This is a genomic window from Oceanococcus sp. HetDA_MAG_MS8 (assembly GCA_019192445.1).
GTDB lineage: Bacteria > Pseudomonadota > Gammaproteobacteria > Nevskiales > Oceanococcaceae > MS8.
Map to the genome: position 1 here is coordinate 1 of JAHCMK010000009.1, position 57,362 is coordinate 57,362.

At 59.3% G+C, this 57,362-nt stretch carries 56 protein-coding genes and 1 pseudogene (1 of these 57 running past the window's edge); 28 read left to right on the top strand and 29 right to left on the bottom strand.

Translation table 11 applies throughout. The features are described 5' to 3' along the window. Positions 1–171 precede the first annotated feature (171 nt). From KI787_13510 to KI787_13555, 10 genes and pseudogenes are all read left to right on the top strand, one after another. Positions 172–417 (top strand): type II toxin-antitoxin system CcdA family antitoxin, encoded by a 246-nt coding sequence (locus tag KI787_13510; GenBank protein ID MBV6630967.1) that lies wholly within the window; start codon positions 172–174, stop codon positions 415–417. After that, positions 417–716, top strand: coding sequence for a CcdB family protein (locus KI787_13515; protein MBV6630968.1), 300 nt, complete (start codon positions 417–419; stop codon positions 714–716). Before KI787_13510 ends, KI787_13515 begins: the two co-directional genes overlap by 1 nt. Positions 717–858: 142 nt before the next feature. After that, complete coding sequence (locus tag KI787_13520) at positions 859–1,653, top strand: hypothetical protein (GenBank protein ID MBV6630969.1); 795 nt, start codon at positions 859–861, stop codon at positions 1,651–1,653. A 156-nt stretch (positions 1,654–1,809) separates the two neighbouring features. Beyond that, positions 1,810–2,364, top strand: a complete 555-nt coding sequence (locus KI787_13525; GenBank protein ID MBV6630970.1) for a hypothetical protein — start codon at positions 1,810–1,812, stop codon at positions 2,362–2,364. A gap of 135 nt (positions 2,365–2,499) precedes the next feature. Beyond that, positions 2,500–2,775 carry a hypothetical protein gene (locus KI787_13530; protein MBV6630971.1) on the top strand — a complete coding sequence of 92 codons (276 nt, stop codon included), beginning with the start codon at positions 2,500–2,502 and terminating at the stop codon, positions 2,773–2,775. Positions 2,776–2,893: 118 nt separating this feature from the next. Then, a complete protein-coding gene (locus KI787_13535; protein MBV6630972.1) occupies positions 2,894–3,577 on the top strand; it encodes a hypothetical protein in 684 nt (227 codons plus the stop codon). Between the two features lie 102 nt (positions 3,578–3,679). Beyond that, positions 3,680–4,330, top strand: coding sequence for a LysE family translocator (locus tag KI787_13540; protein ID MBV6630973.1), 651 nt, complete (start codon positions 3,680–3,682; stop codon positions 4,328–4,330). 52 nt (positions 4,331–4,382) lie between these two features. Continuing rightward, entirely contained in the window at positions 4,383–4,967 is a 585-nt protein-coding gene (locus KI787_13545; GenBank protein MBV6630974.1) for a hypothetical protein, read from the top strand. A 45-nt stretch (positions 4,968–5,012) separates the two neighbouring features. Continuing rightward, positions 5,013–5,264, top strand: a complete 252-nt coding sequence (locus tag KI787_13550; GenBank protein ID MBV6630975.1) for a type II toxin-antitoxin system RelE/ParE family toxin — start codon at positions 5,013–5,015, stop codon at positions 5,262–5,264. 9 nt (positions 5,265–5,273) lie between these two features. Beyond that, positions 5,274–5,498: pseudogene (locus KI787_13555) on the top strand (HigA family addiction module antidote protein). Positions 5,499–5,626: 128 nt separating this feature from the next. Here KI787_13555 and KI787_13560 read toward each other — a convergent pair. Both KI787_13560 and KI787_13565 read right to left on the bottom strand, forming a co-directional pair. Further along, positions 5,627–6,028: a PIN domain nuclease gene (locus KI787_13560; protein MBV6630976.1), complete on the bottom strand. Its 402-nt coding sequence runs from the start codon at positions 6,026–6,028 to the stop codon at positions 5,627–5,629. After that, positions 6,025–6,219 carry a type II toxin-antitoxin system VapB family antitoxin gene (locus KI787_13565; protein MBV6630977.1) on the bottom strand — a complete coding sequence of 65 codons (195 nt, stop codon included), beginning with the start codon at positions 6,217–6,219 and terminating at the stop codon, positions 6,025–6,027. The genes KI787_13560 and KI787_13565 overlap by 4 nt, the downstream gene beginning before the upstream one ends. Positions 6,220–6,334: 115 nt before the next feature. On the opposite strand from KI787_13565, the gene KI787_13570 reads away from it, so the two are divergent. The 8 genes from KI787_13570 to KI787_13605 all read left to right on the top strand — a co-directional run bounded on the left by KI787_13570 (position 6,335) and on the right by KI787_13605 (position 10,861). Then, entirely contained in the window at positions 6,335–6,826 is a 492-nt protein-coding gene (locus KI787_13570; protein MBV6630978.1) for a hypothetical protein, read from the top strand. A gap of 316 nt (positions 6,827–7,142) precedes the next feature. Further along, positions 7,143–7,331: a hypothetical protein gene (locus KI787_13575; protein MBV6630979.1), complete on the top strand. Its 189-nt coding sequence runs from the start codon at positions 7,143–7,145 to the stop codon at positions 7,329–7,331. Between the two features lie 124 nt (positions 7,332–7,455). Continuing rightward, positions 7,456–7,821, top strand: a complete 366-nt coding sequence (locus KI787_13580; GenBank protein MBV6630980.1) for a hypothetical protein — start codon at positions 7,456–7,458, stop codon at positions 7,819–7,821. Positions 7,822–7,977: 156 nt separating this feature from the next. Then, the gene (locus KI787_13585; GenBank protein ID MBV6630981.1) at positions 7,978–8,439 is read left to right on the top strand and encodes a hypothetical protein; all 462 of its coding nucleotides are present in this window, start codon (positions 7,978–7,980) and stop codon (positions 8,437–8,439) included. A gap of 1 nt (position 8,440) precedes the next feature. Next, positions 8,441–8,827: a hypothetical protein gene (locus tag KI787_13590; GenBank protein MBV6630982.1), complete on the top strand. Its 387-nt coding sequence runs from the start codon at positions 8,441–8,443 to the stop codon at positions 8,825–8,827. Between the two features lie 132 nt (positions 8,828–8,959). After that, positions 8,960–9,619, top strand: coding sequence for an HAD hydrolase-like protein (locus tag KI787_13595; GenBank protein MBV6630983.1), 660 nt, complete (start codon positions 8,960–8,962; stop codon positions 9,617–9,619). A gap of 109 nt (positions 9,620–9,728) precedes the next feature. Next, positions 9,729–10,226, top strand: a complete 498-nt coding sequence (locus KI787_13600) for a hypothetical protein (protein ID MBV6630984.1) — start codon at positions 9,729–9,731, stop codon at positions 10,224–10,226. A 71-nt stretch (positions 10,227–10,297) separates the two neighbouring features. Next, a complete protein-coding gene (locus KI787_13605; protein ID MBV6630985.1) occupies positions 10,298–10,861 on the top strand; it encodes a uracil-DNA glycosylase family protein in 564 nt (187 codons plus the stop codon). Positions 10,862–10,872: 11 nt separating this feature from the next. Here the strand turns inward: KI787_13605 and KI787_13610 are convergent, their stop codons facing one another. From KI787_13610 to KI787_13640, 7 genes are all read right to left on the bottom strand, one after another. Further along, positions 10,873–11,325 (bottom strand): META domain-containing protein, encoded by a 453-nt coding sequence (locus tag KI787_13610; protein MBV6630986.1) that lies wholly within the window; start codon positions 11,323–11,325, stop codon positions 10,873–10,875. An 88-nt stretch (positions 11,326–11,413) separates the two neighbouring features. Continuing rightward, complete coding sequence (locus KI787_13615; GenBank protein ID MBV6630987.1) at positions 11,414–12,655, bottom strand: NADH:flavin oxidoreductase/NADH oxidase family protein; 1,242 nt, start codon at positions 12,653–12,655, stop codon at positions 11,414–11,416. Further along, positions 12,655–13,083, bottom strand: a complete 429-nt coding sequence (locus KI787_13620; protein ID MBV6630988.1) for an SRPBCC family protein — start codon at positions 13,081–13,083, stop codon at positions 12,655–12,657. Before KI787_13620 ends, KI787_13615 begins: the two co-directional genes overlap by 1 nt. Before the next feature lie 6 nt (positions 13,084–13,089). After that, a complete protein-coding gene (locus KI787_13625; GenBank protein MBV6630989.1) occupies positions 13,090–13,827 on the bottom strand; it encodes a dienelactone hydrolase family protein in 738 nt (245 codons plus the stop codon). 118 nt (positions 13,828–13,945) lie between these two features. Further along, complete coding sequence (locus tag KI787_13630; protein MBV6630990.1) at positions 13,946–15,487, bottom strand: NAD(P)/FAD-dependent oxidoreductase; 1,542 nt, start codon at positions 15,485–15,487, stop codon at positions 13,946–13,948. 163 nt (positions 15,488–15,650) lie between these two features. Then, complete coding sequence (locus KI787_13635) at positions 15,651–16,655, bottom strand: alpha/beta fold hydrolase (GenBank protein MBV6630991.1); 1,005 nt, start codon at positions 16,653–16,655, stop codon at positions 15,651–15,653. Between the two features lie 617 nt (positions 16,656–17,272). Further along, on the bottom strand, positions 17,273–19,165 hold the full coding sequence (locus tag KI787_13640; GenBank protein ID MBV6630992.1) for a DUF885 domain-containing protein: 1,893 nt from the start codon (positions 19,163–19,165) through the stop codon (positions 17,273–17,275). 182 nt (positions 19,166–19,347) lie between these two features. Between KI787_13640 and KI787_13645 the strand changes: the two genes are divergently transcribed. The 3 genes from KI787_13645 to KI787_13655 all read left to right on the top strand — a co-directional run bounded on the left by KI787_13645 (position 19,348) and on the right by KI787_13655 (position 24,779). Further along, entirely contained in the window at positions 19,348–20,820 is a 1,473-nt protein-coding gene (locus tag KI787_13645; protein MBV6630993.1) for a DUF839 domain-containing protein, read from the top strand. 705 nt (positions 20,821–21,525) lie between these two features. Next, positions 21,526–23,520, top strand: a complete 1,995-nt coding sequence (locus KI787_13650; protein ID MBV6630994.1) for a TonB-dependent receptor — start codon at positions 21,526–21,528, stop codon at positions 23,518–23,520. Between the two features lie 32 nt (positions 23,521–23,552). After that, on the top strand, positions 23,553–24,779 hold the full coding sequence (locus KI787_13655) for an HmuY family protein (protein ID MBV6630995.1): 1,227 nt from the start codon (positions 23,553–23,555) through the stop codon (positions 24,777–24,779). Between the two features lie 82 nt (positions 24,780–24,861). Here KI787_13655 and KI787_13660 read toward each other — a convergent pair whose 3' ends face one another. Further along, positions 24,862–25,782, bottom strand: coding sequence for a M14 family metallocarboxypeptidase (locus KI787_13660; protein MBV6630996.1), 921 nt, complete (start codon positions 25,780–25,782; stop codon positions 24,862–24,864). A 106-nt stretch (positions 25,783–25,888) separates the two neighbouring features. Then, complete coding sequence (locus tag KI787_13665; GenBank protein ID MBV6630997.1) at positions 25,889–26,806, bottom strand: fatty acid desaturase; 918 nt, start codon at positions 26,804–26,806, stop codon at positions 25,889–25,891. A 190-nt stretch (positions 26,807–26,996) separates the two neighbouring features. Here KI787_13665 and KI787_13670 point away from each other — a divergent pair, with 190 nt between their 5' ends. The 4 genes from KI787_13670 to KI787_13685 all read left to right on the top strand — a co-directional run bounded on the left by KI787_13670 (position 26,997) and on the right by KI787_13685 (position 33,625). After that, positions 26,997–28,010: an AraC family transcriptional regulator gene (locus KI787_13670; protein ID MBV6630998.1), complete on the top strand. Its 1,014-nt coding sequence runs from the start codon at positions 26,997–26,999 to the stop codon at positions 28,008–28,010. A 164-nt stretch (positions 28,011–28,174) separates the two neighbouring features. Beyond that, a complete protein-coding gene (locus KI787_13675) occupies positions 28,175–31,087 on the top strand; it encodes a hypothetical protein (protein MBV6630999.1) in 2,913 nt (970 codons plus the stop codon). Then, a complete protein-coding gene (locus tag KI787_13680) occupies positions 31,084–32,349 on the top strand; it encodes a serine hydrolase (GenBank protein ID MBV6631000.1) in 1,266 nt (421 codons plus the stop codon). The genes KI787_13675 and KI787_13680 overlap by 4 nt, the downstream gene beginning before the upstream one ends. Beyond that, the gene (locus KI787_13685; protein MBV6631001.1) at positions 32,339–33,625 is read left to right on the top strand and encodes an ATP translocase; all 1,287 of its coding nucleotides are present in this window, start codon (positions 32,339–32,341) and stop codon (positions 33,623–33,625) included. Before KI787_13680 ends, KI787_13685 begins: the two co-directional genes overlap by 11 nt. Positions 33,626–33,673: 48 nt before the next feature. Here the strand turns inward: KI787_13685 and KI787_13690 are convergent, their stop codons facing one another. Beyond that, positions 33,674–35,053 carry a serine hydrolase gene (locus tag KI787_13690; protein ID MBV6631002.1) on the bottom strand — a complete coding sequence of 460 codons (1,380 nt, stop codon included), beginning with the start codon at positions 35,051–35,053 and terminating at the stop codon, positions 33,674–33,676. Positions 35,054–35,256: 203 nt separating this feature from the next. On the opposite strand from KI787_13690, the gene KI787_13695 reads away from it, so the two are divergent. Beyond that, the gene (locus tag KI787_13695; GenBank protein MBV6631003.1) at positions 35,257–36,081 is read left to right on the top strand and encodes an SDR family NAD(P)-dependent oxidoreductase; all 825 of its coding nucleotides are present in this window, start codon (positions 35,257–35,259) and stop codon (positions 36,079–36,081) included. A gap of 641 nt (positions 36,082–36,722) precedes the next feature. On the opposite strand, the gene KI787_13700 is transcribed toward KI787_13695, so the two are convergent. The 3 genes from KI787_13700 to KI787_13710 form a co-directional block, all read right to left on the bottom strand. Next, positions 36,723–38,144: a DUF839 domain-containing protein gene (locus KI787_13700; GenBank protein MBV6631004.1), complete on the bottom strand. Its 1,422-nt coding sequence runs from the start codon at positions 38,142–38,144 to the stop codon at positions 36,723–36,725. Positions 38,145–38,337: 193 nt separating this feature from the next. Then, a complete protein-coding gene (locus KI787_13705; protein ID MBV6631005.1) occupies positions 38,338–40,197 on the bottom strand; it encodes a DUF4105 domain-containing protein in 1,860 nt (619 codons plus the stop codon). Positions 40,198–40,298: 101 nt separating this feature from the next. Beyond that, the gene (locus tag KI787_13710; GenBank protein MBV6631006.1) at positions 40,299–40,775 is read right to left on the bottom strand and encodes a DUF3015 domain-containing protein; all 477 of its coding nucleotides are present in this window, start codon (positions 40,773–40,775) and stop codon (positions 40,299–40,301) included. 200 nt (positions 40,776–40,975) lie between these two features. Here KI787_13710 and KI787_13715 point away from each other — a divergent pair, with 200 nt between their 5' ends. After that, the gene (locus tag KI787_13715) at positions 40,976–42,208 is read left to right on the top strand and encodes an MFS transporter (protein MBV6631007.1); all 1,233 of its coding nucleotides are present in this window, start codon (positions 40,976–40,978) and stop codon (positions 42,206–42,208) included. A 27-nt stretch (positions 42,209–42,235) separates the two neighbouring features. Here the strand turns inward: KI787_13715 and KI787_13720 are convergent, their stop codons facing one another. Further along, on the bottom strand, positions 42,236–43,252 hold the full coding sequence (locus KI787_13720) for a hypothetical protein (protein MBV6631008.1): 1,017 nt from the start codon (positions 43,250–43,252) through the stop codon (positions 42,236–42,238). 96 nt (positions 43,253–43,348) lie between these two features. Here KI787_13720 and KI787_13725 point away from each other — a divergent pair, with 96 nt between their 5' ends. After that, the gene (locus KI787_13725; protein MBV6631009.1) at positions 43,349–43,969 is read left to right on the top strand and encodes a 4'-phosphopantetheinyl transferase superfamily protein; all 621 of its coding nucleotides are present in this window, start codon (positions 43,349–43,351) and stop codon (positions 43,967–43,969) included. Between the two features lie 32 nt (positions 43,970–44,001). Here the strand turns inward: KI787_13725 and KI787_13730 are convergent, their stop codons facing one another. The 13 genes from KI787_13730 to KI787_13790 all read right to left on the bottom strand — a co-directional run. Further along, complete coding sequence (locus tag KI787_13730) at positions 44,002–44,607, bottom strand: YitT family protein (GenBank protein ID MBV6631010.1); 606 nt, start codon at positions 44,605–44,607, stop codon at positions 44,002–44,004. A 297-nt stretch (positions 44,608–44,904) separates the two neighbouring features. After that, on the bottom strand, positions 44,905–45,660 hold the full coding sequence (locus tag KI787_13735) for a DUF3623 family protein (GenBank protein MBV6631011.1): 756 nt from the start codon (positions 45,658–45,660) through the stop codon (positions 44,905–44,907). 7 nt (positions 45,661–45,667) lie between these two features. After that, positions 45,668–46,720 (bottom strand): magnesium-protoporphyrin IX monomethyl ester (oxidative) cyclase, encoded by a 1,053-nt coding sequence (acsF, locus tag KI787_13740; GenBank protein ID MBV6631012.1) that lies wholly within the window; start codon positions 46,718–46,720, stop codon positions 45,668–45,670. A gap of 11 nt (positions 46,721–46,731) precedes the next feature. Next, on the bottom strand, positions 46,732–47,034 hold the full coding sequence (locus KI787_13745; GenBank protein ID MBV6631013.1) for a hypothetical protein: 303 nt from the start codon (positions 47,032–47,034) through the stop codon (positions 46,732–46,734). Next, a complete protein-coding gene (locus KI787_13750; protein ID MBV6631014.1) occupies positions 47,031–47,489 on the bottom strand; it encodes a hypothetical protein in 459 nt (152 codons plus the stop codon). The genes KI787_13745 and KI787_13750 overlap by 4 nt, the downstream gene beginning before the upstream one ends. Then, positions 47,486–48,154 (bottom strand): PH domain-containing protein, encoded by a 669-nt coding sequence (locus KI787_13755; protein ID MBV6631015.1) that lies wholly within the window; start codon positions 48,152–48,154, stop codon positions 47,486–47,488. Before KI787_13755 ends, KI787_13750 begins: the two co-directional genes overlap by 4 nt. Further along, entirely contained in the window at positions 48,151–48,924 is a 774-nt protein-coding gene (gene puhA, locus KI787_13760) for a photosynthetic reaction center subunit H (protein ID MBV6631016.1), read from the bottom strand. The genes KI787_13755 and puhA overlap by 4 nt, the downstream gene beginning before the upstream one ends. A 21-nt stretch (positions 48,925–48,945) precedes the next feature. After that, a complete protein-coding gene (locus KI787_13765; protein ID MBV6631017.1) occupies positions 48,946–50,385 on the bottom strand; it encodes an MFS transporter in 1,440 nt (479 codons plus the stop codon). Further along, positions 50,382–51,098, bottom strand: a complete 717-nt coding sequence (gene bchM, locus KI787_13770) for a magnesium protoporphyrin IX methyltransferase (protein ID MBV6631018.1) — start codon at positions 51,096–51,098, stop codon at positions 50,382–50,384. Before bchM ends, KI787_13765 begins: the two co-directional genes overlap by 4 nt. Next, positions 51,098–52,015, bottom strand: coding sequence for a ferredoxin:protochlorophyllide reductase (ATP-dependent) iron-sulfur ATP-binding protein (gene bchL / locus KI787_13775; protein ID MBV6631019.1), 918 nt, complete (start codon positions 52,013–52,015; stop codon positions 51,098–51,100). The genes bchM and bchL overlap by 1 nt, the downstream gene beginning before the upstream one ends. Further along, complete coding sequence (locus tag KI787_13780; GenBank protein ID MBV6631020.1) at positions 52,012–55,674, bottom strand: magnesium chelatase subunit H; 3,663 nt, start codon at positions 55,672–55,674, stop codon at positions 52,012–52,014. The genes bchL and KI787_13780 overlap by 4 nt, the downstream gene beginning before the upstream one ends. After that, complete coding sequence (locus KI787_13785) at positions 55,664–57,223, bottom strand: ferredoxin:protochlorophyllide reductase (ATP-dependent) subunit B (protein MBV6631021.1); 1,560 nt, start codon at positions 57,221–57,223, stop codon at positions 55,664–55,666. Before KI787_13785 ends, KI787_13780 begins: the two co-directional genes overlap by 11 nt. A gap of 2 nt (positions 57,224–57,225) precedes the next feature. Further along, positions 57,226–57,362, bottom strand: the 3' portion of a protein-coding gene (locus tag KI787_13790; GenBank protein MBV6631022.1) for a ferredoxin:protochlorophyllide reductase (ATP-dependent) subunit N. Its footprint extends 1,144 nt past the window's final position; the window shows 137 of its 1,281 coding nt (coding positions 1,145–1,281); its start codon lies off the right edge, out of view — the gene reads right to left on this strand; the stop codon is at positions 57,226–57,228.

Here is a 57,362-nt window from a genome sequence, read left to right on the forward strand (position 1 = left end):
CGTTTGGCTGCGCCAATCCTCGCCCGCTCGCAAGTGCCGCTGAGCTAGGGCGTTAGGCGACTGAGCGAAGGGGGAGGCCAAGCGCGGTTACATACCCAAACATCCTGCAGCATTGATGCGCAGATAATATGCGCATATAGTTAAGTCAGTCTCACCGTGAGAGGTCTTGCCATGCAGGCTGCCGAAGCTACTAAATCTGTTCGTAAGCCTACGAATCTGTCCCTCGATAGCGCCTTGCTGCGAGAAGCAAAATCCCTGGGAATCAACGTGTCTCGATCTGCCGAGGCGGGTATCGCCGAGGCTGTGAGACTACACAAGAGGCAGAAGTGGCTGAAAGAGAATGCTACGGCATTGGCCAGTTCAAACGCTTACGTTGAAGCACACGGCCTGCCGTTGGCTCAGCACCGTCAGTTCTGATGGCGCGTTTCGATATCTTCCAAAATGAAGGTGGTGCGGGCTATCTGCTAGATGTTCAGTCTGAGCTACTCAGCGGCTTAAACACCAGAGTCGTTGTGCCGTTGCTGCCAAAATCTGCCGCTCCTTCTCCAGCCCAGCGGCTGAACCCATTGTTTGAGGTCAAGGGCCAGGTACTAATGATGGCAACACAGTTCTTGGCTGCCGTGCCGGAAAGTGAACTGCGCGTTGGTGTCGGTAATCTTGCCGAACAGCAGCACGAAATATCGGCGGCGTTGGATATGCTGTTTTTGGGCTTTTGACGCGAAACAACCTATTTATCAACGGTATACCGCGGTCGCCTAACGAGGCGCTCCAGCCGGTCACTTGCGAGCAGGCTGCCTTTGACCACGCGAATCATTGCCCGCTCGCAAGTGCCACTGAGCTAGGGGGAAAGCCCTCGGGATGACCAACATTATCTCCATCTCTGATCTTGTCGCTGCAGACATTGAGACCATATGGTCGCTGTCGTCTGCGCCTGACCAGCCACTTGCGGGAACAGTAGGCTGGTCATTCGAGGGAAACGGTATCCGCACACGGACGACCTTTATTCAGGCGTTTCGCGATCTCGGTCTTCAGTTCACAGAGTTGCCGAATTTTCTCAAGACTGAGGAACGCGTTGAGGATCTGGCCGGTTATCTCGACCCCTTCTACTCCCACTATGTTATTCGTGAGTCAGACCACAGTCGGCTCTTAGCCTTTGCTCAGGCGAGTTCACGCCACGTTATTAACGCCATGTCTGGCGTGGGGCACCCATGTGAAGTGCTCACGGATGCCTACTTCATCCACAAATCAGTGAAGCCGATCAGCAGTGCCACTATTTGTTTGTGGGGACCAACCACTAATGTGTTTCGCTCCTGGCACGAGTTGGCAACGGTGATGGGGGCTCAGGTCATTCAGGTGTGTGATGAGCGCTACCACGAGGTGGATTCGGTCATCCGCTTTGACACGCAACCTACAGGTCCTGTGGACGTAGTCATCACTGACTCCTGGCCGAATGATTCCGGAGTGCCGACTTCACTGACGGAGGATCATCTTGCTGCCATGGGTTTTCCCGCACTCCTACCCACTCCGCCATATTCCATTGGTCGAGAGCTCAACTTCGATCCTCTGCGATACCAGCGGTTCTTGGGTTACAGCCAGAAGCAGTGGCTACTTCCAGTACAAAAGGCGATCATCCGCTATGCGAGCCAGGCTTAACAATACGCCGGACAATTTGAAGCAGGCTGCGTTTGGTTAAGCTAATCCGCGCCCCCTCCCAAGTGGCGCGGAGCTAGGGTGTGGGGCGAAAGCCATGTCCGCATCCCCGCTGGGAATGCGTTACATGGTTGAGATGCCTGCTACTGGAGAGTAATCATGTCGCTTGCCCGCTGCGCTGCACTCTGCTTGATTGGAGTTCTTCCTGCCTGCGGTGGTGGAGGAAGCGACACCGCCGGCGCTGGGTACTGCGAATCGGGCTTCGTTGGCGGCCAGTCTTCGTGGGGCTGCACCTCGTGTTCGGGTGTGGACCCTCTAGACGATAATGACGATTTTTCTCCGGCCATTGACGGTAACTCTGCGACCTTCACAGACTTCGGCCTCAACACTGGGGGGCAAATCCGGATCACAGTTGAAGCGCCCTCGGGGTCCTTCGAGACCGGAAGTAGCGCTGGGGTACTGATGCGTTTTCCCGAAGGCAGCTACAACACCATTGGAGTCCAGTTATCCGCGACTCGCGATGGAGCCGTCGTCGCCAGCTCTGGTGGATTGGACAATGTTGCAGTTGCTGGGAACGTCGAAGGCGCAGGAGCAGATCGTTTCTACAGCTTCACCCCACAAGCACCATTTGACTCCATCGAGGCAGTCGTCTCGGTGACCGGAAACACGCAGAGAGTTAACTTTCGGGTGTACGAGTTCTGTGGCAACCGCTAGTGATACTCGCCAGCTCTGCGGTCGCCCAACAATGCACTGTAGTCAGCCACTTGCCAGCAGGCTGCGTTTGGCTGTGCCTCCTCGGCGGTTCGCAAGCGCGCGTGAAGTCTAGCCTTAGGCTAGAGGAGATGGATTATGAGTAAGTTCCAGTTGGCCTCTTTGGTTTTAATCCTGGTAGGGCTCGTCGTTCTTGCGGTCGGTCTATACGCACTATTCGCGACTGGTGACTGGAAGTCAGGGCTTCATCAACTAGGAATGGCGTTTATCGTTTTTTCATTTGCCTGTGCGCCCCAACTCTTGTTTTGGCCGATCAGCAAGTTCTTTATCGACGAGTCTTCGATGTCAACCGCATGTACCGCGTTCACCTGGGCAGGGCTTGCTTGCTTTGGTCTTGGTTATCTCGGTGCCTGAGCGCCAAGCAACCGAGGCATAAGCCCTAGGCGGAGGTTGAAATGAATCAACCTCACTTCGATTGTATGCACTGGGCCGATTTTTATTATAGTCATGCGAACCCTGGAGGAATCCTCTTGTGCCAGTCGTCCTAGTTGTATTGCTTGTTCTAACGGGTTGCGCTGCGAATTACAAAGAGATCCCCGACTCTGTCGATGTTCGGGAGCTTGCGCCAGGTAATGGGGCAATTTACGGAAGCATGGTCTCAATCAGAGGGGGTAGAAGCTATTCTGCAAACGCGATTCGTCTAAGGAAAAAGGATGAAAAAGACGAAGTTCGGATAGTTTCTGTAAAGCCTTCGGACTTTGACGGCGCTTGGCCTAACGTATATTCCGACCCAGTCGTCGACGGCGTTCCATTCTACTTTGAGCTCGAAGCAGGAGAGTGGGAGTTTTTCACCTACGGTTTTGGGACTCTTGTAGGAGGCGGTTATAAGTCGTGGAGTCCTAGGAGGGAGTTTTCTGTTCCTTTTTCGGTGACGCCAGGGCAGTTAACCTATGTCGGCGAGATTAGTGTTTGCGGAATGACTGGGAAAAACATATTTGGGCTGCCGATTCCTATTGGGGCTTTTGTGTCGTTCAATGATCAATACGAACGTGATTCGGATTATGCTGTCAGTACATTCGCAGGGCTCGAAAAAAACGGGATGCTTAGAGGCGTGCCACAGGCAGGCAGTCGAACGGAAGGTGTTGTGGGCTTTGAGGCTCGGTCGTGCCCTCCAAGGTTTGACGGCGAAGCCCAACGAGATCTGGCGCCCAACTAGGCGCTACAGCTATGGTTTGATTCGCCCCCATTTTTGCTGCCGCAACAACCTTCGTCACCTCAAAACTAGCGGAGCTTAGGTATTGGGCGCAGAGGAGCGCAGATGGTTTCAATATTTTCTTCCCAAGAATCAGCCATTGTTTTTGTAGTTTCAGCCTTGGTGCTGGCGGTCACTCCTGGCCCCGGTGTTGTTTATATCGTCACGCGAACTCTTGCTCAGGGTCGTGTCGCGGGCTTCGCTTCAGTACTTGGAGTGGCTGCAGGCAACTTTGCCAACACTGTTGCTGCGGCGGCTGGGTTAGCTGCTGTACTACTCGTGTCCTCTACGGCTTTCTTGGCATTAAAGTACGCTGGGGCTGGCTATTTGATCTATCTGGGCGCAAAGGCGCTTCTTGCAGATCGACGCGTAGACAGCGGCCCAAGCGCGCCCAAAGTTAAGGCACAAAGAGTGTTCCTGGACGGTTTTTGCGTCGCGTTGCTCAATCCTAAAACCGCGCTTTTTTTCGCCGCTTTTCTTCCTCAGTTCGCAGTGCCAAACCCACCATTTGGCGCACTCGTCGCGCTCGGGGCGCTATTTGTGGGTATCGCATTGCTGACGGATGGGGTCTACGTTCTTTTTGCGTCGCGAGTATTTTCGTGGCTTAGCAGGCGCAGGAATAGTGGCAAGCTAGTATCGCGTGCGGCTGGTATTTCGCTAATAGGGCTAGGCGTGTTCGCTGCGTTTTTCGGAACTCGCACAGCTCAACAACCATGAGTCTGTCGCTCACTAGTTGTTGTGATGGCTCATTCAATTAAGGAGACAAGTCATGCGTAGATTTCTTGGAGTATGTGCGTTTGGTATCGCTTTGGGGCTTGGAAATGCACATGCGGAAACGCCTCTGCCAAAGGGCTGGTCGTTGGCCGGCAGTAACCCAGCAAGCTATACCGTCCAATTAGACGGCGAGCTCAAAAAAGCGGGCATGCAGAGTGCCAGACTTGAGGCACCCAATAAAACAGAAGGCTTTGGGACTCTGATGCAGTCCATATTGGCCGACCCTTACCGGGGAAAGCGGCTGCAGCTTTCGGCATTCATAAAAACCAGTGAGGTCCTAGAGCATGCTGGGCTATGGATGCGGGTAGATGGGCCCAGCCATATAGTCGTTCTAGACAACATGAACGATCGACCGATCACCGGGACAATAGGATGGAACAAGTTCAAGGTTGTTCTTGATGTTCCGGCAAATGCCTCAGCGATAGCCTTTGGCGTGTTGCTGGACGGTGCTGGCAAGGTCTGGATAGACGATGTGAACCTCAGTGTGGTGGGAGACGATGTTCCTGTCACGGCAAGCCCAAGGCTAAGAGGAGCTCAAGAGCTTGTAGCTTCCCCAACAAACTTGGACTTCGAGATCTAAGCTGTGACCCGGTCGCCTCGCATTTGACTCCTTGTACACAGAGGCTTGGAGAAGTTTTTCCACAAAGGAAGTAAGTCTGGTATCCAAGCCACGCATGCTCCGAGGCTTCGTCTCATCTTAGGTCGGCTTAATGCTTCCACGAGCCCCGAAGACATGAACCTCCCAGGTTTGCCTCTTCACCCGCTCGTCGGTAACCGTGAAGGCATTTGGTCGGTAAAGGTCAGCGGTAACTGGCGGGTCACTTTTCGATTCGTAGGCGAGCATGCTGAGGTCGTGAACTACGAGGACCATCACTGAGGTTGAATCATGTTGATGCACAATCCTCCCCATCCCGGCGAAGTGCTTAAAGAACTGTGCCTCGAGCCTCTAGGGGTCACGGTTACCGATGCTGCCAAGGCTTTAGGGGTCAGTCGCAAGACACATTCCACACTCATCAATAGCCGTGCTGGCATTAGCCCGGAAATGGCCATCCGGCTTTCTATTGCCTTCGACACATCGGCATAAAGCTGGCTCAATCAGCAGACGCAATAGGACCTTTGGCAGGCGGAGCAACATCGCTCCGAGCTGCGTGTTGAAAAGTTGTCGGCCGCTTAGGTATGCAGCCGTTTAGAAAAAGGAGGACGTACCCTATTTGCTACAAGTGCCGCAGAGTTCGGCTGTTAGGTGCTTTGGAATGCCCGTTGCAGCCCCAGGTGCTCGTGGAAGGGTTCAAAGTCCCGGTCGGCCTGCAGTAGTGGCAATTGGTGCTCAATGCAGTACGTGGCAATGACGCAGTCGATCGTTTTACGCACCGTGAATCCCTTGGCGCGTAGCTTGCGAAAATTCTTCGCGCTTTGTATCGCCACGGCTCTGCCAGCCAGGTCAAGGGTGGTCACCGTCTCGAAGAGTTCCAGGGCTGTGCTGAAGTCCTTGTCTTTACGAAAGCCTTGGAGCACTTCTGCCAGCATCAGATCACCCATGGCAACGGGCCTTAAGCCCAGGCTTTCGGAGAGAAACTGCGTTTCAGCGGTATCTGCGCCGTTGAAGAAATCGATCCAAACGCTGGAATCGACCAAGATCACGAATCAGATCTCATCTCTTCAAGGTCGCCTTCCCAACGGAGTTTGCCTTTGAACTGCTTGATGCGCTCTTGTTTCTTCAGTCTGATCAGTGTTTTGAGCCCAAGTTCGACGGCCTCTTTCTTGGTGCGAACGCCAGTCATGGCCAGGGCGTCCGACATTAAGTTATCGTCAATTTCAATGTTCGTCCGCATGGCGTGGAAAATGTGTATGAAGGAATCAAAGTATACACACTGCCTGCTTCTTTGGAAGAACATGGGGACGTACCCTATTTGCTCGCTGAGATCAGGTCTGAGCTAGGCTAAAGCGATGAACAAAGTGATCTGCAGTATGTGCGTTCTGGTGCTGGTTGCCTGTGCGGCTCCACCGCCTGGCGCTTTCGTCCAAAAGGCGGATGCTCCGCAGACGGGTAGTCACATCCGTCGAGCCAGGTTCTTGTCGGATATCCCCATGGACAAGTCCTATGCCCAGCTTTCGGCCGAGCAACAGGCCTTGGTTCGGGCGTTGTACTCCGACCTGCCGGCTGATGCAGAGCCGCCCTTTCCCAAAGAGGGCATGGGGGCGATCACCACAGAACTCGAGAAGGCTATGCGGGTGATTCCTGTCGCTGGGGAGCTGGTGGCTGTGGCAAATGTCGACGCCGCAGGGGTAGTGCAGTCGGTGTCCTTCTACAAAACACCCAGCCAGGATATGGCTCAGGCCGTCTCCCGCATCCTTGTATCGACTCCCTTCAAGCCTGGTCTTTGCGCGGGCCAGCCTTGTGCGATGACCTATCCGCTGCGGCTTGTATTTGAGCGATAGGTGGAATGTTTAGAGGTAGTCAGGCGATGCAAGCCGAAGGGATTAAAGAGAAACTGGGGACGTACCCCATTTGCTCACGCATTGAGGGTATGAGCGACTTTCTGCTCTTACCGGTCAGCCACCCCTTGATGACGAAAAGTGCCGCCGTGTTGCGATCGGCGCATCAATTTTTGAACACGGGCCAGTTTCTTCGCTAAGTTACACAAGGCCGCTGGGTGGGTGCTTGGTCGGCAGCAGATCTTTGCTTATTGACTGGGCCGGCGTATGGTAAAGGTTGATTCAAGCCGTCTGGAGGTGCGCCATCACTACCCAAATCATGATCGTTGTTCTGGGGAGCTTTTTGATGGTGGTGGGCCTGGTAGAGCGGCACTGGTTGAATGTGGTTGTTGGGTGCTTTGTGGCCTACAACGCCTTGAGCTTGATCATTGCCTTCAAGACCGGGCGGCGCTGGTCCGCATGGGCATGGCTGAAACGCAGATTGGCTGGGCAAGCTGGCTTAGTTTGAGGCTTTTTAAAGAAAGCGCTGAGACTATGACTGTGGAAGAAGTAGGGACGTACCCCATTTGCTCCCAAATGGTCCCTTCGGCGGATACTTGCAAGAAGTCTCCGCATAGGCCGCAGGACGTAGAATGGAAGCCACGCGATATTTGGTCTTAAAAGATCACGCTAGTGAGTATCCTGACCCCATCACCTTCGCTAAAGGTGCTGCACTTGCTGTAGGCAAGAAATACGAAGGTCCGGAGGATTGGGACAACTGGTGGCTTTGTGAAACGCCAGGACAAAAAGCTGGTTGGGTGCCGGCGCAGATTATCGAGATCAGCAGTAACAATCGTGCTCGTGCGCGTGAAGCCTATACGGCGAAAGAGCTCAATGTGAAGGAAGGTGATTTCGTTCACGGTACAAGAGCTCTCAACGGCTGGGTCTGGTGTACGCGTATCGATGGCTTGGAGTCAGGGTGGGTTCCTCTCGCAAATCTGCAAGTGGCACACGAGTGAAGCCCAAGGCAGAGCGGCGGTCTCATCATTCATTCAAACCGTCGCCGCTTCGCTGCGCGGCTTTCGCAGTCCTTCGCGCCCCGTACCATCACATCAAAGGTCATGGCTTGAAGTTAATGTGACGGTTCTGCGCAAAAACGCATGGAGATGGGTTGAGTGAGGAAAATTCTTTGTACCGTGCAGGCTGAGCAGGTTGGCGATAATCACAAGAGAGCCTTGGAGTCCGCCCTACGGCTGCACTACTCCAGTTACCTCTCGGCAGCGGACAAGCTCGCCATCATTTGGTGTGAGCTACCTTCGGATCAGGGGTTTACAAATTTCGAACAGCCCTGCGTATCGCTCGTCGTTATCGAGGCCCAAGATGGGTTGGATCAAGTGGCACGCGAGAAAATGTTGTCGGCTTGTGCTTCAGATTGGTCGAAGATTACGGGTATCGCTATGGAACGGTTGATGATCTCCGTTTTCGATGAAGCGCAGTTCGCCGTATACATGGCAGCCAATCAGCGCCGAATGTCGCCACTGGGTCGCATACGTTTCGCCTTGCACATGGTGGCTAGTCTTATGCGTTCCAAAACCACGCGTGGCTTGCTTGTTTTCAAGCCCAACCTGAGTCGTTGATATGCCTCTTTACACACTCGCGTGCCGCGATTCGCTGCCACAACAAGTCCGGGAGACAGTAGCGGACGCAATCACCCGTACGCACTGCCAAATTACAGATGCCCCGCCAGAGTTTGTAAACGTCATTTTTATGGATGGCTATGGGCTCAAAAACCGGTGGAGCATGGCTGTGGTTGGTGGTGTACGTTCCGGAGGCAATCGAAACGCGGAACTCATTGAGAAGCTTCGCCAAGCATTGCACCAAAACATCGCCTCCGCGGCGAACTTGCACGAGGATAAAGTGGGCATCGAATTGGTAGGGGTCAAAGCGAGCTGGGTCATGGAAGGTGGGAAAATTCTGCCCGAGCCGGGCGCAGAGGACGATTGGCTGAACAATGCCAACAGCTAGCAGTGCTATGTGCATGCCGTGCACAGGCATTTTGAGGCTCAACAGCTGGCGGACGTTGAAGCTGGCGGGACTGCCGCTTATGTTTGTGCACAAACAGATGCCGCTGGGAAGGTTGGTGAATGCAGGCCTGAGATGGGCATAGTTCCAGCTGCTTACGTTCTGCTCGACTTGGATGGCACGCTGACTGATCCAGCTCCCGGCTTTGTTGGCTGTATCCGCTATGCGCTGAATACTCTGGGCATTGCGGCACCATCGGACGAGCACATCACCAGCCACATTGGTCCGCCCTTGGAAGAAACGCTCACGCAGTTGCTAGGCCCAAAAGCTGCAGATGCTCTACCTGAGGCTATACGGTTGTATCGGGAGCGATATTCCAGTGTTGGTTTATACGAAAATTCCGTGTACGCGGGTGTGGTCCCCGCGCTGGAGTCAATGGTGGCCAGTGGGCAGCGGCTGTATCTGGCGACCTCCAAGCCGCAGGTGTTTGCAGCTCAGATTCTCGACCACTTCGACCTGACTCGACTTTTTTCAGGTGTTTATGGCTGCCAACTCGATGGTACTTACGCGGACAAGCGTGATTTACTTGCGTTTCTGTTCCAACAAGAAGAGGTGGCGCCGCAAAATGCGGTGATGGTGGGTGATCGTCTGCACGACATTCGCGCCGCTCAATCGAATAACACCCAGTCACTCGGTGTGCTCTGGGGCTACGGTAGTGAGGCAGAGCTGAGGGCTGCCAAAGCGGACGCCATTATTTCCAGTCCTGCGCACCTAGCGCAGGCCGTTGTCATCTAAAAAATGGACATCAGGCGGATACTATTAAGCCGGCATCCCTTTCGGTGCGCTCATGCTGGCCCGCTCATCAACTCTGCGAACCTTTAGCAGCTTAGGCAAAGGAGAAGCCGTGAAAAAGTTGTTCTGTCTCGTTTTTCTGGCGGTCATCGGAGGCTGCTCCCATACACCCGCGGTGGACGGCTACAAACCTGTCGACAAGCAAGCCACTTATGAGCAAAGGTTGCTCATGGTGGGCACTTGGTTTGGAGACGCTCCGACCAAGGACGGGGGGAGGAAAATGCACATCGTGGATCGCTTTCTCGACGGGACCATGAAGATTCGGTTCCGCCTTGTCGATGCACAAGGGAACTCCGACGAACAAACGGAGCTGGCCCAGTGGGGGCTCTCCGGAGATATCTACTTCACGATATCGCGCGGAATACTGGATGGAGAAGAGTTCCACGAATTTGACCTCAGGCAGCCGTACTTTAACGACGCCTACGAAGTGTTGGAGCTCACGGAGGCCACCTTCCACTATCGTCATTTGGTGACTGGCAGTGAGTACACCATCCACCGCGTCGAGAAGGGTTTCGACTTTCCATCTAGCCCAAACCAGCGCGCCCTGTAGCCCATAGAACAACAGACCACGACTGACAGTCACAACCGATGCGGGCAGCCACAGCGCCAGCCTTGAACGAGATGCTCTCCCAGGTGCGGGCCTGCCGCCTCTGTGAAGACGAGTTGCCTCTCGGGCCGCGTCCGGTGCTACAGGTGTCCTCTACCGCCAAACTGCTGATTGCAGGACAGGCGCCGGGCTCCAAGGTGCATGCCAGTGGGGTTCCCTTTGCCGATGCCAGCGGCCGGCGTTTGCGGGAGTGGTTAGGGCTGTCGGAGGCGCAGTTTTACGATGCGGCGCAGGTGGCCATTTTGCCGATGGCCTTTTGCTTTCCCGGAACAGGGAAGGGCGGTGACAAGCCCCCACCGCCACGCTGCGCCCATACCTGGCGGCAGCCCTTGTTGGAACTCATGCCAAAGCGGGAACTCACCATCATGCTGGGGCGTTATGCCTTGGATTGGCATTGGCCGGAAACCAGCGGCCGCCAGCTGGCCGAGATCATCGCCGAGCAAAACCCAGCCCGTGACGTACAGCTTGTACTGCCCCACCCCAGCCCGCGTAATAACCGGTGGTTAAAGCAGCATCCGTGGTTTGTGCAGGAGCAGCTGCCCATGTTGCAGCAGCGGGTGGCCCAGGTTCTTAGCTAGGCCAGAGCGTATTAGTCGGCGGATGGCTCGGCATCAAAAGTTGCCAAGCTGTTGCCCTGCGCATCCAGCAATTGCAGCATCTGATCTTGGATGCGCCAGCCTTTGGATTGGCTCAGAACTTCGCCCAGGCGGTTATCCCAGTCCATGCCCTGAATGCAGGCGCGTTTGGTCATGGCCAGGTCGCCCACCTGCAGCCCGGCTTCGTCGATGGTGTAGCGTCCCATCAAGCGGTTACAGCCGCCTTGGCCACCTAGCGCACCCTGGGCCCCAAACTCCACTTGTACCGGCTGCGCCGGAGCATCGCTGGGGGTGTCGCCCTGATCCAGGCTACGAAGGTTCCAACGGGTATCAGTCAAACTGGCCATGCCTTGCACCGGTTCTGAAAGTACACAACCACTGAGGCTAGCAGCCGCCAGGCCGACGAGCAGCAAACCGCGTTTGGCATTGTTCCAAGTCATTGTCATGGGGCCTTTGGCACTCGTTTGGTTTCTTGTCCACCATCCTAGCTCGAAACCATGTTGTGGATGTGTTGGAGGAGCGGCGTGGGGCTACTTAGCTGCGGGCCACCATGAAAGCACCCAAGCCCAAGGAGCGGGTGGTTTCCAGCAGGCTGCGCCAGGGCGATAGTTGGGGGTGGGGTTGGCGATCTCGGCCCAGCCTTTGCAGCTGCAGCTGATACCAGGTCACATTCAGCAGTCCGGCTTTATCTAGTGCAGGAATGCCGGTTGTGAGCTTGGGCAGTTCGCAGGCCGGGGCATTGTCTTGGCTGAGCAGGGCATGCGGCCAGTTAGGGTAAAGGCATAAGGGTCTACCCAAGCCAATGACATCCGCACTTCCATCGGTCAACGCGGCTTGCATGCCGGCTTGGGTGCGAAAGCCGCCGGTGAGCATGATGGGGGCCGGGCAGTCCTTGCGTAGCGCCTGGGCGTAATCTGCGAAGTAGGCTTCGCGCTCACGGGTGGAGGCCTTCTGCATGGCACCCACCATGGCCGCGGCTTCGTAGGTGCCGCCCGAGACCTCAATCAGGTCCATGCCATCGGCAGCCAGTTGCTTGGAGACCTGCAGAGAGTCTTCCTGGCTAAATCCGCCGCGTTGGAAATCGGCCGAGTTGAGCTTGATTCCAATGGCGAAGTCATCGCCCACCGCACGGCGGATGGCGGCATAAATGCGCCGGGCAAAGCGCGCTCGGTTTTCCACCGAACCGCCCCATTGGTCGCGCCGTTGATTATGCAGGGGCGAAAAGAACTGGCTGACTAAATATCCGTGAGCGGCATGAATTTGCACGCCGTCAAAACCGGCTTCGCGAGCACGCTCGGCGCTGCGGGCAAATTGGTCCACAATGCGCAAAATGCCACTTTGGCTTAAGGCTTCGGGCTGAGCAAAGGCCGAGCCCATGGCCGACTTCATACCCACGGCTGAAGGAGCCACGGGTTTGCGGTTCACCAAAATGGGGGACTGTTTGCCGGGGTGGTTGAGCTGCGCCCAAAAGCGGGTGCCATTCTCACGGCCGGCCTGGGTCCAGCGGCGAAAGGCAGCGAGTTCACTTACGGTATCTAAGACCACATTTCCGGGCTCACCCAGGTGCTCGCGGTCCACCATGATGTTGCCGCTGACCAGCAGGCCGCAGCCGCCCCGCGCCCAGCTGCGGTAGAGCTGCTGCAGGCGTAGATCGGGCTGGTGGTCAGCGTTGCCCAGCTGTTCGCTTAAGGCAGATTTGGCCAGGCGGTTGGGCAGCACCTGCCCACAGGGCAGGCGCAGCTGCGTGGCTAGCGGGTTCGTGGTGGAGCTAGTCATTAGGCGGTTTGGCGCGCCAACTTGCTCAAGCCCCGACCAATGGCGGCTTCCAAGGCCTTGGCGATCAGTGGGCCCGCCACGCTAGGACGTCCTTCAAAGCCAATGGTCCATTGCACTTCACAGCCGTTGTCTTTGGGCGTGAACAGCACTTCGCCAGCGTGGTTCTTCACTGGCCCACCAAAGCGGCTGATGCGATAGCCAATTTTTTGATTGGGCTCAAAGGTGGTGACGGTTTCCTGCACCCCAACCGGAGCCGGGCCAATGCGGCGCACCGAGCCCAGGCCGTTGGGGTCGCCCTGGCCATCACGAATACGTTTGACGGGGGCGCCGAGTACGGTGCCCAGCTTGTTGTGGTCGGCCAGGGCCGCGAAGACGGTATCGACCGGGGCGGAAAAGCTTTGCGAAATACGAACGGTTTGGCGACTCATAAGGCGTTATCCAGTGTTTGAAGTGGCCGCGTCGCCCAGTTGGCGCGCGAAGAAATCCAGAGTGCGTTGCCACACCACGGCGGCATCGGGACGGCCCCGGCTCAAGCTGCGAAAGCCGTGAGGCATGTCATATTCATAGGCTTCCAAGCGTTCACCTAGCTGCTCACGCAGCAAACGGCGGCGGCGAGAGGGGCAGAATGGGTCGGTTTTGGCCCAGTGGCCTTGGATGAGCCGCACTTCGTGCAGATCATCCTTGCGCGGTACGCCCGAGCCTTCCAGGCCAAGCGAGTGGTGGTAAATCACGGGGGCCTGCATATCGGGGCGTTTGGCCATATGCAACACAAAGCCGCCGGTGAGGCAGGCGCCGATAATGCCCAGCTTGCCATTGCATTGATTATCTACCTTCAAGGCATCCAGCAAGGCATGTACTTCCTGCGCCAAGGGATTGTCGGCGGTGTTTTTGCGGCCGGCCGAGTGCACCATGGCGCGAATGCAGTAACGGGTGGCGCCCACGCCCGCGTAGAGGTCGGGCAGGTAGACCACGTAGCCGTGCCGGGCGAGGTCTTCGGCGTCTTCGCGATAGGCGTCCAGCACGCCAAAGATCTCGTGTAAATACAGGATTCCCGGCGCGCTGGCGCTGGAGTCGGGCGCCACCACTTCGACCGGAACTTGCCGATCTCCGACATTCACTTGTATACGCCGATGATGCGGCATGGTGGTGTTGTCCCCTGTGGTTGGCTGCACGCAGTGTGCATCGGCTGTGTTGCTGGGTCTAGCCCCTAAGGCATTGCTGCTTAAGCCTGAACGAAAAGCGCAGACCCTGAGGCCTGCGCTTTGGCTACGATCATGGAGATGGCCCGTTTCAGGACGGTGCCAGTCCGGCGCGCGTGGTCAGGGCCCGGATGGCGGCCATGCCGCGTGTGGGGGCATCTTGACCGCTGGGGCGGCTCAGAATGCCATCGAAGGCAATCACGCCATCTTCGATGGGTGCGTGCCGAGCGGTCTCCACATCTTTGGGGTAGTCCTGCGCAACCAGCCAGGGACCACTGGCGCCTTGCCTTGGCAGATGTTTGTCGGCGCGTTGAATGTAGCCCGATTGCAAAGAGCCCATCACGCTCTCATCGCGGCGCACGCCTTCACGGTCACGCGCCACCGCCTCTACATGGCCATACATGTCCATGTGGTTGAGCAGTCGGCAGATGTACTCGGCGGCAATATCGGCTTTGAGGGTCCAGGGTAGGTTGGTGTAGCCGAATATCATCCCGGCATTGGGCACGCCCTCAACCAGCACGTTTTTGTACACCATGGTGTCGCGCACCGAAACGGCTTTGTTGTCCACATGCAGTTGGGCGCCGCCCAGCATTTGCACGTCCAGGCCGGTGGCGGAAATGATGATGTCGGCCTCCAGGGTTTGTCCGGACTCCAGCTCAATACCCGTTTTGGTGAAGCGTTTGATGCGGTCGGTCACCATGGAGGCTGTACCGGCCTTCAGCGCTTTGAACAGATCACCATCCGAGACCGCGCAAAGGCGCTCGTCCCAGGGGTTATAGCGGGGGCTGAAGTGACGCATGCTGATATTGGGGCCGACCTGGGCGCGCACCAGTCCACGCAAAAAGCGCTTCACCACAGCGGGTCGCCGTTTGGAGGCCTGATACATGAAGCGTTGGGCGGCCAGGTTACGACTGCGGGTGATGCGATAGGCCAGCATCTTGGGGAGCCAGCGTTGGGTTTTGCCGGCCAGCGGGTCGAACTTGGGTACCGGCATCATGTAGGTCGGCGAGCGCTGCAACATGGTCACATGCTCGGCTTTGTCGGCCATGGCGGGCACCAAGGTCACGGCGGTGGCGCCGCTACCAATCACCACCACTTTCTTGCCGCTGTAGTCCAGGTTTTCTGGCCAGTGCTGGGGATGAATAAGCTGGCCAGCAAAGTCTTTTTCGCCGGGGAAGTCGGGCTTAAAACCGGTGTCGTAGTTGTAGTAGCCGGTTGCGCCCACCACAAATCGCGCTGTGAGCTGGCTGGTTTTGCCGCTGGCTTCGTCCAGCATGTGCACGGTCCAGCATTTGTTCTTGCTGGACCAATTGGCGCCAGTCACCTTGCAGCCATAGCGAATGTTCTTGTCCACCCCGTATTCGCGGGCGGTGTCGCGCACGTAGTTCTTGATTTCGCTGCCATCGGCCAGCACCTGCCCGCCGGTCCAGGGGCGGAAGTTGTAGCCGAAGGTGTACATGTCGGAGTCGGAGCGAATGCCGGGGTAGCGGAATAGGTCCCAGGTGCCGCCCAGGTCCTGACGTCGCTCGAGGATGGTGTAGGTCTTCTGCGGGCAGTTGCGGCGCAGATGGCAGGCCATGCCGATGCCGGAGACACCGGCACCAATAATTAGTACATCGAAATCAGTCTTCATTGCGATTCATCGTCCTCAATTAGTCTTCGACGGCCGGGACGGCATGTCGCGCCGTGAGTAGCAGCGTTCATCGAGCCACTCCTAACCGGGTCAGTCCATTTCCGTACGCACTAGAAAAACACAAAATGCGTTCATCTGCTAGCGCGTGTAGTCAGATTCTGTTTTAGGCGGCGCGCTGCCATCGGCGGGGCAAAGCATGCGCTTGCTCCTGCCAAAACCGGTGCAGCATGCGTGCGCTCAGACGCGGCGCTTCTACCATGGGTAGGTGGCCAATGCCGCGCAGGATGCGGCTTTGCGCCGTGGGCAGTAGCGCCCGCGCCGTATGAATGCCGCTGACATGAACCAAGCGGTCATGGTCGCCCCAGAGCACCAATGTGGGGGCTCGGCAAGCCGATAAGCCAGGGGCGTCCACATCGGGCATGTGGCGCATGAGTTCGGCAAAGAGATGCGCGTTGAGATCGCGTCTGGCAATGATGTCGCCGGCCATCACAGGGGCCAGACTCAGGGCCAAGCCCCGGTGATGCATGGCCAGTTTCAGTAGCCGATGCACGCCGGCCAAGTTGGCCGGTAGCATGGGGTTGACCCCCTGCGCCAGCTCCCGCTGAAAGCGGGTTTGGGTGGGGCTATGCAGGCCAGCAGGGTTCAGCAAGGCCAGAGTTTGCGTTAATTCGGGGTGGCGGCCGGCAAGCAAGCCGGCAGCAGCGCCGCCCGCGGAGTTGCCTACCAAATGCACCGGGCGACCAATTTCTCGGCGAATCCATTCGGCGACGCGGCCAACTTGATCTTCTAGCCCATAGCGAGCGCTGGCATTGAAGCTGCTTTCACCCCAGGCCGGTAAGTCAAGCATAAAGAGTCGGTAGCGGCTGCTGAGGAGCGGTGCCAGTGGCAGCCAATTTTCTTTGGCGGAGCCAAATCCATGCAACAACACCACAGGCTCCGCCGACTCACGACCGGTTTCTAGCCAGGCCATATCGTGATCTTGAATGCGTCGGCTGCGCCGTTGTACTCCAGACAGGCTGCTGTGCCAGCGGTGCATCCGCGCTAAGCGCGAGCGAGGCGCTTGGATGGAATAAGGGTGCGGGGCCGTGGTTGCGGCTAAATAACCGTCGCGAACGGCATGCAGAAAACCATGCTCGGCGGGTACTGGGCCCGGAAGTAGTAAAGACATCCGCAGCCTCCTGCTTTGTGACATCGATTGATGTAACGGTATGGAGGGGCTTTATTACTTGTCAAGCAGTTTTAGTTGTTTCGCCCTAATAAATGATGCTGCGGCGCAATAAGGGAGCCGCTTTGCGCGCCACGGGACTAGCCGGCTCTCGTATAGCCTTTCTTCCTTGCTCGTGGGCTTTTTGCGCGAAATACAGGGAACTCGAATGTGGCTGTGCCACAAGTCGGTGGGGGGGCAGGTGGGGTGTTGGTCCGTTGGGGTCGCTGGCCCTCGCGCCGCTGCGCGGTGCCCTCCGGGGTCTTGCACTTAGTGTGGTCGGCTTGACGCGACGTCGTGTCGCGGCAAGCCTCAATCGGCCGTCCATGGCCGATTGACCACAGTCGCTGCAAGCCGCCTACGGCGCTCCGGAATGCGGCCCCAACCCACCACCTCAGGATCTGTTGCGGAGTCCTACCCCGCAATTGCCGGCTGCTGTGGGTCGCGCTGGATTGAGCCGAGTCAGACCTGGACGAGCCCTAACAAACCGCTCACCCGTTCAGCCCACACACTGGCGTGAAGTCCAAAAAAAAAGGCGGTGATATTTGGCATCACCGCCTTGATATGCCGGGCCTGCTGCCTCAGGCCTTGGTGGCCTGCTCCTTGGCAATCCACTGCTCAACGCGGCGCTCCAGAATGGCCAGCGGCATGGCGCCGCCACCCAGCACGGTGTCGTGGAAGGCGCGGATATCGAAGTTCTCACCGAGTGCTTCTTCAGCACGGCGGCGCAGTTCCTGAATCTTCAACATGCCGATTTTGTAGCTGGTGGCCTGGCCTGGCAGCACCAAATAGCGGCGGACCTCAGAGCGGGCCTGCGCTTCGGTGATTGCGGAGTTGGCCAGGAAATACTGCACGGCTTTTTCTTCGCTCCAGCCCTTGGCATGCAAGCCGGTATCGAGCACCAAACGGATGGCGCGCCACATCTCGGAGCCGACGCGGCCGAAGTTGGAGATAGGGGTTTCATAGGTTCCGGGAATCTCGGTGGCCAGCCACTCTGAGTACAAGGCCCAACCTTCGGCGTAGGCCGTAAATCCGGCCTGGGTGCGGAAGGTGGGCAGGTTCTCGAGCTCCTGGGCAATGGAAATTTGCATGTGATGGCCGGGGTTGCCCTCGTGATACGCAATCACCTCCAGTTCGGACTTGGGCATGGCCGTCATATCCGAAAGGTGGGCGTAGTAGGTGCCAGGGCGTGAGCCATCGGGCGTGCCGGGGTAGTAATGCTGAGCCGCGCCGGGTTGTTCGCGGAAGGGTTCTACCCGCTTCACCACCAGCTCGGCCTTGGGCATGATGCCGAAGTACTGCGGCAGCTTTTCGGTCACCAGATCAATGGCGGCGGTAGCGTCATCAATGTAGGCCTGGCGCCCGGCATCGGTATCCGGGTAGTACAGGCGGCGGTCATCCTTGGTCTCGCGCAGGTAGCTGAAGAACTCTTGCAGGCTGCCTTCAAAACCGAAGTCTTGTTGGATCTCCTCCATCTCCGCCCGCAGCCGCGCGACTTCGGCCAGACCGATCTCATGAATCTCGTCTGCCGTCAGGTCGGTGGTGGTCTGGTTAGCCAGACGTTCGTTGTAATAAGCCTCGCCATTGGGCAGAGCAGTCACACCCTGGGCGCTGTCGCCAGCTTTGGCTTGGTCTTCAATCTGCCAAGCAATCAGGCTGGCATAGGCGGGCTGCAGATCTTCGACGAGGGCCTTGCGGGCGGCGGTTTTGAGCGCCTCGGCTTGCTTCTCGTCGATGGCCTCCTGCTCCAGCAACGTGGCAACTTTGCTTTGCACGTCGGCCCAGAGGGCGCTGTCTTCGTCGCTGTCATCAAAGGGTTGGCCCGAGATGATTTTGCGGCTTTCGTCAATCACGCTTTCGTAGGCGAAATAGGGTGGGCGCACGCCCCCTTCAGCCACCAGTTTCGACAGTCCCACCAACTGCTTGATGGCCCGAGCGCTTTCGCTGATGCGCTGGATGTAGTTGCGCATGTCTTCATGGTCTTCCACTTTATGGAAGGCGATGAGCAGCTGCGGGAAGAAGCCATGAATGGCGCGCATCTGCTCGAAAACGTAGCGGTTCGTGCGGAAGGCATTGGCGGCCAGGGCTTGCTCGGCCTGATACACCCAGATGTCGTAAGAGGTTTGGCCTTCTGGCGTCAGCTTGTCGTAATCGAAGCTCTGGCGCAGCTCTTTCAGGTGCGCCCGCGTGCGCGCCATTTCCGCATCCATGGACTCGATGGAAAAGTCATCAATTTGGTTTTGGAGCTCGTCGCGGCCCAAAAAAGTGAGCTCAATGGGGCTGTAGAGCAGCTCCTCTTCGTAGGTTTTTTCAAACCACTGATTCAGTCTCTGAGTTTCGCTTTGAACGCCCTTGTCGGCCTGGGCGTGAGTGTCGGCGGGGGCTGCAGCGCCGGAGGGCTGAGCGGACTGATCCGGCGTTCCACAGGCCAGGAGTGCCAGGGTGCTGAGTAGCAAGAAAAGTGAGTTGCGCATGGGGGTCCTCAAGGCGTTGCAATGGTCAAATGGTGCCATGCCCGGCGGTGCTGTGTTTCACACTGGGTGCACGGCTCCTCCGGAGGCGCACGGGTAAGGCCGTTCATGGGACCTTGGTCATGACCCTGTAACAGCGCGGCCTCATCCTAAGGAAGAACCTTAGGTACAAGAGAAATCCCCCCATGTCCGCATCCCATGATGTGTCGCTCAAGCGGCGCGAGTTTCTACAGTCCATTTTTTTGACCGCGGGTGCCATGTCATCGCCCGCCCTGCTCACCGCCTGTGGTGGTGATGGTGACACGCCTACCCTGGCGGGCTCCCTGCAAGGCGATAAGGCCATGCTGCCGATCGAGCCCGGCCCGCTTTACAACATTGGTCCGCTGGTGGATGCCGGCGTCGATCAGGCCATGGTCCCGGAAGGCTTCAGTCTGCGCCGCGTGGCTGCGCATTTGACCAATCCTGTCTCTGGTCTATTTGATCCCTTGGGTGCGAGTGGCTACGTGTGGCACCAGGCCCCGGATGGCGGCGCGGTCTTCGCTGCCGGCGACGGTGGCTGGGTTTACGCCTGTAATAGTGAAATTAATCCCGGTAGTGGCGCCTTCGGCTCTTCCCGTGACGGTGGTGTGGGTGCATTGCGCTTTGATGCCGACGGCAATGTGGTGGATAGCTACCGCATTCTGGACGGTACTCGTCGCAACTGCGCAGGCGGTGCCACGCCCTGGGGTACCTGGATTAGCTGTGAAGAAGTAGGCGATGGTTATGCCTGGGAATGCGATCCCTTTGGCAGCCCGGCCGATGCCCGCCGCCTTGATGGCCTTGGCCGTTACAACATGGAAGCGGCCGCAGTCGATCTACCCACGCGCACGGCCTATGTGACCGAAGACAGCGGCAGTGGCCGTTTCTACCGTTTCAGCTCAGCGCCTAATGATGTGATTGTGGGTTCGGATGGCCAATTGCGCCTGAACATGATCGAAGGCCAACTCGAAGTGTTGGAAATCGAAGGCTTCGAGAATGGTGGCTATATCGAAACCGACGAGGCGGCCCGTGAGCTGCGTCGCGTCCGTTGGGTGCCCGTGGTGCAGCCCGAGCGGCCACAAGGCCAGGTGCGTGGCGAACTCGCCGATGCCGGTTTGCCGGTGCCGGGCACCGTGTTCCGGGGCGGGGAAGGGCTGTGGATTTACGATGTGCCTGCGCAGGCTCAGCGCGTGGCGCCGGGCAGCGAGGCGCCCACGCGCGCCGTGGCCTTTTTTGCCTGCAAGGGCGACAACCGGGTTTTCGCTCTGGATCTGGACAACGACCTGATTCAGTCGGTTTTCGACAACGAGTTCATTGACCCGGCCTTTGATGACGTGGATAACGTGGTGGTCAGCCCCTCCGGCGATGTGCTGGTAGCCGAAGACGGCGATGGCATGCGCCTGATCGTGGTGGCGCCGGGTAAGCCGGCCAAAGTGCTGGTCAAGATCAATACGCCGGGTTCCGAAATTACCGGGCCGGCCTTCACTCCGGATGGCTCGCGGCTGTACTTCAACTCCCAGCGTGGGCCCAACATCCCGCTTCAGAACTTGGATCTGATCGCCCAGTTCCCCGGCCTGCGCAATGGCACCGGCGTGACCTACGAGCTGACCATTCCCGAAGAGTTTCGTCGGCGTAGCTGAGTCATGGCTCAGCATGACGGCTGAGCCTTGCATCCAGCACAAGGAAAAGAGGGCTTCGGCCCTCTTTTTTTGTGGTTCCTCAGGTCTTGGTGTGGATTGACGCGATACGCATTCCATCGCGGTGAGGTCAGAACTACCTGGGCGAATACCGTGTCTGGTCTCGAAAACCACCCACTTTCAAGCAGGTACTTCGATGCGCCTGTTGCGTTGGTAGCGGCATGTTGGGCCATTGGAGCCGCTGTCCTTCGCGCCGCTGCGCGGTACCCTCCGGCGTCTTGTGCTTGATGTGGCCGGCTTGACGCGACGTCGTGTCGCGGCAAGCCTCAATCGGCCGTCCGTGGCCAATTGACCACAGTCGCTGCAAGCCGCCTGCGGCGCTCCGGAACGCGACCCCAACGGCCCAACATGCCGCCGGCCTACGAGCCGAGCACCGATATCCCGTCCGTCATTGCCGGATGTGGCGCGAGCGCGATTCCCGGCCTAGGGCGAGCAGGGCACCCACAGCCAGGTGCGGCAAACCCACCCAAGGGCCCGCTAAACCGCTAAGAACCATTCTTCGCATGCGCTGTTAAAGGTCTCGCCCAGGCACAGTAGGCTTGGCTCATTGACATGCGAATGAGAACGGTTACTATTGGCAACACCATTTGCTGATAGGTGCGGTAGGTCGCAGGACGCGACTCGTTGCGAATGTTTGTGCTGAAGAGAATGTCTCGGGGCTGGAATGCCCACTCTCTGCTGATTGCCTTAAGCAGCCTGGCTGGTGCTGCCTACTCCGGGCTGGCCATGGCGGCTACCGAACTCGATCCTGTGGTGGTCACCGCCACCCGTACCGAGCGTACGGCCGCCGATGCGCCGGTTCGCATCGAGGTGGTGAGCAGTGCGGAGCTGGAGCGCACCCATGCACGCACGCTCAAGGAGGCGCTGGAAGATGTGCCGGGACTGCAACTGCGGCCGATTCACGGCAAGGCCGGTTTCGAGGCTTCCCTGCAGGGCTTGAGCGGTGAGCAGGTGCTGGTGCTCATCGATGGTTTGCCGCTGACCGCCACCACAGGGTCGACCGTGGATCTGAGCCAGATTGCCCTGGCTGACGTGGAGCGGGTGGAAGTCGTCAAAGGGGCTATGTCGGCTCAATACGGCAGTGCGGCCATGGGCGGGGTCATCAACGTGATTACCCGCGACATCGATACTGCGTTGATGGCCGAAACCCGTTTCGACGGTGGCAGTTATGGCAACCAAAACCCGTCTGGCGAACAGGCCGAGCCGGCCAACCGGCATGGCCGCTTTAGGGTGCAGGGCGGTATGGGCGATTGGCGGCTGCGTTTGGCCGCCGATAGCCGCAATTCGGCGGGCATCGATCCGGAGCCTGAAACATGGGCCCGTCCCGGCGATGCCATTCGCCGACGTCAGCTCAATCTGCGTAGCCAATGGTTGCCCGATGCTCAACGCTCCGCTTATGTGGATTTGAGTCAGTTTCGTGAGTCGGTCTCCAGCCGCTATGTCTTCAGCCTACCGGGCCGCGAAGTGCCCCAGGAACGCACGGAAGAGGTGGAGCGGTTACGCATCAGCGGTGGCGGGCGGTGGCAATTGCCCCGCGGTTATCGCTTGCGCCTGGATGCGCTCACTGAAGAGCTGCGCATCGATACCCTTAAAAATGCCCAGAACCAGAGCTTTGATGACCGCGATGCCGATCTGGGGCTCACTCAGGCCACCTTGCTGTTGGACATGCCCGAGTTTGGCAACCATCTGGTGCAGTGGGGACTGACCTATCACGCCGAAGATCTGGCTCAGGCGCTGGACGGGGTAAGCGAGCTGCGAAGCGCCGAGGGCGTCAGCCGGGTGAGCCAAGAGATCTTCGTGCAGGACGACTGGCAGCTCGGCGGCGGCTGGGAATTGCTACTCGGCGCGCGCCACCAACAAGACTCCGATTTTGGCGGCTTCACCGCGCCCAAGCTCAACCTGCGCGGCCATTTGCTGGAGCGCCCCGGTCTGCGCGGCACGCTACGTATGGGCTGGGCCCAGGGTTATCGCGTGCCCAACCTCAAGGAGCGCAACTTCCGCTTCGACCACAGCGCGCTGGGCTATGTGGTGGTGGGCAATGCCAATCTGCAGCCCGAAACATCCAATAGCTGGCAGTTGGGTTGGCGCATGGACTGGCATGGCGGCCACTGGCTGGACCTGAATTTGTTCCAGAACCAACTTCAAGACCTCATCCAGGTGGATAGCACCAATGCGCCGGTGGTGAACGGCATCCAGCAATTCACTTACGAAAACATCAGCCGCGCCAGCACCGAGGGTGTAGAAGTCGCAGCCTACTGGCAGGCCGGCTACTGGCTGGGCATCAGTGCGGCCTGGACGGCCATGCAGACCCGCGATGAGGACAGCGGCCAAGCACTGACCCGACGGCCCGATCACCAGGCCCGACTCGGTGCGGACTGGCAGCCCACACCCAAGCTGCAGGTGGTCACCCGGCTGCGCTACCAAAGCGATGAATTAATTGCGGCCCAAAGCGGCGAACGCTCCCCGGCCTGGACCGTGCTGGATGCCAGCCTGAACTACGACTGGTCCGATTCTTTGCGCCTGTTGGCTGGGGTGAACAACCTGTTGGACGCCCAGCGCGACTTCAATGATCCCTTCGATTTCGGCCCCATTGCCGGTCGTTTTGCCTATGTGGGCCTGCGTTACCTCTGGCAGGCCCCGTGATCTTCCTTGCTTTCCCGATCAGGAGTAATTGCATGAATTTCTCTTCCCTTCATCTCGCTGCGGCGACGCTGGCCCTGCTTCTCGCCGCGTGTGGTGGTGGCTCCGGCTCTGAGGGTTCCAGTAGCGCGGATACCGACTCCTCTACACCGGATAGCAGTGCGCCAGACACCACCAAGGCCTGCGCAGCCGCCGATAGCAATGGGGTGATTGCCTGCACCATTGACGCCACCTCTTTCACGGATTTTGCCTATCTGGACCTCGATGCCGCAGAGCTGGTCAGCACCGATGACCTGGACGCTGCGGAGGCGCCGCGCTGGGACTTGGGCCTGCGCCGCTTCGGCGTGATTCTCAACGGTGGGGCCTCCGGCGCTGGCGCGGTGGGTGGGGCCGTGCTGGATAGCCAGGACAGCTTCTACGATGCCGAAGGGGCGCCCAATGTGAGCGTGTTTACCAACAGCACCGCCGCCAGCGAATACGAGCATCTGTTGGCAGACTTCACCCTGCCCGATCGTTTGACCCTGGATAGCGTGGTTACGGCTTTTGACGTAGCCGTAGATGACAGCGGCCCCATTTGGGACTACGGCTGGTATCGCTTCGACCCGGCCAGCGGCACCATTACCCAGAACGATGCCAATGGCTGGCTGCTGCGCTCCAATACCGGGAATAGCTACGCCCGCATGCGGGTCACGGCTCTGGATTTCCCTACCCGCCAGGGGCAGGGCGTGCGCGACTTCAGTATTGCCCTGGATGTGCAGCCCGCAGGGACGGAGCAATTCAGCAATAGCACCGCCTTTAGCGGCAGCATTCCGCCCGAGGGTGGCGCGCGCTGCTTCGATTTCGATGCCGGGGTGGATGTGGATTGCACCAATCCCGAGTGGGATCTGCGCTTGGCCTTCGAGGGCCGCAGTTTCTCCCTGCGCACCAATAGCGGACCCAGTGGCGAGGGGCAGGCAGCCGCCTTTGGGCCCTTCACCTGGCAGGAACTCTCCAGCTACACCAGCGCCACCATCGATGCCAACGGCGGCAGCTTGGCCAACTTGTACCGGGCCGATAGCACCGGCGGCGTCTTCGATGACCAGCCCTGGTATGAGTACAACCTGCAAAACCGTCGCCAGCTCTGGCCCAACTATCGGGTGTACCTGATTCGCGGCGGGGAGGAGGCGACGCCTTATGCGCTGCAGATCATCGACTACTACAACGCAGCAGGCGACACCAGCGGCTTTGTCACCCTGCGTTATCGCCCGCTACCCAGCTCCTAAGTTGCGCTCAGCGCCGGATCGTTTCGCTGGCCCGGTCGGATCGCCGCAAGGCCCCGGCCGGGTTGGCACCAATGCGAAGGGATCAATCCGGATGCGCCAAGGCGTAATCGATGGCCGCACAAACGGCGGCCGCTTGGGCTTTGTTGCACTCGGCTGGCGTCGTTCGCGGGCTGTCCGGATACACCTCGGTGGTGCTGCGATAGGGCGCTGGGGTCACGCCTGCACAGAGCCCGGCGCGCTCCACGGGATACTCGATCAAGCCCTCGCTGACGATGGGATCACCAATCAGGCGGCCTTGCTCGTCGGCTGGGGCGATATGCGTCACCTGGGATACGGCGTCGATGATGGCGGCATTGAAGGCGCGTTGTGGCTGCTCGCTATCCCCCACCAGATAAAAGCCGTCCGGAATAGTGCCGGGTTCGAAGGTGCTGCCATCGCGTGCGGCTAGCGCCGGCCGGAATTCTTCTTCATCGGAGTTGGTGGTTTCGTGCAGATCCAAGTGCACCAGGACTTGTTCCCGGTGCGGCATCACCAAGTCCACCAAAGCCGCAGACTCCTGCGCGGCGCGATTTCCAAAGCTGCGGTTCGGGTCCACCGCATAGGGGTTCCAGCGCTGAATGCGTTCATAGCCCCAAGGGCTCACGCAGGGCGCAATGAGCAGGTTGATTTGTCCGGCATAGTTCGCGGCGTACTGCGCCGCAAACAACAGGGCCCCTTGTACTCCGCTGGTTTCATAGCCATGAACGCCGCCGGTAACCAGAACCACAGGTCGATCCTCTGCCCAGTCCAGGCTGCGCAGGGCATAGAGTGGATACCGCTCGGGGTCGATGTCCAGCTGTCCATATTGATGCACGGCGTAGTCTTGGCGCAGGTCTTCGATGCGTCTGAGGACCTCATCGGCATAACTGCGTTGAACTTTCTGAGCCTTCGCCCAGGCTGCTTTGTCGGCCGGGCCCCAGGGGGTTCCCGGGGTGCCAATGGAGTAAGGGTGGTGTCTGTTCATGCGCCCATTGTCGCAAACCTTGGGCGCTACCAAGGCCATCTTCGCCGAGGGGGCTGGTGGTTATGCAGCGCTCAAGCTGCGGGTCTGGCCACCAAAGGCGGCGTGCTCAGGGCTGCGTGGCGGGGGTGTCTGTGGCTGCGGGAATGGGTTGCCGGCTGAAGATGCCGATCATGGGAGTGCCATGGGCGCGCATCGTCGGCTCAATGTCCCGGTGCAGGGCGTGATACCGATAAAAGGGCACACGCGGAAACAGGTGATGAATGGAGTGCAGATTTTGCCCCAGCCACAGCCATTCCAGCGGCTTCAGCCATGTGGGCACCAACATGCTGTTGGTGTTTTGATAGCGCGCGGCCGTTTTGTAGGGCAGGTGGGGTCTGTAGGCAAACCAATAGGCGGTGAAGGTGGCGCCGATGAGGTAGCCAATGACGATCAGGGCCACAGAGCCCGGCTGGCTAACTCCGGCGACAAAGGCCACACGCCAGCCCAGGGAAATCGTGAGTTCCAGCGCATAGATTGTGCGGTCCAGAGTGCTGGCAGATCCCCAGTGATGGCGTGGGAAAAAGCTGTTCTGTACCCACAAGAACTGCAGGATGGTTTTCAGAAAACTCCACGGTCCTCCGCCCATACCTTGGACGATGAAATCTGGGTCTTTCCCGGGTTGGTTGGTATGCCGGTGGTGGGTGAAATGCTCCAGCTTGTGTGAGGCATAAGGCACCATAATCCAGGGCGCCATGGCCATACCGCAAGCCGCATTCAGCCAGCGCAGACCGTCGCGGTCACCATGGATATTTCCATGCGCGGCCTCATGCAATGGCGTGTAAGACATGTAGGTGAGCAAGGCATAGACCGGCAGCGCCAGCCATACATTGATCCAACCCATGGCAAAGCTTCCCAGCGTTCCGAGAATGGCGGCAAGAATGAGCAGGGTGAAGGCGACCGTGCCCCAGGCAGGCTCGCCCATGTAAGCTTTAGCCGCTTGGATGGCTTCGCGGTGTAAACGGTGTAAGTCGGCGTCGTGATCCATGGGCGAGGCTCAATTGATGTCTTCCTGAGGGTTAATCTAGCGCTTTGGCGACTCCCTGGGCAGGGCATTTGGGGCCGTTGATGCCGCATTTTCGGCCAGTGCCTGGCGCCGCAGTGGGGCCGGTGTTTGCAGGCCGATGCCATTCATCCCAGCGGGCGATGCTGCCCGCAGCGCCAACACAGGAGACGTGATGACCCCATCCGCGCCGGTTCTTCACCCTTGGGCCATTGCTCAAGTGATGGTGAACTTTGCCGCCAAACACGGTGTTGGCATGCAGCGCTGTTTGGAGCAGACCGGCATCGACCCCGCGCAGATTGGCAGTGAATACCTCATTCAAAGAGCCCAAGAGCTGCGCCTTATTCGGAATATCATCGCCGCCTTGCCCGACCACCCTGCCTTGGGCTTTGAGCTGGGATTGCAATACAGCATGTCGACCTTTGGCCTGTGGGGTTTCGCCTTGCGGACCAGCCAAACCTTGCGTCAAGCCGTAGAGACGGCACTGCGCTACCTGCCATTGAGCACGGCGTATTGCGATTTCAGCATTGCATACAAGCCCCAAGAGGTCTGCTTGCTAGTCGATGCTGGGAAGGTGCCTGAGGATGTGCGTCCGTTTTTGCTCGAACGCGATATGGCCACCGCCTCCTGCCTGTTGCAGGAGCTCAGCCTGAGCGGCATCCACCTCAAAGCTTTGCGCTTCGCAGGACCAGCGCCGACCTATGCCGCCCGTTTGGCCGAGTTAAGTGAGGTGCAGCCAGAGTTTGGTAGCGATGCCAACGCGCTGGTCTTGCACCCACAAGATTTGGAGCTACCGCTGCCCATGTACGATGCGGCTTTGGTGCGAATGTTTGAGGACCAATGTCGGGCCCAACTGCAGCGCCGCCAGCCCGCCGGCCTGGAGGGCAAGGTGCGCCATTTGCTGCTGGGGCCCTTGGGGCTGGTGTCTACCCTGGAAGATGTGGCGCAGGCGCTGGCCATGTCGCCGCGTAATCTGCGCCGCAAATTGGATGAGGCCGGTACCAGTTTCCGGGCCATTGCTGATCAAGAGCGCCGGCTCCTGGCCCAGAGTTTGCTCCGCACGACCGATATGACCCTGGACGAAATCGCCCTGCAGTTGGGGTATACCGATACCGCGAGTTTCAGCCGTGCCTGTCGGCGCTGGTTTTCCCAGTCGGCCGGAGAGTATCGCCAGCAACACAGCCTTTGACCTGCAACAAATTTCAGGCAATCTGGTCGGCGAACCTTCGCCAAGCGTCGCCTGGGCGCTTGCGCATCAATTACCCTGGCTTAGGATGCAGGATGGAGAATCGAGTGGTCGCACAGCGACCTGAGCAGACGCAGTGCCGTCCAGCTGGCAGCGCGAGCCTAGCGTTGCGGCTCCTTGTCTCGCTGGGTGTGGCCTTGGCGCTGCTTCCCGGAACGACGTGGGCTGCAGAGCCAGCAGATCAGCAAACACAAACCCTTCTCACCAGCTGGAAGCAGGCCGAGCGCGGTCCCTTTGTGGGGGTGCGCTGGTACTGCGCCGATGGGTCCGTGCGTATGCCACGACCCTACGCCTGCGAAGAAGTGGGAGGAGGTCGCCAACACGGGCTCTGGTTGCAGTCAGCGCAGAATTTGCGTGAGAACGGATACTGGATCGCCAACATCCTGGCGGCGATTCCACCGCAGCAGTTAGCGGCACAGACGGATGCCGGGCTGGATGTGCTGACCTCGGTTTTGATCGAACGCTATCTCATGGCGCGCGATGACGGCTGGATTTGGCGCCAAGCCCGCTATTTCCGCGGCGTGCTGCAAGATGACGATGAGCGCCAAGCTGCGCGGACAGCCTTGCTGCGCATGCTGGCCGATGATCAGCCGCGTAAAGCCCGGTTGGCGCTGATTCGTGAGGCCGCGCGGCAGCTTCCCATAGAGGGCGCGAGCGCGCCCCTGCAACGGATTAGAACGCTATCCAACCAGCTGGCCGAGCAAGTGCCGGCTTTGGCGCCGCTGCGCAATAAAATCCACACGCGTTTGCAGCCTGAAGATGCTCAGGCTGTACGTCGGGCGCAGGCATTGACCGATCAACCCGAGGTACAAACGGAGCTGGAGAATTTGGCGCGGAGCATCGACGCCTTATTTAGCTCTGCAGAGCTGCCCCAAAAGCTGCGTCAGTTCGCTCGCTACAACCCTCCTGTGACTGATGCACTGCAAACGGCGGCTGATGTACTAGCCTCCAGTGCACCGGCGTCGGTGGCTGATCTGCGCAGGCTGGCCTGGGCGCAAACGCGGTTGTTGCACCTCATCGCAGGGGATGGTCAGCCTGCAGGGCGCTTAGAAGCCGTGCAGCTAAGCCTGGCCTTGGAAGAGAGAATCTTTGCGTTGGGGCAGCGTTGGCTGGAGGCTCAGTCACGCCCACAACGCGCGGAACTGGTGGACTGGCTGGATTACAACCTGCGCGCCTTGTTCGGTGCAGCCTTTATTACCGAAACCGAGTATGACGCCGCGGCCAAGGCTATACGCCAACTCAAGCAATCGGCTTTGATGGTAGAAGATTATCGCCAGGCCCTGTCGACCTTGGAGCGAGTGCCGCAGTGGGCGCGCCGTCGCTATGTGTTGTTCTTCGGCCCCATGCAGAACACATTGAGTGCCATCGAGCCTATGGCTGCGGACTTTGTCACGGACCGTCTGCGCGCCAGCCCTGTGTTGGTCCACAGCCGCATGATGGATTGGCTGCAACGAGATCTGGCCCTGGAGCTTGGGTTGGAGCATCGCATTCTTGGCGAGCCCTTGGCCTCCGGTCTCCAAGTGCTCAACCCCGGTGTGGCACAGGGCATGCTGCGAGGTACGCAGGAGCTGCAGTTAGCTCAGGATCGGCCACAAATTGCTTTGGTCGAAGAAACGGTCGCGGATCTTCCCAGCGTTGCTGGCATCATCACAGCGGATGCTGGCAATGCCTTATCCCATGTACAACTCCTCGCCCAGAACCTGGGTATTCCAAATGTCGTGGCGAGTGGGCCGGCCTTAGAGCGGCTGCAAAAGGCGCGACAGCAAGAGTTGTTCATGGCCGCCAGCCCCGGCGGAGTCGTGCACATACTCGGCAAAACGCCTGAGCTGGCCGTGGCGGAACAAGCGGGTGCGGCAGGACCTAGCCCCTTGCAGCCAAACCTCGCCAAGCTGGAATTGGATCTTCCTGCGGGTCGATCGGGTTTCATTGGCTTGAGTGATTTGACCTTGGCGGATTCCGGGCGCCGGGTGGGCCCCAAGGCGGCCAAGTTAGGGGAGTTGGCGCAGCGCTTTCCCGGGACGGTCTCGCCGGGGCTGGCGATTCCTTTTGCCTGGTTTGCCCGTATGTTGGAGCAGCCCCGGCAAGGTCAAGCTGGCCCATTTCGGGATTGGTTGGCGCAGCGCTATGCCCAGTGGCAGGCCATGCCTGCAGGCGAGGCGCGCCGTGCCCTGTTGCAGCAAACCTTGCAAGCTGCGCAGGAGCATATGCAAACGGCGCCCTTTCCTGCTGGGTTTCAAGAAGGGTTGCGCGCAGCGATGGTCAGGCAATTTGGCGCGCTAGGAGAGTTTGGTGTCTTCGTGCGCAGTGATACCAATATTGAGGACCTGCCCAATTTCTCCGGGGCAGGACTGAATAAGACGGTTCCTCATGTGGTGGGCTGGGAGCCGACCTTGGCAGCGATTCGCAGTGTCTGGGCCTCGGTGTTCAGTGAACGTTCTTGGGGTTGGCGCCAAGCCATGATTCCTGACCCCATGAATGTATATGCCGCTGTGCTGCTCCATCAAAGTGTGGATGTCGGCGCCTCGGGCGTGCTGATTACCCAAGGCTCACCATCCCGTGCCCCCTTCCCGCTCAAGCTGACGATGAATGAAGGGCCAGGTGGTGGCGTGTCCGGGCAGTCTGCCGAGAGTTGGGAGTTACAGAAGGGCGGTCAGGCGCAATTTTTGCAATCCGCCACCGAGCCCTATCGTTACGCTCTCAAAGAACAGGGTGGGGTCCGTCAGCAGCGGGTCAAAAATATTGGTCTGCTACTCAATTCTGCCCGCCAACAACGTTTGCTCAAGCTGGTGGAACAGATTGCACAGTGCTGTACGGATTTGCTCGATGATGGCGCTGAGGTTCAGCCTGCGGATGTGGAGTTCGGCTTTAGCGGCAATAACCTGGTGTTGTTCCAAATTCGGCCTTTAGTCCAGAACCGTGACGCCACTAGCAACGCATACCTTCAGGCGCTAGATCAGCCCATGGCGGAGTTCGCTCGGCGCCGCATTGCTATGCAGCAGCCCGTGAGTGTGGAGTTATGAAATGGTGCGCCTTGCTACTGGGCGTGTGGGCTGGGTTCGTTTCAGCGTATCCCTTGGATGGCTATGAGCGCACCGGTATTCGACGCCTGGATTTCTACGCGCGCGGACATAGCGGAGAGATTGCCAACGTGCGTCGCCAGCACCCGGGGGCGCTGTTACCGCTAGACCAAGTTCAAATACCTCCAGCTGGCACCTTTGCCCACAGCTTTCCGCAGGCCATGGATACATCGCTGCGGGACGAGATTCGTTCTGCCCTGGGTGTTCATGCCGACAGCTATGCCTTGCATCTGGTGGACTTGAGTGATGCCAAGCAGATCGAGGTTGTGGACTGGCATGCTGAGCGCTTAGGCAATGTTGGCAGTGTAGGCAAGCTGTTGGTGGCCTTGGCAGTTCTGCACCAACTCCAGCAGTGGTGGCCAGAGCCCGAGCAGCGCTTGGAGATTCTGCGAAATACGCAGGTAGTGGCGAGTAGCATTGCCACGCCAGACCACCACAAGGTGCCGATTTGGCAGCCTACGGAACAAGAGCTGCAATACCGTCCGCTACAACCTGGCGATCAAGCCAGTCTCTTTGAGTATTTGGACTGGATGATCAGTGCAAGCTCCAATGCCGCCGCTTCAGTGCTAATGCAGCAAGTCATCTTGCTGGCCCACATGCAGCGTGACTACGCCGCGTCGTCAGCGCGGCGGGAGCGCGTCTGGGCGGAGCTAAATAAAGTGCAGCGAGGCGAGGTTTTGGCTGAAGCGATGGACCGGGCGGTAGTCGCAGCGGGTTTGGACCCTGAGCAATTACGCCAGGGCAGCTTGCTCACGCGTCAAGGTAAGGCGCAGGTGGCCAGCCGGCAGAGCTACGCCAGCCCACTGGCTTTGAATCAGATGCTGTATCGGATGCTGCAAGGGAAATTATTGGATCGCTTCAGTAGTCATGAGATGCTGCGGCTGATGTACCAAACGCAGCGGCGCATCCGCTACGCCTCGCATCCGGTACTCACCGACTCAGCCGTATACTTTAAGTCGGGTTCTTTATACAGCTGTAAACCTGAAGAGGGTTTTAGCTGTGGTCCTTATCGAGGCAACCGCATCAACTTATTGACCTCAACGATTCTGGTGCAGTACCCCGCGGATGAGCCGCAAGTTCAGTACCTGGTCAGTGTGCGCTCAAACGTACTGAGGGTTAATTCCGCAGTGGCGCACCAGCGCTTGGCGGGCGCCATTCATCGTCTCATGCTGCAAAAGCACGGAGTAGTACAGGGTGCCGAGTAGAGCTCACGGGCAGCAAAGCAAGGCGGCGCGGAATGTCGCGGCACTTCGGGCAGTCGGCCTAACTGGGTCGTTTTTCTTGGTGATGCTGGCCTACTATCAGGTCAAACCCGCAAGTCGGTCGTTGTTTCTCGAGCATCTTTCGGCCCAGGCCTTGCCGTATTTATGGATTGCCTCGGCGCTGATGATTGGCCTGCTCATGCCCCTGTATCAGCGCTGCATCCAAAAAATTCCCCGCGTACAGCTGGTGGTGAGCAGCATTGTTCTCAGCCAGGCTGGTTTGGTGTGGTTTTGGTATCAGCTGGATAGTGCCGGGCCGGTGACGGCAGTTGCTTTCGCGATATTCACCGACATCATGAGCGTGGTTTTAGTGGAGCAGGTGTGGAGCCTAGCCAATTCCAGTTTCGTGCTAGCTGAAGGCCGGCGCTGGTATGGCTTAGTAGCCAGTGGGGGCTTGCTGGGTGGGATGGTGAGTGGTGGACTGGGCTCGGTGTTGCTTAGCCGCTTCGATCTGCCAACCTCGGATTTGCTAATGGTGGCCGTTCTGATACTGGTCGTTCTGGCCGTCGTCACTATTGTTTTCTCGCGCGTGGGCTTGTTCGTAGAGCGCCAGGGCTATCGCGCTCTGCCGGTGGGCAGCATGCACTCCTTCAAGCAAATGTTGGCTCAGCCGTATTTGCTTGGAATTGCCGGAATATTACTCACTGCGCAATTAATCGCCCCGGTTATCGAGTATCAGTTCCTCTCCATCGTCGAAGTGAACTACCCCGATCGAGACCCGAGAACAGCGTACTTAGCCGGATTTTTTGCGCTGCTTTCAGCCTGCGCTTTGGCCACCAACTTAGTTGTTGTTCCGGTGATATTGCGCCAGTTCGGCACGCTGGGAGGCTTGCTAGTGCAGCCGCTGCTGGTCTTGCTCTCTAGCTTGGCCTTTATGGTGGTGAGCAGCTTGCCGGTGGCAGCGCTTATGAAAATCAGCGACCGGGGTCTGTCTTACTCCATCAACCGCGTGTCCAGGGAGTTGCTCTATGTGCCGGTGGATGGCGAACTGATCTACAAAGCTAAGGCTTGGATCGATATGTTTGGCTACCGCCTGTTCCGTATCCTGGGGTCGCTGCTGATCAAGATCTGTACGGTATGGCTGCCCTGGTCGCTGGAACTAGAAGAGCTGAGCTGGATCACCGTGGTGACGGTCGCCTTGTGGGTGTACTTAATTGCTCGTATCGCCCAAACCCGGCTGGGTCGTCTAGCCAATTACAACCGCGCGGCTCCGGCTTAGCCTTCGATTTGGGCGAACAGTCGCTCGGGTGTCTTTGACGGGGCTTTGTTACTCGGCGCTGGCCACATCCACAGAAGCAGCTGCTAAGGGGTGGTGGATGATGCTATCCATGGACACGATTAAGTCGCTGAGCCAGCGACTACCCTGAGCCGATTGGGCCAGCGCCACGGCAATGTAGCGTCGACCATCACGCTCGACCAAAGCCGCATCCGAGTGATAGTTCCGCCAGGTCCCAGATTTGCGAAAAATGCGTGACTCTGGAGCGGCCTGCCGCAAGCCTTTGACGAACTTGTGAGCAATGGCAGGTTTGCCCATGGTGCGTTTGATGGCAGCCGAAAGCTCGGTGGAGACCAATTGCCCGGTTTCCATCAGGTATAAAAATCGAGCAACTTGGATGGGTGTGGCGCCATGCGAGATGCCGTGTAACGGATCGCGCTTCCAGGCTGGACCTTTGGAATAGGGTTTTCCGACCCAGAGCCCACCATTGTATTCAGGATCATAAAGGCCATAGCGAAGCAGCGTATCGGCCAGATAATCCGGGCCCACCTTTTCGTACACGGCGGTGGCCGCAGCGTTGGATGAGCTGCGAATCATCTTGGTTAAGGTGGCTTGGGTTTGCGGGTCGTAATCCAGTTCACCGTCTGCCACTTTCTGCATGGCACCAAGCAAAATGCCAATTTTCGGCAGGCTGGCGGCATACATCATTTGGTCGCCATTCAAGGCGGCCATTTGCGGCGCCGCAGGCTCCGTGATGTCGACCAGCGCCACCGCCAGTTGTTGCTTGCTCACGGCTCGGCTTAGGCCAAGGTTGGCAATTTCGTGTTCAAGCTGCTCTTGCAAGCGTTGGCTCTGACATTGACGCAGCTCAGGGAAGACGACTGCGGCAGGCTCTTCTTCAGCGTGGAAACTGGGAGCATTGGCTGCGGCATGGCTCGCTGGGCCGGCCGCCAAACCAGGTGCCGCTTGCATGGCCAGAGCCGTACCCATGGCTGCGGCCCACAGACGTTTCTGCATACGCAATTTGTCGTTCAGTGCCTGCTGGCTAATGGCACCCTGAGCAACCAACTCTTCGCCTAGATGGCGCTTACTTCGCTTTTGGGCGGTCAGTGCCTGTTGCAATTGGGTTTGGGTGATTTGCCCGGTGGATACTAGGAGCTGACCGAGCTGTAGTCCACAGCGACGGCGCAACAATGGCGCTGGAGCAACCATGCGGAAAAACTCGCGGGCCGTTTGCTGAAGTTCTCTGAGGCGAGCCTGCAGGGTCAGTGTCAAGCGTTGTTCTTCCCGGTTCAGTAAGCCGCGTCGGCGCAGAATATCGCCCAAGGGTTTGGATAGGCGGGGTTGATGACGCAGAGCGTTATCCACATCGTAGTCGTGAACGAAGCCACCACGGACCAACATTTCTCCAAGTTTGCTTGCATCGCTCACTGCACACCTCCAACCCGTTACGCGAAAAAGCGGACAAAGCGCCGGGTCTTAAGCCAAGGTTCTGACATTAAAGTGTCATTAACGCAGTGTGACCTTTTTCAGGGGTTTGTCAAGCGTACAATCGGACGCAACGACAACACCGCGCTGCCTGCAAAGCCCTCGTGCCTACGGGGGGCAGCCGTATTGATGGAGGAGAACACGACGTGGATCTTAAAGATAAGGTGGTGGTGATTACCGGGGCATCGGCCGGAGTCGGTGCTAGCGTGGCCAGAGTCTGCGTGAGGGAGGGTGCCAAAGTTGTTCTTGCGGCGCGCGGTGAGCAGGGCTTATTGCAGCTGGCACAAGAACTGGACGCGTCTGATCAGGTGCAGACGGTGGCCTGTGATGTGAGCTTAGCGGCAGGTCGCCAGCGGCTTGTGGATCAAGCTGTTGCACGGTTTGGGCGCATCGATGCGCTGGTGAATAACGCCGGTGTGAACCATCGTGGGCCGCTGCATACGCTAAGTGCGGAGCAGATGGCGGCGGTGATTGAGCTGAATCTGCTGGCCCCAATGCAGCTCACCCACGCCGTATTGCCGGCCATGCGTGAGCGCGGGCATGGAGCCATCGTGAATGTGGCCTCCTTGGCCGGGCGGGTGCCGGTTCCCGATGAAGCCAGTTATTCCGCCAGCAAATTCGGCCTGCGGGCCTTTAGCCAAGCCCTGGCCGAAGAGTCCCGCGGCAGTGGAGTGACGGTGAGTGTGGTCTCGCCCGGGCCCATTGCTACTGGCTTCATTCTCACGGATCCCGAGCAGGTACCAGACCTGGTGTTTTCCCAGCCCATGTCCACACCCGAGGCGGTGGCTCAGGCGGTGGTGGACTGTTTGCGTGATGGGCAGGTGGAGCGCATGGTGCCGGCGAGCTCAGCCGCGCTCACGCATTTGGCGTACACGGTGCCCAGTGTGTTTCGTCGTTTGCGCCCGCTGTTCGAGCGCAAGGGGGCCAAGGCCAAGCAGCCCTACGTGGAGGCGGCCCGGTCGCGGTCCTGATTGGTGCTGGCGCTGCCACGCGGGCTGAGGCGAGTTGGCCCGCTGGGGGCGCATTTGCCCTCGCGCCGCAGGCAGGTGGCGCGGCTGTGGTCAATCGGCCATAGGCGCCCGATTGCCGGCACTCCTCAGATATCGTGCATATGCCGCGGGTTCTGTGCTCAGGCGGCGGGCCGCCTTACTTCGCTGGCGGATTTCTTCAGCAATCGCTTAATCGTGTGCAGTAGAAAACTCACGACTAAGGCCTGAGTATGGCGCTTGGTGGGTGAGTAGTGCCGGGGCTAGCAGCTCTACGAATCAGGCGTGTGACTGCGTTGAGGCCGCTGTTCTTCGCGCCGCTTCGCGGTGCCCTCCGTCACCAGCTGCTTGGTGCGGTCGGCTTGACGAGACATCCTGTCTCGGCAAGCCTCAATCGGCCGTCCGTGGCCGATTGTCCGCAGTCACAGCTGGCGTCTCCGGCGCTACGGCCAACTGCGGCCACAACGCAGTCACACGCCTTTGGCGTATCAGCCACTCTTGAGCAGTGTTCTACAGTGCTTAAGCAAACGCCCCGCTATTGCAGGGCGTTTGCCGTCATCTCTTCCTGACGCAGAAGGGGCAGTTGGCTGGAGGCAACTTCGCCCGATGCACGGAGGCTGGCGAAGCTAGGCGCGAAACTCTTCCGGAATGGTCAACTCATAGGTCACCCCGGTGCCTTGGCCAGGAGCGCCGGCAACGAAGTTGGCCAGGTTTTGCAGTCCGGGCAGGATGGGGCCGCGCTGCGAGCTGAAGTACAGTCTAGAGCCATCTGGCGAGAAGGCAGGTCCGCAAATTTCCGAGCCTTCATGGCGGACTTCGACCAGGGTTTTGGCCGGCTCGTTGGGGATGACCACCATGATGCGAATAGCCCGACCGGACTCCGTGAGGTCCTCGGCCACCAGCACATCACCAGCCGGGCTGACGGTGAGGTTGTCCACGTCATTGAAGGCTGGCGTGATTTGCTCGTTATCGAAGATCAACTCAATCAGGTCGTTCTCCACGTCGTAGGCAAAGACGCGGTTGTCTGACTTGGTGGTGAAGAAGGCGATGCCGCGGGTGGGCTTGCTACCGCCAGGCGGAACGCTTTGGACTTCTTCAGGGAGTTCATAGAACCACAGGCCTTCGCCGCCCCGGAAGCGGGTGCCGGGTACGCTGTCACCGGCGCCAGCCAAAGCGGAGCGCACTTCCACCTGCGGCTGATCCGGGCTGACCACATCCACCCAAGTCACGCGCCGCAGTTGGCGAATATCGGCCACGTCCTCGGGATAGCCACCGTCTTCGAAGCCTTCGATGTTCATCACCTGCAGGCGACCGTTCTCCAAGGCCAGACGTTGGCTGGACTCAGACCAGTCGCTGGCATCGGCCACCCAGCGGTAGAAGCGCCCATCGCCGGTATCCTCAGTTTGGTAGACCACCTTGTTACGCAGATCGACGGCAGCGGCTTCGTGCTTGAAGGTGCCCAGAGAGGGCTTGGCCACGCCACCAACAACGCCGTAAGGGTCGGTTTCCCAAGTCAGCCCGGTGTCAATTTCTTCGCAGGACAGCCAGGTGTTCCAGGGCGTGCTGCCACCGGCACAGTTGGTGCTGGTGTTGGTCAGAATCGGGTAGGCATCGACGACGGTGCCGTCCGGATCAAAGACCAGTGCACCCACGCCGCCGATACCGGGGATTTCCGAGTTGGAGGTGTAAATCCAGCCGCCGTTTTCCCGCGGGTAGCAGGCGCCACCATCGGGGAAAGCATGCCAAGGATAAAGGCTGCCCACCGCCGGAGGTAGTCCATGGCGAGCCACGGCGCGGACGCTAAAACCTTCTGGTACCGCAATACCCTCGATGAGATCGGGCTCACCCAGCGGGCCAATGTTGGCCAGCGGGCCGGTGGGAATGAACAGCTCGCCACCCATGGCGGGGTTGGGGCTGCCTTCGCGCAGTCCTGCGCCTGACTGACCACCCTGACAGGCTTGTAACAGCGGCAGACTGGCCGCTGCGCCACCAGATAACAATAAGCCGCGCAGCAGGCTGCGCCGGCTGGTATCGATATTCAATGACATGGGGGTTCTCCTGTGATCACGCACAAAATGGGGGAGCGCGCACTCCAATGGCGTTATATCGTACGCATCGGATGTGTCATCTCTATGAAATCTCTTTGTGTCTAGTAGATGCCTTGCTCGCAGCCGAAGGCGGCGCCGTGGGTATGCCCTGACCGCGAGCGGTCAGGCGGGCAGTTGGGCCAGAGCGGGGGGCTTAGTCGAAAAAGTGCTGCCAGCCCAACCAGTATTCCGGCACCGTCTGTCCTTGTGGGCCGGCCTGGGTCAGGTTGAGCCGAAGACTGTGCTGGCGGCCGAGATGCCAGGTTGCCCGTAGCGTGGCTTCTTGCTCGGTCAGGCCAGTACTCTCCCAGCGCTGGGTGGCGCGCAGGAGTAAATGCGTATTGGAGCCGTGGTAGAGCAGCCCCAAGTCGGGGCCCAGCCCCAGATGCGGGTCGCGGTCCATATGCCAGGGGGCATCGACGCGGGCCTGGAGTAGGGCGAAGCTCTGCCAACGGCGCCCCCAGAACCAGCTACCGCCGCCGCCTCCGCTGAGGTGCCAATCCAAATCCTGAGCTAGGGTGAAGGGGGCTCGCTCCAGCCCAAAGCGCACGCCCCAGCTCCAGGGGCTGAAAAAGGCGTCACGCGGGGTGAGGCTAAGGATGTTCACCAGATCCAGTTGCTGCAGTTGCAGCTGATCCTGAGCCCAGCGCAGGCGCATGGCGCCGATATTGATCTGAGCGCCACGCAAGAAGCCGTGCGCATTGTCATCCAGATCATGAAAGGACCAACGCAGCCCCAGTTCGGAAAAGCCCTGGCCATCGCGTTCACCCAGCCGCAAACTGAGTTGGCGGCTGTGGTGGGATTCTTCGGGGGCGCCAGGGCGCGGAGGGTCTGCTGGCTGCGTAGCCACGCCAGCATTGATGGCCCGCAGCAGTCGGTGACTGCGGGCGGCGACGGCGGGCTGTAATGCCGCTTTGCTGTTGTTGAACCGCAAGTATTCGTAGGCGGTATCAATGATTACAGCTTGTTGCTCTGCGGGCAGTGACTGAAAGTCGGGGTGGTCTAGCAGGCTGGTATCGGCGGCCAGCTTTTTGACCCAGGGTTGCTGCTCTGGTGGCAGTGCCGCCAGCCTCGCCTCCAGCCGAGTGCCGCGCGCCGGCCTGTAGTCCTGGCGGGTGATAAGCCCCGCCTCGCCCACGGCGCGGATGGTGTCGATGGGGATGGCCGTCCAGCGAAAGTCTTCGGTGAGCTCTAAACCCGGACGGGCAATCTCCAGCATCTCTAACACCCGGTAGGAGCAGTTCTTATCGAAGAAGTAGTAATCGAAGGCAATGTCTTTGAGTTCCCACAGGTGGCGCACCATTCGCGTGGTCTCTACCGGGCTGAGATCCAGCGGGTACTCCCAAACATCGCGATTCTCGATGCCGTTGTACTCCTGGATTTTCTCAAAGTAGGGGCTGACGATGAACCGTCCCGGATAGCCCCCGGTCAAGCCCTTCCAGGCATACAGCATGGAATTGTCTTGTTGGGTGATATCGGCGCCGAAGCTCACCGAGAAGCTCAGCCAATCGCTCCAGCCCGGATCAGCCGGTGGGTCCAGACGCAGCAGCGTATGACCAAACATGGAAGAGGGGCTGTTTAAGTGATACGCCGGGAATACCAGCGTCACGCGGGTCGGTCGAACCATAGCCTGCCACTCGGCCAACAGCTCGCACACTTCCAAAGGGTTGGCGGTCGTGGACCAATCCAGGCGTGATTGCAAAAAAGCACGGCGGGCCGGGAACCGACACAGAGGGTGCTGCTCGGTGTAGGGGCCGGGCTGGCTCAGAGCCCAGAGGGTCGCGGCCAGTTCGGCAGCCGGCTGGGCTGCTTCGCTGAGCCAGAAATTGGCGTCGCGGACCTCAGAGTGGCGCTGGTCGGCAGGCCAGTGCAAAAGCTGACGCCATTGCGGGTCATCGGCCAATTGCAGGTCGCGGGCCTGCTCGAGGGCAGAGAGCAGATCAGCCTGAGCGGCGGTGCAGCAACCCAGATACAGCGTCAGCGCCAGCAGATGGCGCAGCAAGACAGATGGCATCAAGACATCTCAGGAGCAAGACAAAAAACAGCCCGGAGCAGGGCGAGCCGTGTCCGGGCTGAGTGGCGGATCTGCGACCCGCCGGGCATACCAAGCTGTGCTTAGGCGGCGTAGGCAGCCAAACGCTGGTCTTCGGCCATCACGGCATACAGAGCCGCGATGACGCTATCCACGTCGGTATCAGCAGAGGGGAAGATGCGCTCGAAGTTTTGATGCGTGACCTGCGCGAAATGAGCGCGATCTTCGGCAGCAACGCCCAGCACCGCGGCGACTGCGTTCAGAGCATCGCCTTCACCACGGGCTACGTCTTCGGTCAGCTCGCCCATCAGGGAGCTGATCATTTCCTTGCCGCCGTAGGTCAGGCGACCGTCGGTGGAACAGCCATTGGTTCCGGAGGTCATGCCGAAGGTGGCATTACCCGAGGTGCCATTGGTCAGCGAAGCGCCCAGATGCGGGATCAATCCCGACTGGCCCTGGAACACCATGTTCCCCCAACCACAATTCGGGCCACCTGGTGCCTCGGCCATAGCCATGCCAGATGCAGCCAGCAAGACGCCACCGATCAGTACTTTTTTCATGTATTCCCCCTAGTAAGAAGATGGTTCGCTTGATCAATGAGCGATCAAGCTGACCTGATCCTACGGGAAAAATACCCCCCTGCAAAGACGTTTTGATGTGGCAATTAACGGGCCGAGTCAGCGTTTGCGGGAGCTCATCGCCAGCGGGCCCGAGCGGGGAGCCGATGCATACTGCATCAACCCCGCTTAGTATTCGTCCCATGATTTCCGTGCTGGTTCCTGTTTCCGCATTACTCATGGGCGCAGCTTTGTTGCTGGGCGGTGTTGGTATTTTGAATACCGTACTCGCCCTGCGCGGTAGCGCTGAGGGTTTTAGCGACTCGGTCATCGGTTTGGTGCTGTCGGCTTATTTCGCCGGGTTTTTACTGGGCACCTGGCTGGGGCCGAAGATCATTAACCGGGTGGGGCATATCCGTGCTTTTGCCTTGTTCTCCGCTGTTGCGTCCAGCGCCACCTTGCTGCATGTGTTGCTTATCGATGCCTGGGCCTGGGCCATCTTGCGGGTGCTGACCGGCGTGGCCATGGTTGGGCTTTACGCGGTCATCGAAAGCTGGATGAGCGTGGTGGCGCCGCGCGATCAGCGCGGCACCGTTTTTGCCAGTTATATGGTGGTGAACTTCAGTGCCTTGGCCGCATCTCAAGGCGCTTTGATTTGGCTGCCCACAGAGGGTTTCGCCATTTTCTCCCTGGCGGCTATCTTGATTACTTTGGCCCTGACACCGGTGGTGCTCACTGGTCTGGCACAACCAGCCCTAGGACCGGACACACGTTTTGGCGCGACGCGCCTGCTGAAGATCGCACCTTTGGCAGCCGTTGGTGCCTTGCTATCGGGTGTCGCGACTTCAGCAGTATGGGGCATGGTGCCCTTGATGCTGGGCAAGCTGGGGCAAGCACCGTCCGCCATTGGTCCACTGATGATTGTGATCATCATGTCAGGTGCTTTGGCCCAGATCCCTGTCGGCCATCTGGGCGATCGTGTGGACCGCCGCTGGGTGCTGCTGGGCTTGAGTTTGGTGGCGACCGTGGCGGGTGTGCTGATCTACCTCAGCATAGCGGCTGGGATGGATGTGGCTTGGTTGTTACCAGGTTTGGCTCTGCTGGGTGCAAGTGGATTTTGCGTATACCCGGCCTGTGTAGCCCTGTGTAATGACCACTTGCGTCCGGAAGAGATCGTCGCTGCCGCATCTAGTTTGCTGCTTTTTCACGGCGGCGGCGCTGTGCTTGGTCCCATTATCGCGGGCGCTATGATGCAGTGGTCCGGGCCGCAAGGGCTAGGCCTTTACTTTGCTCTGTCCTGGGGCACTTTGGGGGCATATGCTGCGTGGCGTTCCGCCGTTGCAAGGCGGCCCAAGCAGCAACGCAGCGGCTTTGCCTGGATGCTCCGCACCACACCGGTGGTGCTGGAAATGCTCGAAGACGATATCGACGCTTGAGTTAATCCCTGTTGCTGGCAATCAACCTCAGCGTCCCCAAACGCCTTCGATTTCCAAGCTCAGGTCCGCCCTGCACACATCTCCCTGAAGGGTCATGAGCGGCAGGCTGCCTGGAGCCTGGGCCTGCAGACATTGGCGTGCGGTAGCCGCTGGAACTTGAGGTGTGAGGTACAGGCGCAAGGACTGCAGCTGCAATGAGGCTGCGCACTGGGAGCGAAGGGTTTGCAGGTTGATTTGCGTATCCTTGAGCTGCGCTTGCCAATCCCCAGCATGAGTGGAGCGATGGCCGACTACGCTAGAGGTCCCGGAAACCAACAAAGGCACTTGGTCGAAGTCGTCGCTCCGTAAATGTCGGGCGCGGGCAAAGGAGGGACTATGCTGACCGTACTGGCGTGGGTAACAAAAGGCACTGACCTGACGCGGGTTTTCTAAAGCTACGGTTGCCGCACGTCCGGCGATAAAGTGCAGGACCAAGTCGCCCGTGTCGCTACCAATGACGGTGGCCGCGGGATACGCGCTGAGGGGAAGTTGTTGGCGCTGGAACTCGGCGTAGCGGCCGCTGACAAAGCGGCGATAGGCCTCAGCATCGCCTACCCCAGCATGAATATCGGGAAAGTAGTGCCACACCCGCCAGAGTGTCCAGCCAGGGCGCTGATGCAGCCAGCCAAATAAGCGTGCATAAGCCTCTTGCGCCAGAGAATATAAGTCGGTGTTGGTCGACATCGCCAAGCGCAGCTCGCCCATGGCCAGTTCGCTATGTTCGCGCCAACACATCCCGGCTTCGTCGGCAGCGTGTTGCAGCGGACGATCGGTGGCCCAGATCTCCACTTGCGGCTCAGGGTCTAGATGCCGCAAGGGGATCTCCCAGCTTTGCTGCTCAGGCTGCCCAAAACCCTGGGGTACGAAGCGCGCCAAATGGTGCTCCCCGCAGTCGCTAGCCAGCGTCTTCAGTGGACGTGTGTAAGTGGAGAGCAGGGCAGGCATGGTGAGGTTTGAGCTGGCCAGGCCCCAAGCCAGGGCCACGGAGATAGTTTTGGGGCGCAAGTCTAACAGGCCAGCAGAGCTTGGCCCGAGGCCGTTGCCATTCTTCGCGCAATACGGCCTGAGCTAAGCCGACCTGGACAGGGTATGGTGCGAGTCATGACGGAAGCCATGGTTGTACTGCCCGCTGCGGCACACCACACCATCAGTCTGCCACTGGGTCCTGGGCACAAGATGGTGGACTGTGAGTTGATTTTCGCCCATGCCGCGGACAAAGCGCAGGCAAGGGCGCAGGCCTTCGCCGATTTAGGTGCGCATGTGCTCAGGCAACCTGAGCAGCGCCATTGGCCCATCCACGCCCATGCATACTTGGAAGATGCTCCGCAGTGGTTGGTTTCACTCAGCCATACGCGGCGCGAAGCCGTGCTCGTTGCCAGTTCCGATCGCAGCCTGCGTGGCTGGGGCGTGGATATCGAGTCGACCGCGCGCCTGCTTCACCGTAATCCTGCGAAGCGTGTGGCGCATCCCGAGGATGCGCCAAGCTGGGCGGCACTGCCCTTGGCTCATTGGACTTTGAAAGAGGCGGTTTATAAAGCTTTAGATAGCACGCGGGCGCTGGTAGAGCCCGAACGTCGATCACCCTTGTTGAGCGAGCTGGTTATTGGTCAGACGCAGTGGCGTTGGGCGGTGGATGAGGACTATAGAGGTGCATGTTCGGTGATGCAGATCGCCAGCCCTCACGGTGATTTATGGTGCGCCCTGGCGACGGTCTGGGGCTGAGCCAGCCCGCGCTCTTGACCCGCAGTGGCCCCCTAGGCGACGCGGTAGCGCCCCGGACGGTGGTTGACGGCGAGTACGCTATTGAGCGTAAAGGCACCTAACAATGACACCAGGAGCTGTGGCCAAGGCAGCACGAATAGCCCCACGGCGAAAATGCCCGCATCGACCACCATTTGCACAACTCCCGCGCGCCATCCCAGCCGGTTTTGCAGGTAATAAGCCATGATGCCCACGCCACCCAGACTGGCCTGGTGACGAAACACAATCAACATACCAAAGCCGATGAGCATACCGCCCGCGACAGCAGCGAAGGCGGGGTTGAGGGAGTTGATCTCTAAGACGCGATATAACTGCTCGGCAAAAATAGACACCATGCCCACGCAGCAAATGGTGTTGATAGTGAAGCGCCAACCCAACTCCATCACTGCCAGGATGTAGAAGGGGGCATTCAACACGGTGAAGAGCAAGCCAAAGCTCAATCCGGTGAGCTCACTAACCAGCAAAGACAGACCAGCAATGCCGCCAGTGATCAGACCGGCCTGAGAGAGTAAGTACACCCCGAGGCTTACCATGACGGTGGTACTGACAAAGGCCAGTAGATCCTCATGCAGCGGGTGGCGCTGGGGGGCTTTAGACATAAATGCGATGTTGCTCGTAATGCTCGCCTCAACCCTGAAGAGAACTGCAACACTGCTCTGTGCAGTGAGCCAGCTCTATCAAGCACGGGTTGGTGGGGCGAATGCGAAGACTCAAGCCATGCAAGCTTCGAGCCGGGTTGGTTCTCCGGCAGCGCGGGGACGCTGCCATGTGCAGTGCACAAATTCTAACTGCTCCAGCGCTGCAGACCAAATGTCGTAATTGCTCTGCAAGTAGCTAGCGGAGTAAGCCTCAGCTCAGGCGCAAGCCATGCTCAGAGGAGCCGGGCGGTTCCCAACTCAGGTTTCTGCAGCCGGTACGCTCCAGTCCCATAGCGCGCTGACCCGCAAAGGGATCACCAGCATCACATGTTCCAAAGTCGCTAGCCCTAGCAGTGTGGCCAACAGGCTGGCTTGAACCATCGCTGCACTTGATGGGGCAGCCTGCATGGCCATTTGGATCAGAGCTGTGGTGCCCAGTAGCCCGAGCAGCAAGGAGAGGGGGAGTAGCCAGTTGCCGCGGCGCCGGCGCAGGTAACTGCGCAGATAACTGAGGCGGGCGGGCAGAAACTCCAAGTACAAATTGCGCACACCCAAGAACATATTCAGCTTGGCGCTGGTGTGCATGCTCCACAAGATAAGGTAGGTGTAGAGCGCGGTCGGGTTGGCTTGGCCCCAACTCACTATCGCTAAAGCGGCTGCCAAGGCCAGGATAACGAGCTCATGGTGCAGGCTTGTGCCTAAGCCTTGAGCGAAGCGACTGCCAGGGCTGCTGCCTTGACGAAGCGGCGCTTTGACGGGGCCTGTGATGTAGCCCATGAAGTAGCTCATGATTTGCCAACCCCACAGGGCCAGACCGCAGGCAAAGCCCAGGTAAGTTGCCATGATGCTGCTGTCAGCAGCAGTCCAATGCGCGGCCCAAAGTGCCAGACCCGCTATGAAAGTGGCGGCGGCAAAGCTCAGATAACGGCTATGCGCACCCTGCAGATTCAGGTACACGATCACGCCCGTGCTCAGCCACCAGCTAAGCACGGCGCAAATGATCGCTAGCCACATCGGCGGCTTACCAGGTGGGCTGCAGGCGAATATCGCGCGGCAGACTCTGGGTTTTGGCCGGGCGCAGATATAGGCGGACGAAGACAATCGCGGCGCGCAGTCCTAGTCCGGCGCGCTTGAGGGTATTTAGCATGCCTCCGGCCTGCTCAAGGGCTGCCATGCTTTGATTGATATGAACCAGTTGGTCCAGACCTTGCTGAAAGCGAGGGTGATCCAGGTCTAACTGAATGGGGAAAACCTGTTTGGTGATCTCGCTGGTGATCGCGAGTACCTTGCGGTCGTACTCACCGATGTCCAAACCCAAAGCGGCGTGGAAATGGGGCCGGTTGTGGTCGCGCACATACATGGTCGAAAACACAGCCAAGGTGAAAAAGCGCACCCACAGTTTGTTGCGACCCTGGAGTAGCTTGGGGTTGGCGCGCAGGAGCAGGGCAAACACCTCTCCATGCCGGAACTCGTCATTACACCAGCGCTCGAACCAGTCAAATATGGGGTGAATTCGTAACTCGGGATGGGCCTCGAGTTGCCGGAAAATGCTGATGTAGCGCGCGTAGCCTATTTTTTCGGAGAGGTAAGTGGCGTAGAAAATGAACTTGGGCTGGAAGTATTTGTACTTTTTGGCCTTGGTCAGAAAGCCCAAATCCACCCGCATGCCAAAGTCTTTGAGCGACTCGTTGATGAAACCGGCATGGCGGGCCTCATCCCTAGCCATCAGGCCGAAGACTTCTTTGACAATAGGGTTTTTTGCCCGCCGCTTGATCTCGCTGTACAGCACACAGCCGGAAAACTCGGCGGTGACTGAGCTGGTCAAAAAGTCCAAAAACTCTTTACGCAATTCGGGCGACATACGCTCCACAAAGTCTTTGAAGTCGCCTTCACGCTGAAAGTGCCCGGCATTCACATCATCGCGCAGCTCGCCCATGATGATGTCCCACTCACTTTGTACCGGTGAGACATCCAAACGATCCAAGGCGTCGAAATCAGTGGTGTAGAAGTGCGGGCTCAGCAGAGTGTCCTGCTGGGCGCTTTGGGTGGTTTCGTTGCGGGCTTGGTTGCCCATGTGCGCTTCACTCATAGATATCTCCGGGGGCTGAAGCTCACTTCAAAGAGCTCCAGTGTTTCTAATTGGCTGCGAATGCGGGTCCAAAGCCGCGTCCACCAGCGGGCGCGCGTCACCGTAGCTTCGCGGGAAAAGGTCTGCCGCTGCCCAAAGGGTACGGACTGCGGCGGGGCATGAACTAGCACTTCGTCGCCGGGCTCGACGGTGTAGCCCTGCAGCTCTACATGAGCTTCGAGGTATTCACAGGAATGCTCGATTTCCACCGTGCAGGGCACACGAATACGTTCGCGTTTCCAGAGTAGAGCCCCGATCATAGCTGTGCCGCCTGGGTTGGGGCTTCTAAGTAGCGTGCAAAGCTTTGGGCATTGGTGGGGCCAAAGGCTTGCAGCAAGATCTGCCGCTGGGTCAGCGGGTCGTAAAGCACCAGCGCTCCGTCGCGGTGCTGAATGAGCTCAAAAGGGTGCGGCAAAGCCATGTTGTGGGCCTTGCGCTCACGCATCAGGCCACGAATCATGCTGCGCACAAAACCGTCGGCGCCTGGCTCCAGAGTGCTCTGCGACAGCCACACGCCTTGGAGGTCACGCACGCGCACTTCCACTGCACCATCGTGCCTGTCGGCAAAGTACAGCTCGCGTTTGGTGTGAGTTTGGGCAGTGCTGGCAGGCTCTTGCACAGCATCGTTGTAGCTGAACACGAGCAGCAAGACCACACCGAGTAGGGCTCCTGCCGCCCAGAGCACCCATTGTGGAAAACGTGCGGCTTTGCTCATGCGCGCATGCTGACCGCGGTGGAGCCTGGCTGCGCCATGGATGCAGGGGTCCACTGGCTGGCCGGAGCCGCCACATCTGCATGCAACTTGGCACGCAGGGCAGTGCTCAACAGTTCGGCTACACGCTGGGGGTCATTAAGACCACGCAGCATGGGCTGGACCTTGCGCCAATGCCAGGGCCGCACATGGGGCCAGAGCACCAAGCGGCTGACGGCAGCCTCTGGTACCAATTGCATGGGGATATCGCCACTGCCATCGGCATGTATTTTCAGGCCGGCTGATTGCACCTGGGCAAAGGGAATATTGACCGTTGTTGGCAGCGCAATCCCAGAGCGAATCACCAACCTGGAGGTGGTCAAGGTATAGACGGTCATGCGGGCATAGCCATAGGCTAACGCGGCCAACAGACCGAGCCCCAGCAGAGCGGGCACCAAAATACCCAGGCTGTTTTGGATGGACGCCGACCAAGTAAGCCCCTCCCGTAGGCCGCTACTGACGCCGAAGACTCCCAAGACCACGAAATACAAGGCGACCTTGTTGATTTGAAAAGCGCGCCGCGCGGTAGGCCACCACTGGGGGCGGCCCTGCCAAAGAATGACTTCGCCACGCGGTGGCTCTTCCGGTAGGCCCGGAATGGGTTCTACGGCGTATTCGTCATGACTCACAACAATGGCTCCAGACGGTCTTGGGTGGCGTAGAGCGTGCCGGCACCGTAATACGCCATGATTTTGTCCTCTTCCAAGCGAGTGGCTTGGTCGGGGTCTTTGAGGCGAGGAATACCAGCGAACTGTTCGGCTTTGAGAGCGTCTATCTGCACCCGTTGTGGGTTTTTGCGCAGGTTCACGAAGTTCATCGGAATGAGGACGTGGGTACCGTCACTGGCCAGGGCCATCTCTAAAAAGATGATGCGTGGCTCAGCCTTATCGACCCAGAAATCGACAACCTCCCCGGCAGCTTCGCCGTCCAGACCCCAGACAGGCATGCCGCGGGGGTCTGGGTCGTTCTCGTCCACATGAAACTCGGTGGCCAAGCGGGTTGGCGCCATGCGTACGCTACCGTCCCACATCAGATCGGGCTCATCATCCCGCTGGGCATAACTGCCTGGGCCGACGCCAGCACTGAGAGGGTCACCGACTGGATCCAGAGGAGCCCCAGGAAAGTTATAGGCCTTGCGTGCTTGTAGCTCTGGAGCTGGCTTTTCTGGGCGTGGGGCCTGCAGCGTACTGCCATCGGCCAAGATCCAGGTTTTGGGGTCAGGAAGGTCCGGAAAGCCCACGCTACGGTTGCGGGGGCCCAGGGGCGGATCGCATTCCAAGGGGTACCCCTCGCGCTTGTTCTCACGGTGGAGGTAGAAGATCAAACCGGCGAAGAAAACCCAAAAGACGTACAGCACCATTTGGGCGACATCGATATTGCTTGTGATGGCTCCAGTCATGACCTGGACCTCCTTTGATAACTAACTGGGGAACTCGGCCAAACCGAATTCCGAAGAGCGCGCATTTGTGGGCCCATGCGCAGGCCGGACCAGCGGGCCTAAAGCGACCAGCGTGATGAACAACAAACCAATTTCCAGGTGATAGACCAAGCTATAACCAGCGAGCGGGCTTTCTAATGCCGTGCCAAACAGACCTTGGTTGACAAGGTGATTGGTGGCATCGCGCAGCCCGCCTCCCAAAGCCAGGCCTAGACCTGCCGCTGTGGCTTGAGCGGCGCCCCAGGCGCCTAGGCTCAGGCCGCTGTCGCTGCCTTCGCCATCACTGAACTCCATGGCTTTGCACAGCATGCCAACGGCAAATAGGCCGCCGCCGAAGCCAATCAGGGCTGTGCCCACGCGGAATAGTTCGGTGGTATTTAATGGCGCTGCAAAAATCACGGCAGCAAAGGCGACGATGCCGCACAGGCTGCCTAATGCTGCGAGACGCATGGGGTCTGCCCCACGAGCGAGGCGGCGTGCTGCCCAGGCCAGGGCCAGCAATGTTCCACCCGCCAATAGCGCGGTTAGTACGGTGGTCGCACTGACGCTCAGGCCCAGAATTTCCCCGCCATAAGGCTCCAGCAGCACATCCTGCATGCTGAAGGCAGCCGTCCCCAGCATCACGGCCAGCAAGTAGCGGCTGGCACCAGGCTGGGCGATAAACTGCCGCCAAATCTGTCTGAATCTTGGGCGTGGCTGGTCGCTGCGGGTGCGCGCGGGGTCACGCACTTCTTGCTTCCACAAGGCGACGCCGTTGAGCAGCATGGTGAGCGCCGCTGCTCCCTGCACCACTCGGATGAGGCGAATTTGACTGAAATCAGCCAATAGAGCCCCAAATAGCAAGGCGCTAACTCCCATGCCGACCAACAGCATCACATAGAGCAAAGCGACCACCCGCGGCCGGCTCTGGACCGGCGCTAAGTCGGTAGCCAGCGCTAAGCCCGCAGTTTGGGTGGTGTGCAGGCCAATACCGGTGAGTAGAAAAGCCAGCGCGGCAGCGGCGGGCCCTAGCCAAGCGGGGCCATTAGAGTCGCCGGAGAGAATGATTAAGGCAAAGGGCATGATGGCCAGGCCACCGAACTGCAGCAGGCTGCCAAACCAGATGTAGGGAACCCGACGCCAGCCCAAAGCCGAGCGGTGGGTGTCCGAGCGAAAGCCGATGAGGGCACGGGCCGGCGCGAATAACAAGGGCAGGGAGACCATCAAAGCCACTAGCCAAGCGGGTACACCCAGTTCCAGGATCATGACCCGATTCAGCGTTCCGCTGAGCAAGACCACAGCCATACCCACGCTGACTTGGAATAGGGCTAAGCGTAAGAGGCGTGGCAGTGGTAGCTCTTCGCTGGCAGCGTCGGCAAAGGGCAGCATCCGCGGGCTGATCTGCATCCAGCTCCGGGCCCACTTTTGCTGCAAGGTCTTCATGCGTGGACCAGCTCCAAGGCTTCGGAGATGTAGAAGCTGCTGTGCACACGCAGGCTGTCACGGGCGATCCAATTGGCGAGTTCAGGCTGCTCGGCCAAGGTCTTGCGCAAGGCCTGTGGTGTGACGGGCTCGATCATTGGTGCTCGGTTGGCACGCGGGAACAAGCGCCCCACCGCGTGCATGATGGAGAGCAAGACGGTGCGTGGGGCAAAGGTGAATTGCAGGCCAATGTCGGCCCGCTGCGCCAGTTGGGCCACCATGCGCGCCATATCCAAGCGTTGGTAATGAATGAGCGAATCCATTGCAACGACGTAATGAAACTGACCCCATTGCGGATCCAGCATGTCGCCCGCGGCGTAGTCGATGCGTCCGGCCAAACCCTTGGGCGTACGTTCCTCGGCCAGCTGGACCAAAGTGGGCGACAGGTCGATGGCCACCACATGGGCACCGCGTTGTGCGGCTTCGATGGCCAGCATGCCGGTGCCGCAGCCTGCATCCAGTAGGCGTTGGCCCTGCATGTCCTGTGGCAGATTACTGAGCAGGTGGTTGCGCATTTGGTCCCGGCCAGCGCGGACTGTGGCGCGGATTCCGCTCACGGGAGCGTCACTGGTGAGCTTAGCCCAGGCATCGGCGGCCGTGCGGTCGAAGTAATCTTCGAGTAGGCCGCGTCGCTGCAAATAGGCCGAGGGTGCTGAAGGAGGCGCTGCACTCATCAGTCAAACCCCAGCAGGTCGAAGATTTCACGGTCCTTGAGCGACTCGGGAACCAGCGGATCTGTGCCATCCCAGAGTGCTTGTGCCATGCGCAAGTACTCGTTTTGGACGGCCTCCAAGGCCGGGTTCGGCTCCATTTCGAACAGGGTGGACTTCTTCAGCCGCGAGCGGCGGATATCGTCCAGGTCGGGGAAATGGGCCAGCGTTTGCATGCCCACCCGCTCATTAAAGCGTTGAATTTGGTCGGTGCCCGCACTACGGTTGGCAATGACGCCACCCAGGCGCACCTTGTAGTTCTTGGCCTTGGCCTGAATGGCCGCGACGATGCGGTTCATCGCAAAGATGGAATCAAAATCGTTGGCCGACACAATCAAAGCCCGATCAGCATGCTGCAATGGAGCGGCAAAGCCGCCACAGACCACATCTCCAAGGACGTCGAAAATCACCACATCGGTGTCTTCTAGTAAATGGTGTTGTTTGAGCAACTTGACCGTTTGGCCAACCACATAGCCCCCGCAGCCAGTACCGGCTGGAGGTCCGCCAGCTTCCACGCACATCACCCCGTTGTACCCCTCATAAACGAAGTCTTCGGGTTGTAGCTCTTCGGGGTGGAAGTCGACCGACTCTAAAGTGTCGATGACCGTAGGAACCAGAGTTTTGGTCAGCGTAAAGGTGGAGTCATGTTTGGGGTCGCAGCCAATCTGGAGCACCCGTTTGCCCAACTTGGTGAAGGCCACAGAGAGGTTGCTGGAGGTGGTGCTTTTGCCAATGCCCCCTTTGCCGTACACCGCAAACACTTTGGCTTGGCCGATGGTGTCATCTCCATCGAGTTGCACCTGGACGCTGCCTTCACCATCCGGTGGGGCATGTTTACGGGGACGTTGAATGGAGCTGATCGGGACGGTGGTGGTCATCATGCGGTGTGTACCTCGAGTCCTATTCCTTCGACCCGGTCTTCCAATTCGGCGCCGGCTTCGCGTAATGCGGCTAGCGTCTCCTCGTCGGGCTGCCAGTAGGCGCGTTCGTGAGCTTCAATAAGGCGGTTGGCCAGTTTGGCCGAGGCCGTCGGATTCAATTGGGCCAGGCGTTCACGCATGGCCGTATCCAAAACAAAGGTTTGGGTGAGTTGTTTGTAGACCCAGGGCTGGACTTGGCCGGTGGTCGCCGACCAACCCATGGTGTTGGTGATGTGCTCTTCGATATGTCGCACCCCTTCATAGCCATGCTCCAATAGGCCTTCATGCCATTTGGGGTTAAGCATGCGGGTGCGGGTTTCCAGGGCGACCTGTTCGGACAGGCTGCGTACGGTCCCGCTGGAGCTGGTCTGATCGCCGATATATACCGGCACTTCTTGCCCGGTGGCCCGCTGTACCGAGCGGCTAATTCCACCGAGCGTGTCGAAGTAGTGATTGATGGTGGTGACTCCCAGCTCCACGGATTCCAGGTTTTGGTAGGTCAGCTCTACCTGGGCCAGCGTGGCCTGGAGTAGCTCGGGCTGCTTGCACACTTTGCCGCGGCGGCCGTAAGCAAAACACTTGCGCTGGCTGTAGGTTTCAGCCAACTCGTCCTCGCTGCCCCAGGCGCTAGAGTCCAGTAGCTGATTGACGTTGGCGCCGTAGCTGCCGTCGGCGTTTGAGAATACGCGCAGAGCCGCTGTTTCAAGGTCACAGTCATGGTCTTGCTGATAGGCCAGGGCATGGGCGCGTATGGCGTTATCTACTGGAGCCTCATCAGCACTGGCAGCCAGGAAGGCGGCTTCGGCCAACATCTGCGTTTGCATGGGCAGTAAGTCGCGGAAGATGCCCGACAAGGTGATCAGCACGTCGATCCGCGGCCGTCCCAGCTCGGCTAGGGGAATAAGCTCTGCCCCAGCGAGGCGACCAAAGCTGTCACGGCGGGGGCGTGCGCCCATGAGGGCCAGAGCTTGAGCAATGGGACCACCTTCGGTTTTGAGGTTGTCGGTGCCCCACAGCACCAAAGCAATGCTGCGCGGGTGCGCATGACCATCGGCGGCATATCGATCCAGCAGGATTTGCGCCTGCAGCTCACCCTCCACCATGGCATGGGATGACGGCAGTTTGAACGGGTCAAAGCCGTGCAGGTTGCGCCCTGTGGGCAGTAACTCGGGGGTGCGCAGTAAGTCGCCAGCCGGGGCCGGGGGGACAAAGCCCCCGTTTAAAGCCTTCAGCAAAGCGCCAATTTCGGACTGTTGCGCGAGTCCGGCGCTGGTTTGGCGCAGCATTTCTGGGCAGTCGGTAGCCTGCTCGGGATCATCCAAGAGGCGTTCCCAGTTGATGGACGGCTGCGTGGCCCCATCCTCACTCAATGCGCTTTGCAGGGCTTGTAACCACTCCTTGCGGGTATCCCGGTCTGGTGTTTGTCCCAACACATGCAGGCCCTGAGGTATCAGCGTGCGCTGTAACTCCGCCACGTGTTCGCGCAGTGCATCAATCTGCTCTTCGGATTGGGCATCCCAAACTGGCTCCAGCTCAGCCATGTCTAAGGTGGCTGCACTCGCTTGAATGAGGGGCGCCAGAGTGGCCCGGCTTTGCTGATCATCCGGTGCGAGTTCGCGCCAGCGCTGCAGTGACTCCTGCAAATCTACCAAGCCCTTGTATAGCCCGGCTTGGGCCATGGGTGGGGTGAGGTAACTCACCAAGGTGGCGGCAGAACGGCGCTTGGCAATTAAGCCTTCGCTAGGGTTGTTCGCGGCATACAAATAGAAGTTGGGCAGGTCGCCAATCAGCCGGTCTGGCCAACACTGAGCACTGAGGCCCGCTTGTTTACCCGGCATGAACTCCAGCGCGCCATGGGTGCCGAAATGCAGGACGGCATCGGCGCCAAAGTCGTCATGGATGTAGCGATGATAGGCGCTGAAGGCATGGGTAGGTGCGAAGCCTTTTTCAAAGAGCAAACGCATGGGATCGCCTTCGTAGCCAAAAGCGGGCTGAATACCGACGAAAATCTGGCCGAACTGCGCGCCCAGCACGAAAATGTCGCGGCCATTGCTGAGCTGACGGCCAGGAGCTGGACCCCAGGCGGACTCGATGTCTTTGAGGTGGGCCTCGCGGCGGACATGGTCATCGGCACGAATTAAGGTGTGCACATTGGCATGCGTGCCGTACTGGGCCGCATTGCCCTCCAAGATGGCTTGGCGCAATTCATCCACCGTGTCTGGGCAGTCCACCGTATAGCCCTGCTGCTGGAGAGCGCGGAGGGTGTTCAGCAGCGATTCCCACACCGCAATATGGGCGGCGGTGCCGATGTTGCCGGCATTAGGTGGAAAGCAGAATAAGCTAATGGCCAGCTTGCGTTGCTGGGCGGGGCGGCGACGTAGCGCAACCAAGCGGGCGACGCGGCCGGCGAGCATGTTGGTGCGTTCGGCATGGGCCTGCATCGCAGCGCCGTCACTGCCGCGGCCACCAAAAACTATGGGGCCAGTTGCGCCGTCCAGCTCTGGGATTGCCACCATCATGGTGGCCTCCACGGGCATGAGGCCGCGCTCGGAATGTTCCCATTGCTGCAGGCTTTGAAACTCTAAGGGCTGCGCCGCAAGGTAGGGCACATCTAGCTGCTTGAGCAGAGCTTCTGCGGCGCTAGCGTCGTTGTAGGCGGGGCCGCCGACCAAGGAAAAGCCGGTGAGCGAGAGCAAGGCATCTATGCGGCTCTGGCCTTGGTTAAGAAAGTAGGCCTCAACGGCTGGACGCGCATCCAGCCCGCTGGCGAAGGCGGTGACGACTTCCAGGCCGCGCGCCTCTAAGGCGCCAATGACGGCATCGTAATGTGCCGTGTCGCCGGCTAAGACATAGGAGCGCATCACCAGCAGGCCAACCCTGCCCACCGACGGGCCGGCATGCTTAGGCAGCTCGGCTAAGTTGTCGGTGATGCGCTTCTTCAGGCGGGGGTGATACAGGCCTACATCCGGATATTCCGTCGGCTCCTGCACCTTCAGTGTTCCACGCAGCCGGTCGTGGGACTGAGGGGGGTAGCGGTTGATGAGTAGCTGTACCAAGCCTTGCAAGTTCTCATCAGAACTCGACAACCAGTACTGCATGGTTAAAAAGTAAGCGCGCAGATCCTGGGCGGTCCCAGGAATAAATCGCAAGATACGCGGTAGACGCCGCAGCATGGCCATTTGCCGAGCCCCGGAACTGTTGCCGGCTTCGCTGCTCGTGCCCCGCTTGCCGCGGAGGCGTTTGAGTAAGGCCAGTGGTCCGCCTTGGGACTGACTCATGTCCAGCTTGCCGATGCGGGTCAGCCGCACCACTTCGCCAGCCGACATACAGCCCACCACGCCACCGGCGCGATCGCGGCGAATCTGCAGTACGTCCAGAATCGGTCGGAAGTGATCTTCCAAGAACAGCATCGAGGCCAACACCACATCGCCGTGCAAGATGTCGTGACGGGCTTGCTCCAGAGATTGTGGGTTGGTGTCCCAATCGGCTGCCGCGTGCACTTGTAATTCCAAGCCAGGCAATGTGCTGCGTAGGCGCTGCTCCACCCGCTGAGCTGCGGCATGCAGGTGACGGTCTAGCGTCACGATGACGAAGCGTAAGGGTGCGGGTTTAGCGGCCATAATGTGCTTTAGCCTCGTAGAGCACGTCCAGTGTGATGGCGCTAAGGTCGCGCTCTGCCGCGTAGGCCTCAGTGTTGCGGCGTGCTTTGCCGCGGACGAAAAACGGAATTTTCTTGAGCTCTTGCTCGGCTTCTGCGGTCCAGCCCTGATCTTGGGTAGGGGTTTCGCCGGCGTCGGTCACGGCTTCCGGCTGCTCGGCGCGGCTGTGATGCCCTTCTGCGGCCAGGTGCGAGGCGGCGGCACCATCGTGAAACTCGAAGTCGTCGCGGAACATGCCCAGCAGATGCTCTTCCAAACCCATCACCAGGGGATGCACCCAGGTATCGAAGAGCACATTGGCCCCTTCGAAACCCATCTGCGGGGAGTAGCGTGCGGGGAAATCCTGCACATGGACGGGGGCCGAAATCACCGCGCAACCAATTCCGAGGCGTTTGGCAATATGACGCTCCATCTGCGTCCCCAAGACCAGCTCGGGTTGCAGCTCGGCGATGGCGGCTTCGACTTCCAGGTAGTCGTCGGAAATGAGCGCTTCCAGCCCGTACTCCGTCGCTGCGGCGCGCACAGAGCGGGCTTGTTCCCGACTGTAGCTGCCCAGTCCCACCACCTCAAAGCCCATTTCGTCGCGAGCAACTCTTGCCGCTGCAATCGCGTGGGTGGCATCGGCAAAGATGAAGACCCGTTTGCCGGTGAGGTAGGTGGAGTCAACGGATCGGGAATACCAGGGCAGGCGGGTGGCCTGCTGCTGGAGCTGCGCCTCGATATCCAGATCGAACAGGGCGGCCACTTCCCGCAGGAAGTCTTGCGTGGCGCCGACGCCAATGGGGACGGTTTCCACCATGGGCATGCCGAACTGGCGCTTGAGCCAGCTGCAGGCGGTGCGCGCTACCTCGGGGTACAGGCAGATATTGCAGTCTGCTTCGGGCAACCGGAGTAAGTCGGCCACGGTCGCCCCTTCTGGAGCAACCACATGGGTATCGACCCCAATGCTATCGAGTAGCTTGCGTACTTCGACCACGTCATCGCGGCAGCGAAAACCCAGCGCCGATGGGCCCAAAATATTGGCGCGCGGCCGTCGGTGCTGGAGGCCGTCACGCGTTGGCGTGGGCTGATCCTTGAGCAGACCGCGAACGAGGTGGTACAGCGTTTCCGCGGCGCCCCAGTTCTCTTTACGCGAATATGCAGGAAGTTCCAGCGGAATGACCGGGACGGGAATGCCCATGCCGCGAGCCAGCGAGCCCGGTTGATCTTGAATGAGTTCTGCCGTGCAGGATTCACCGACGAGCAAGGCCTGAGGCTGGAAGCGCGCATAGGTCCGGCGCAGCATGTCCACCACCAAGTTGGCGGTATCCCCGCCCAGGTCGCGTGCTTGAAAAGTGGTGTAGGTCACCGGCGGACGTTGGTCACGCCGCTCGATCATGGTGAACAACAGGTCGGCGTAGGTATCGCCCTGGGGAGCATGCAGCAGGTAATGCACATCCTGCATGGATGTGGCGATTCGCATGGCCCCAACATGGGGCGGTCCTTCATAGGTCCAGAGCGCTAATTCCATAGCTACACTCGCAAACGCTGGCGACGATCCAGCGGTCGGGCAAAGAGTTCGGCCAAATCGCCAGCCTGTTCAAAGCCGTGAATGGGGCTGAAAACCAGTTCAATAGACCACTTGGTGGCCATGCCCTGGGCCTCTAATG

Coding starts and splice junctions, on each gene's coding strand:
- KI787_13645 (MBV6630993.1), top strand. CDS start 19,348: ATGTCCGCATCCCATGATGTGTCGCTCAAGCGGCGCGAGTTTCTACAG.
- KI787_13715 (MBV6631007.1), top strand. CDS start 40,976: ATGATTTCCGTGCTGGTTCCTGTTTCCGCATTACTCATGGGCGCAGCT.
- KI787_13570 (MBV6630978.1), top strand. CDS start 6,335: ATGAACAAAGTGATCTGCAGTATGTGCGTTCTGGTGCTGGTTGCCTGT.
- KI787_13605 (MBV6630985.1), top strand. CDS start 10,298: ATGCTCTCCCAGGTGCGGGCCTGCCGCCTCTGTGAAGACGAGTTGCCT.
- bchL (MBV6631019.1), bottom strand. CDS start 52,015: ATGATGACCACCACCGTCCCGATCAGCTCCATTCAACGTCCCCGTAAA.
- KI787_13750 (MBV6631014.1), bottom strand. CDS start 47,489: ATGAGCAAAGCCGCACGTTTTCCACAATGGGTGCTCTGGGCGGCAGGA.
- KI787_13510 (MBV6630967.1), top strand. CDS start 172: ATGCAGGCTGCCGAAGCTACTAAATCTGTTCGTAAGCCTACGAATCTG.
- KI787_13745 (MBV6631013.1), bottom strand. CDS start 47,034: ATGATCGGGGCTCTACTCTGGAAACGCGAACGTATTCGTGTGCCCTGC.
- KI787_13680 (MBV6631000.1), top strand. CDS start 31,084: ATGAAATGGTGCGCCTTGCTACTGGGCGTGTGGGCTGGGTTCGTTTCA.
- KI787_13710 (MBV6631006.1), bottom strand. CDS start 40,775: ATGAAAAAAGTACTGATCGGTGGCGTCTTGCTGGCTGCATCTGGCATG.
- KI787_13580 (MBV6630980.1), top strand. CDS start 7,456: ATGGAAGCCACGCGATATTTGGTCTTAAAAGATCACGCTAGTGAGTAT.
- KI787_13725 (MBV6631009.1), top strand. CDS start 43,349: ATGACGGAAGCCATGGTTGTACTGCCCGCTGCGGCACACCACACCATC.
- KI787_13615 (MBV6630987.1), bottom strand. CDS start 12,655: ATGACTAGCTCCACCACGAACCCGCTAGCCACGCAGCTGCGCCTGCCC.
- KI787_13635 (MBV6630991.1), bottom strand. CDS start 16,655: ATGTCTTTACTACTTCCGGGCCCAGTACCCGCCGAGCATGGTTTTCTG.
- KI787_13595 (MBV6630983.1), top strand. CDS start 8,960: ATGGGCATAGTTCCAGCTGCTTACGTTCTGCTCGACTTGGATGGCACG.
- KI787_13590 (MBV6630982.1), top strand. CDS start 8,441: ATGCCTCTTTACACACTCGCGTGCCGCGATTCGCTGCCACAACAAGTC.
- KI787_13735 (MBV6631011.1), bottom strand. CDS start 45,660: ATGTGGCTAGCGATCATTTGCGCCGTGCTTAGCTGGTGGCTGAGCACG.
- KI787_13780 (MBV6631020.1), bottom strand. CDS start 55,674: ATGGCCGCTAAACCCGCACCCTTACGCTTCGTCATCGTGACGCTAGAC.
- KI787_13650 (MBV6630994.1), top strand. CDS start 21,526: ATGTCTCGGGGCTGGAATGCCCACTCTCTGCTGATTGCCTTAAGCAGC.
- KI787_13540 (MBV6630973.1), top strand. CDS start 3,680: ATGGTTTCAATATTTTCTTCCCAAGAATCAGCCATTGTTTTTGTAGTT.
- KI787_13640 (MBV6630992.1), bottom strand. CDS start 19,165: ATGCGCAACTCACTTTTCTTGCTACTCAGCACCCTGGCACTCCTGGCC.
- KI787_13655 (MBV6630995.1), top strand. CDS start 23,553: ATGAATTTCTCTTCCCTTCATCTCGCTGCGGCGACGCTGGCCCTGCTT.
- KI787_13575 (MBV6630979.1), top strand. CDS start 7,143: ATGATCGTTGTTCTGGGGAGCTTTTTGATGGTGGTGGGCCTGGTAGAG.
- KI787_13670 (MBV6630998.1), top strand. CDS start 26,997: ATGACCCCATCCGCGCCGGTTCTTCACCCTTGGGCCATTGCTCAAGTG.
- KI787_13530 (MBV6630971.1), top strand. CDS start 2,500: ATGAGTAAGTTCCAGTTGGCCTCTTTGGTTTTAATCCTGGTAGGGCTC.
- KI787_13765 (MBV6631017.1), bottom strand. CDS start 50,385: ATGAAGACCTTGCAGCAAAAGTGGGCCCGGAGCTGGATGCAGATCAGC.
- KI787_13525 (MBV6630970.1), top strand. CDS start 1,810: ATGTCGCTTGCCCGCTGCGCTGCACTCTGCTTGATTGGAGTTCTTCCT.
- KI787_13520 (MBV6630969.1), top strand. CDS start 859: ATGACCAACATTATCTCCATCTCTGATCTTGTCGCTGCAGACATTGAG.
- acsF (MBV6631012.1), bottom strand. CDS start 46,720: ATGGGCAACCAAGCCCGCAACGAAACCACCCAAAGCGCCCAGCAGGAC.
- KI787_13630 (MBV6630990.1), bottom strand. CDS start 15,487: ATGAAGACTGATTTCGATGTACTAATTATTGGTGCCGGTGTCTCCGGC.
- KI787_13705 (MBV6631005.1), bottom strand. CDS start 40,197: ATGCCATCTGTCTTGCTGCGCCATCTGCTGGCGCTGACGCTGTATCTG.
- puhA (MBV6631016.1), bottom strand. CDS start 48,924: ATGACTGGAGCCATCACAAGCAATATCGATGTCGCCCAAATGGTGCTG.
- KI787_13515 (MBV6630968.1), top strand. CDS start 417: ATGGCGCGTTTCGATATCTTCCAAAATGAAGGTGGTGCGGGCTATCTG.
- KI787_13665 (MBV6630997.1), bottom strand. CDS start 26,806: ATGGATCACGACGCCGACTTACACCGTTTACACCGCGAAGCCATCCAA.
- KI787_13785 (MBV6631021.1), bottom strand. CDS start 57,223: ATGGAATTAGCGCTCTGGACCTATGAAGGACCGCCCCATGTTGGGGCC.
- KI787_13620 (MBV6630988.1), bottom strand. CDS start 13,083: ATGAGTCGCCAAACCGTTCGTATTTCGCAAAGCTTTTCCGCCCCGGTC.
- KI787_13610 (MBV6630986.1), bottom strand. CDS start 11,325: ATGACAATGACTTGGAACAATGCCAAACGCGGTTTGCTGCTCGTCGGC.
- KI787_13700 (MBV6631004.1), bottom strand. CDS start 38,144: ATGTCATTGAATATCGATACCAGCCGGCGCAGCCTGCTGCGCGGCTTA.
- KI787_13565 (MBV6630977.1), bottom strand. CDS start 6,219: ATGCGGACGAACATTGAAATTGACGATAACTTAATGTCGGACGCCCTG.
- KI787_13660 (MBV6630996.1), bottom strand. CDS start 25,782: ATGAACAGACACCACCCTTACTCCATTGGCACCCCGGGAACCCCCTGG.
- KI787_13545 (MBV6630974.1), top strand. CDS start 4,383: ATGCGTAGATTTCTTGGAGTATGTGCGTTTGGTATCGCTTTGGGGCTT.
- KI787_13730 (MBV6631010.1), bottom strand. CDS start 44,607: ATGTCTAAAGCCCCCCAGCGCCACCCGCTGCATGAGGATCTACTGGCC.
- bchM (MBV6631018.1), bottom strand. CDS start 51,098: ATGAGTGCAGCGCCTCCTTCAGCACCCTCGGCCTATTTGCAGCGACGC.